The organism is Spirillospora sp. CA-108201, from assembly GCF_050936235.1.
In the GTDB taxonomy this organism is placed as follows: domain Bacteria; phylum Actinomycetota; class Actinomycetes; order Streptosporangiales; family Streptosporangiaceae; genus Spirillospora.
The window spans coordinates 4,826,216-4,879,645 of the sequence record NZ_JBNJNE010000001.1; the positions used below are offsets into that span (position 1 = coordinate 4,826,216).

Genomic DNA, 53,430 nt, shown 5'->3' on the forward strand with positions numbered 1-53,430 from the left:
CGCGCGCGTTGCGCTCAATCTGGAAGGCCGCAGGCACGCCGCTGCACGCCGACTTCCGCCCGATGCCTTACGCCGAGACCGAGTCGCTGGGCGGTACTCCGCCTCTCCACTTCCACCTGTACGCCGACCTGCCCGACGCCCTCATCTCTGCCATCGCCCACAGCGACGCGTCCGGAATCGAGGTCCGGCACTGGGGCGGCGCCATGGCGCGTCCCGCGCCGGACGCAGGCCCGGTCGGGCACCGCGACGTCCCGTTCTCCCTCAGCGTCGACGGCTCAGCCGGTGACGCCGCTCCGCTCGCCGCTTTCGCGACCGGCGGCTCGTTCCTGAACTTCCTGCACGACACGTCCAGGACGGCCACCGCCTACACCCCGGAGAACTTCCGGCGGCTGCGCGAGGCCAAGCGCGCCTACGATCCGCAGAACGTGTTCCACCGCAACCACAACATCCGGCCCGCCTGAAAGGCCTACCTCCGTATGACCCGCATCGGCAGGGCCCCGGCAGGACGGAACGTGATCTCCGCCCGCACGGGCACCGCCACGCCCGGCACCAGGTCGAGGCGGTGCGTGCGGGCGATGGTGGCGAGGACCAGGGTCGCCTCCAGCATCGCGAACCCGGCGCCCACGCAGATGCGGCGCCCGCCGCCGAACGGCAGGTACGCGTACCGGGGATGTTTCTGCTCACCCATGAACCGCTCTGGCTGGAAGCCCTCCGGATTGGGCCAGACCTCGGCGTTCCGATGGATCAGATACGGCGGCACGGCGATCGTCGACCCGGCCGGCACCCGCGCTCCGGCGACCTCGTCGTCCTCCAGAGCGTCGCGCTCGATGGTCCAGGCGGGCGGATAGAGGCGCATCGCCTCCGACAGGACGGCCTTCGTCCAGGGAAGCCGGTCGACGTCCTCGGCCTTCGGCTCCCTGCCGCCGAGAACCTCGTCCACCTCGTCCTCCAGGCGGTCCCTGGCCGCCGGATACTTCGACAGGAGCATGAACGTCCAGGCCAGCGAAGCCGCAGTGGTCTCGTGTCCGGCCAACAGAAGGGTCAGAACCTCGTCGCGGAGCTCCGTCTCGCTGAACTGACCACTCTCCTTGAGGAGATGCAGCAGTTCGCCACCGGACGAGCCCTTCACGACTCGCTGGACCATGTCGTCCAGGTACTCCAGAGCTCCCCCGAGCCCAGGCACCCGCCGATACACGCCGCGCTTTGCAGTCGCTCCGGGCAAGAAGGTTCCGATGACGGCCCCCCTTTGGAGCGCCTCAAGTGCTCGCCCCGTTTTCTCGGCTTCCCCTTCGAGCTCGCTGCCGAACAACGCCCGTCCCACGATGCCCAACGTGAGCCGCCGTAGTTCTCCTGCCGCATCCAGCGCGACCCCGTCGGGCCACCGTTCGACGACTTGTGCGGCCGTGCCGGTCATCTGCGGCGCGAACTCGGCGACGTGCCGCTGCGCGAACACCGGTTGCACCACCCGCCGATGCCGCCGCCACGTCCCGCCTTCACTCGTCAGGAGCCCGTCCCCGAGCATGGCCCGCAGCGGCCGGTACGTGAACGCCTTGACGTAGTTGTCCTGGTTGGCGACGAGGATCCGCTCGGCATGCTCGGGACGCGACAGCAGGAAGAACGCCCGGTTCCGCCCGAACGGCACCCGAACGGCGTCCCCGTAGGTTCTGGCGAGCGCCCCGTAGGTGTCGAGCGGGCTCCGGGCCATCCGCCCCCACCACCGGACCGCCTCGACCTTGCCCGGCCCCCGTACGCCCCGTTCGTCCATGCCTCAACCGTAGGAACCGCCCCGACCCACGACAACCCACTACTTCCCTAATACGGATGAGGGCGCAGATGGCTCACACACCGGATGTGCGCGCGAACCGCCGCTTCCTATCGTCCCGAAGCATGATCACAGGAACCCGGCCGCCCCTCGTCGCCCTCGGTGAGGGCCGCGTCGAGCTGGACGCCCCGTGGAGCGGTACCTGCCCGGCGCGGTGCGCGGCGCGGACAACGACGGACGGCAGATCATGGGGTGGGGCTGCTCCAGCACCAACTACCTCCTGGCCGGAATGATCATCGAGAGCGTGACGGGACACCCCTACGGCGACGAGATCCGTCGGCGCGTGATCCGTCCGCTCGGACTGCACGACACCTTCGTCCCGCAGGACGCCCCCGGCATCCCGGGCCCGCACCCCCGCGGCTACGTCCGGCCCCAGTCCGACCTGGTGGACATCACCCGCCTCAACCCGTCCGTCGCCGGAGGCGGCATGATCTCCAGCGCCGCCGACCTCGACCGCTTCCTGGCGGCCCTCCTCCAGGGACGCCTGCTGAAGCCCGCGCAACTGCGGGAGATGCTGGACGCCCGCCCCACGGGCCGCACGTCGGGCTCCAAGTACGGCCTCGGACTGCAATGGGTCCCCGTCGCGAACTCGTCGACCTGCAAGGACGGCTTCTGGGGCCATGACGGCGACATGCCGGGCTTCAGCGTTCGCGCGGGCGCCACCACGCACGGGCGGCAGGCCACCGTCATGGTCAACCTCAACCCCGGCGGAGGCCCCGCCCTGGACGAGGCCATGAAGGCCGCCCTCCCCAGCGCCCTCTGCACCCCCTGAGCCGCTACACAAAGTGAACATCAGCGTTCACTCTCGGCGTCTACCAGGACGGGTACCACCTGCGGCAAGTAACAGTCAGTAGCAATCTGACCACATAAGGCCATCGTCGCACACTGACGCACAATCACTCTCCGTGCAACTCTAGTCGCGCGGCGTCACTCATGCCGCAAACCACGTCATACGAAACGGAGAGCCCCCCGATGGCCAATTGGAAAGCGCGCCTCCTGGTGACCACGACCGCCCTGGCCACCTGCGCCGCGACGATCAGTCCCGCCGCGGCGACCGCCGCCCAGGCCGCCGGCGTCACGGCCCGGCCGGCCCTCGCCGACCTGCCGCCCGGCGTCATCAAGCTCGAAGACGCCGAAGGCTGCCCCCCGGCCACCCTCTGCCTCTACCAGCACTACAAGCGGCAGGGTCCGGCCTACGGCATCGGCGCCGGCTACAAGGTCGACCTCAACGACCTGCCCATGGGCGACGGCACCGCCGCGAACAACGTCTCGTCCTGGGTGAACAACACCCACAGCGTGGCCGTCCTGATCGACTCGGACGACAAGACCCGCCCCCTCTACCCCGGCCAGCCCCTGGAGGAGCCGCAGACCGACAACGACACCGTCGACCTGGTCGACTGGGCCTGACGACAAGACACGGCCCCGCTCCTGAACGCCGTCCGGCCGGTGCCTCCCACCCGGCCGGACGGCGCCCCAATGCGGCGAAAGGGCCTCTCGGCAACCGCCGCGCGGCCGCCACCTCAGCACGCGCGTCCCGCCGAGCCGGACGCTCCCGCCCCGCCTTCGACGCAACGTCTCGCCCGCTCCAGCAGCGCCCGCCAGGCACCCCCCTGGCCCGTTGTGCTTGCGCCCCGGCACAAGAACAAGACGGTAACTAATTGACCGTCCGCGCTAGGTGCGGGCGGCAGCACAACGGAAAGGAGCGGGAGGACGTGGCTACCCGCATACGAAGACGCAAGTACAAAAAGTGGTGGGTGCTGGAAGTCGGCACCGACAAGATCGTCTCTGGGCCGTACGACAACAAGGAAGAGGCCGAGGCGGCAAGGCCCTCCGGGGGGCGCTGACCGGCGCCCCCGAACGACCCCTGGCTCCCCGCTCCCCGCAGGGAGCCAGTTTCTTACCGTCTCCCCGGAACCGCATCACGCGGATCAGAAGCCACCCCAAAAGACATGACCGGAGAGCGAGCCGGCAACCCGGGACGCCAGGCCCGTGCCGCCTTTCGAGGTCCACGACCTGCCCGGCCTCGGCGTCCGGTCTGACCCTGCGGGCCGCCCGCACCCGCGCGTAGGCCGCCCTCCCTCGCCTGCCACTGCCTGCTGCTCCCGGATCCTCCGCCACCGCGTCGACCGGTCGAGCCTCACGCTGATCTGCACTGCGGCCATAAGCGCTCCGCTCGGCGAATGCGCATAGCAGCGCGCGATGTCGCCACCATTACGCAGGCAGATCCAACACGAACAGGGCAGTATGCCCGCTGTTCGTCATAGCGGCCATCGCCGGCACTGCCCTCGTCCACTACTGGCATGGCCACATCGGCATCAGAATGTCGGAACCCGTGACCGGGCGAGGCCGTTGGAGGGGCGTGGCGGTCATCGCGTTCATCACGATCCCCGGGCTCGTGATCGCACTGGTCGCCTTTGCCGTGCTCGATCGTGCGGGCTTGTGGGCGCACCGCAGGTTCCACCTGCCTTGGAGGCGGGACGAGGTGGGCCGCCCGGTCTCCGCGGTCGCCGTCGGCGAGCTGGACGCCTTCTTCCACGGCACGCACCGCCATCAGCAGGAGCAGCGCCGCTCCTCGCTCATGCTGCGAGACGAGGAGGACGACGGTGCTCCCCCGCGCACGCGCATCGATCTCGACACCGGCACGGCCACCGTGCGCCGTCCGGCAGGTTCCGCTTGATCGGCCACGTCGTCCAGAACCGAGCGAACGAACCCTGGGAACGCCTGAGGCCGGACGCGTCCTGAGCCGCGGACATCGGGCCCGCTCCGCCCCGCCGCCCGATCCGGGAGACCGAATGCGGCGAAGGCTTGGCGGGCTTCCCGGTCAGCGTTCGATGGCCGCGAGGACGTCGTTGGCGATGGCCTCGTCGATCCTGCCGTCGGGCGCGCCGCCGACGCCGATGCCCGCGATGGGGAACCCCTTGTACTTGACGGGGACGCCGCCGGGCAGGACCAGGGTTCCGGGGATCTGCTTGATGGTCTCGTTTCCGGCCAGAGCACTGGTCGGCTGGCCGAAGGCCACGGCGGTGTAGGCCTTGCGCTTGGCGGACTCGTAGGTCTGCGGGCCTGACTTGCGCAGGCGGACCACGAGCCGGATGGTGCCGGCCCGTTCCATGATGACCATCGTCACATGCTGGTTCCCGTGCCGCCGGGCCGACTGCACCAGGGCCTTGGTCGCCCGGACGAGCGCGCTGTCGGTCAGGACCCGTTCCGGCGCCGTGGCCTTGCCGTGCCCCCCGTGCCCCCCGTGCCCGCCGTCGATGCTGATGGCGGAGGCCGGCGTCCCGGCCGACGCCGTCCCCGCGACCCCGAACGTCCCGGCCGCGACGGCGCCCAGCACAACGGCTCCGCCAACGAAATGCCTGATCGACATGGCTCTCCCCGATTCCGCGACATGCAGTCACATAGAGTGATCGTTCAGACATGGACGGTAATTGGATGGGGACCCGGGGACAACCTGCTCCGCGCCGTGCGCTGATCAACTCTCGGAAAACGAATCCCATGGGTTCCACAAGGCGCGCATCGGCGGAGACGTTCGCGCGATCCAGCCCCTCGGCCGGCTGAACGCCGCCGCGAACGCGAGGCCGTGCTGATCGAGCAGATCCCCGACGACCCGGTGCGGACGCCGTACGACCTGAGCCTGATGGGCGACGCGGCCCGTCCCGATGGCACCTGAACGAGCGTCGGGGCGCGGTTCAGCGGGTTCGCGCCGGCGGCACGATCTCACCAACAACGCCCGAGGCCTCCAGGCGGACGACGGTGGGGCCGCGCTCGCACTCCCAGGTGGTGACGTTGGCGAACGTCGTCTCCCCCTGGCGCCACAGCCCCCCGTCCTGGTGGATATGACCGAACAGGTGAAGTCTGGGACGGATCTGCCGCACCCGGGCCAGCAGGTCCTCACAACCGTGACGTCCGGGATAGGCGTTCGCGTCACCGATTCCGAGTGGAGGCCCATGCGTCACCAGGACGTCGACGCCGTCCGGAATCAGGGCCCATTTCTTCGCAAGAAGACGGCCCCGCGGAAGATTGAAGGCCCACTCGTTGAACTTCGGCTGCCAGGGACTGCCCCAGAACGTGACGCCGTGGATCTCCGTTCCGCTGTCCTCCAGATAGCGGATGCCGCGGTCGGCCAGGACGGCGCGAGCCCGTGCAGGCTCGTCCAGGAACATCCAGTCGTGGTTGCCTGCGACGACCACCTTCGTCCGATGCGGAAGGGCTTGAATCCAGTCCGCGGCGTCCTCGAGTTCTCCGAGGTCCTTGCCGCGCCGGCACAGGTCACCGGCGTGCACGAAGACATCCCCCTCGGGGACCGCGAGCTCATGGTGATAGGTGTGCGTATCGGCAACCGCAACAATCCGCATTATCCCAGCGTACTGAGTATCCGCACCGCACCTGAAGGCTGAGACCACCGGATTTCACCCCACGCGCCGCCACAGCCGAGTCGGCGTGTGCAGCCTTTCTCACCTGCGGGCCGTCCCCTGGATGCCGGGGGTGCTGATGTATCGCGGGCGTATCGGGAATCGCATACGTCCCAGCAACACTCATCGGTCTTCGATGGCGGCGCGGACCACAGCGGTCTGCGCCGACGGCATGGCGCCTCGGTTTTCGGAAGGTGACCACGAAAGAGGGAAAGGCCATGGCCACGGACGGAAACTGGGATCGGCGTTCGCTGTTGCGAGGCGCGGCCGTGGTGGCCGGCGCCGCCGCGGCGGCGCCGCTGCTGGGCGAAGCGACCAAGGCGTTCGCCGACGGCGGCGACGCGGACGCCCTGTTCAAGGCCGGGCAGTTCGAGCAGGCCGGCCGCGCGTATGAGGAGATCCTGAAGACGGACCCCGGGAACCTGCACGCGGCTCGCCAGCGCGGCTATGTCGGGCTACTGAGCAACAAGTTCCCCGAAGCCGAGAAGTTCCTCACCATGGCCCTCAAGCTGGCCCCCGACGACAAGGAGACCAACGCGCTCCTGGGCGACTGCTACATCCGGCAGGACAAGTACTCCCTCTCCGTACCACGCTGGGAGGCGGCCGGCGAGGACGCCTACGCCAAATGGTTCGCGGCGGTCGGCGGCGACGCATACGAGATCCACGGTGACACGGCGCGGGTGCCATTCGAGCAGACGGACCCGGAGCCGCAGGTCAACGCCTCGGTCAACGGCGGGCCGACGAAGCCCTTCAGTTTCTACACCGGCGCCGGGTGGCTGGGCATGAACGCGGCAGTGGCCAAGGAGGCCGGACTGCGCTCCGTCCACTCGGTGAAAAGCGACTTCGAAGGCCGCATCATGTGGTCGCACTACGGGGTGCTGGAATCCTTCAAGCTGGGCGACATCGAGGTGCGCAACATCCCGGTGAACTGGTCGGAGGCCGAATCGGCCGATGACGCGCCCCCCAAGACCAACGACGGCCTCATCGGCACGTGGCTCTTCTACCACCTGCTGACCACCTTCGACTACGCGGGCGGGGCGCTGATCCTGCGCCGCCCGACGTCCGAGGCGACCAAAAAGGTGCGGGCCAACGCCAAGCGGGCGGGCGCCCAACCACTACCGCTGTGGCTGGCCCGTGAGCAGATGCTCCACAGCCGGGGCAGCCTCACCGGCAGCGCCGGGACCGGAACAGCTGTGATGGGCGTGAACCTCGGCGGAACCGGCGAGATCGTCGCGGGCATGTCCGGAGAAACGTCCAAGAAGCTGGGGATCCGCACCGACTCCGACCGCCCGCTCCAGACGTTCGGCCACGGCCACCCGACCGTCACCTACCCCTGCTACCCGAAGGAGGTCCGCCTCGGCGACGCCGTCGCCAACGACGTCTACTGCGAGACGGACCCGAACATGCCGATCAACGTGCCCTGGCCCTTCGGCCCGGGCTTCGACGCGATCGGCCACTCGCCTGACCACTCTCGCCCCGGGCGCCGGAATCGAACCGCAAGGTCCGCAACCCCCGGCGCCCCGGGCACCCCCGGCGGCCCGCACAGCAGAAGCCCTCGACGACGACCTGCCCAACTCCGACGTGACCGCCAAACTCGATCAAGGCCAAGGCGGCCGGCCTGCTCCGCCGTGGCGACCTGTCGGTGAGGGCTGATCGGATCAGGGCTGATCACGGCTCCTGACCTGCGAACGGGCGGCCCCGTCCTCCATGACCGGGGCTTGGCTCTGGGGCTTGACCTCAAGTTCGCTTGAGACTGCAAGGTGATCTCCATGAGTACAGGGAACGTCGCCGCGCCGGCGCGCGAGGCCGACATCGAAGCAATGAAGCACGTGGTCGCCACGGTCGAGCACTCCCAGAACAACGAACTACCCGACGAGTTCGTCGGTCTGTTCCGACCCGACGCCATCTGGACGACGGGCGGCGGCAAGCGGCTCTTCGGCCGTGAAGCGATCTCCACGTTCACGCACCAGGTGCTCCCTGGCGCGATGAGGGACTCGACGGTCACGTTCGAGGTGGAACACGTCCTGTTCATCCGCCCCGACGTCGCCGCCGTCAAGGTGCGGCAGGTGTACGAGACCCCAGACGGGCAGGACGTGGGCACGCCGATGCAGGGTTCCCGCAACAACCTCCTGCCTGACCATCCCGTCTGCCGTCATTCCACCTCGCAGGGTCAGCGGGCCAGTTCGAGGAACGAGGTTGGAGCGCCCACTGGGCGAACGACCTTCGCCCCGGCCCCGACGGGAAGGCCACCTTCAGGCTCACCCCCCTGACGACCGCCACCGTTCAGCAAGCGCCGCCGCCCCCTCGACCGAAAGCCGGAACGCAGCGGCTCGCAAGGAGACCCTCATGGGAGCTGGATTGAACCGGACGGGCCGGTGACCCGACGATCGCGATCGGGAGTTCTTCTGATCGTTACCGGCTCCGGTACCTAGGATCCGCCCATGCCTGAACTCACCGTCGTCACTTCAAGCCGGGTGCCCTCCGGCAGCCCTGTCCTCGATTTCGACCTCATCGACCGCGATGGGCGACTGCTCATTGTTTGCACCGACTTCGACAGTCGCGTCTTCTGCTGGGATCCGACGACCGACCAGTGGACCGCGCACCGGCTCGACATCCCGTCAGACGCGTTCCCCGCCGTCGAACTCACCGAAATCTGCGCGGCGGTCGTCGACGGGCGAATCGTGGTCGGCGGCGGCGGGGACCACCAGGACTTCGCGCAGTGGGACCTGGAGACCGGCACGGTGCTGGAGGGTGCCGACGGTGGGGGCGTGAGTTCGGCTCGCGCGGTGACACTCGGTGGACGGACCCTCTTTGTGATCGGCTATACCGGTCCGGCCATAGCGGTGCAGAGCCCGGCCAAGCATGACGGCGCCGATACCGGCGTTCTCGACGGGGAAGAGCCCCGGGAAGACGAACGCGACTCCTTCTGGACCGAGACCGACGAGCTCGAATGCGGTGGCAGCATCGCTACCGGAACGCTGGGGAGCCGACCGGTCATCGCCTCCCTCGGCGTGCAAGGCGGCATCATCGTGTGGGACATCGAAGAGGAATGCCCGGTCACCGAACTCGACGAGCCCGATGGCATCGACGACGCCGCCGTCGGCCATTTTGCACTGGCCACCGTGAAAGACCGGGTGCTCTTGATAGCGGCCGGGGAACGAGTCCTTTCGGCATGCGACCTCAGCGCCCCCGACGCACCCGAGTGGGCCGAGCCGATCATCGTGCCCGGCGGGGACATCGAATGCCTCGACGCCACCGTCGTGAACGGTCGCGCGGTCGCGGCGACCGGCGGTGGTGACGGCACGTTCTGCATCTGGGACATGGCGGACCGCCGCCTGCTGGCAGAGCCGAACACCGCGCACGGATCGTCGCCGTATCCAGACGCCCCCAGCGAAGTGTTCGCCGTCCGGTTCGCCGAGCTCAACACCCGCCCCGTCGCCATCACCTGCGGCCGGGACGGCACCCTGCGTGTCTGGAACCTTCCGTCAACCGGAAACGACAAGCGAAGCTAGCCCACACCGATCAACAGTTCCAGGGTGTACCGAGCCCACCCGGGTCCGCCCCCTTCCCACCCGTCACAGGCGCCAAGGTGAATGCGGTTCTCACAACGGGAATGCCACACCCGCCAAGTCCTTCAGGGCTGCAGAAGCCAGCTTGCGGGACAACCCTCCCGAGAAGGCCGCAGCCAGCTCTACCCATGCCCCTTCGCTCGGCGCGGGCCACCCGGTGCCCGCTCGCGAACGCCCTTGAGACGTAGAGGAGCCGCAAGAAGCTCAACAAGCTTTTAGGCGCCTGGGCCTTCGATATCGATCCGTCCCGAGTGGGTTCGGGGCGGGCGGGCGCTGGTGGTCTTCCAGCGCACTGCCGAACCCCGGGCCGCCGTGGGCTTGATCGCCACGACGTCCGGGGCGAGGTGCTCCATCCGGGGCCACTGGTCGGCGCGGACGGCCAGGAACTGGAGGTTGCCGAGGCCGGCGATCGTCTCGACGTTCTCGACGTCGGCGTCCGCGATGTCCAGCGCCCAGAGCCGGGGGAGCGCTTCGAGCGGGGCGAGGTCGACGAGGTTCGAGGTGTTGAGGATGAGGGCGCGGAGCTCCGGGTGTCCTCTCAGCGCCTCCAGGTCGAAGGACGGCCCGTCGAGCTCGAGCGTTTCCAGCGGCAGGTTGGTCAGAGGCGCGAGGTCGGGTTCGGTCTCGGTCTCCAGGCGGAGCGCGTGGAGGTTGGGCGCCGATCGGACGAAGGCGAGGCCGTCGACGACGGATGCCCGGAAAATCTGGACCAGCGGCTGGGGCGTGCACGGATCCGCGTCGCTCGCGTATCCGCGCGCGGCGCGTTCGGCGTCCATGTGGTCGGGGAGGCCGGTCTCGTATACGAGATGCCCGTCCTCGCAGTCGGCGTCGTCGAGTGCTTCGACGAGTCGGCGCAGGAGACCGGTGACTGAGTCGGCGAGGTAGACGGCGCCGGACGAGTGGTCCGTGCCGATGGCGATGACCTGTCCGGGGCGTCCGGTGGGTCCGGGGTCCATGTCGACGGCGAGGAAGTTGCCGCCGGTGTCATCGGCGAAGGGGATCCAGCCGGGGCGCATGATCGACCGTTTGACGGCTCCGGCCGGGTCCGAGTCGCGGATCAGCGTCTTGTGGGGTTCGTAGATCCAGTCGCGTGCGATCTCCGTCCAGTCCGCGATCCCGCCATCGCCGTCGGCCAGGTCGGCGCAGTGCTCGATGTCGGCCCAGTCGTACCCGTCGAAGAGGCCGAAGCCGCCGTCCCCGTTGCAGATGCCGTACAGGGCCCGCAGGTCGGGCGGCAACGTGTAACCGGTGTTCTCCTCCAGCCAGGAGACCGTGCCCTCGATCTCCTCCTCGGTGGCTGCTTCGGGGAGGTCTTCGGCCTCGCCGATGACTTCGGCGCGGCGCTGCAGGTATGCGTGGAAGAGGCGGACGGCCTCGTCCGGGTCGCCCGCGGGTGCCGGGTCGGCAGGGCCGTCCTGCTCGTCCCCGCGATCACGGTACTGGCCGACATCGTGACTCCGGTGGATGGTCGGTCTCTCCTCGGCGTCCCCGATCTGCGCGCGGTAGGCCCCGTCCGCTGAGCACTCCAGCGTGAGGAGCATTGTGCCCGGATACATTCCCATCAGCCGATACACCTGCGCCAAGCTCGCGGACACGTCCGGGGTGTTCGACGCTGCCGTGCCGTCATAGGCCGGCACAGTGCTCACGTTGTCGTTGCGGTCGACGCTTCCGCGCAGTCGCGCCGTCGTCCATCCTTCAGGCGCCGCCTCGGCGATGGTCGTGGCGACGACGTCCAGCACGGCGGCGATCTCTGTATTGATCTTGTCGGACATGCCACCGCAACCTAGTGCGCCCCACCGACGCGAGCGCCGCCTTCCGGCATCTCGGTGGGCCGGGAGGTCTCCACACGACGACCTTGCTCCTGGCGGGCGTTCCCGTTCACGTCGTCGCGGCTCGCCTCGGGCACGTTGATCCGGCGATCACGTTGCGGGTCTACGCGCACGTCGTCAGCGAGCAGCTCGCCGAAGCGGCCACGATCTTCGCCGACAGGATCGACGGCGCGACGTAGTCGGCTGTTAGCGAAAGCCCCCTTCCGGCACTGGGAAGGGGGCTTTGAGCTGGGAGCCGGCGAGGGGACTTGAACCCCTAACCTTCTGTTTACAAGGTCCCCAAACGATCACTGACCTCGTCCAAATCAGTCCGCATGCTGGTCCGATGACCTGCTGACTGTCTGCATCCGTTCACCGCGGTCCAAGATCGTCCGACCGTGTGGATCCCACCGTGGCTCCCAGGAGCCACCACCGGCCTGCAAAGCCGATCATGAACCCACCGCCCGACCTGGCGACCCGCTGACCTGGGCGGTCTGGGGGCGGCGGAGCCCCCAGCGGTGCGCTCGGTCAACCGTACGACCGCATCCTTTTCGGGGTAAGGGTGATCATTGCCGACGGCGACCGTCCGCGCGAGGGCCGAGTTCGCTGGGTTCAGGACAGGGTCTCGCTGATCCCGTAACGCAGATGACGTCCGTCGATTGCGACGTCGGCTCCTTCGGGAAGCAGCGGTCGCTGCAGGGGGGGAAGATGCATCTGGTGCCAGTCGACCGTCACCACGACCTCGTCTGCATGCTCCACAAGGGCTTCGGCTCGCAAGTCCTGCAACAGCTCGGGATCTTCGATCCCGTCATCGTCGCTGCCAGGCTCCGGCTCGCCTCCGATGGCCTCGTGGTCCACGTCGAAGGTCATCGTGGCGAAGCCGGGGATCTTCAGGTGCAAGAAGGGAAACAGGTCATGTTCCGCGACGGCTTCACCCTGTTGATAGACCCGCACAGTAAGGGTCTGCTGCGAGAGCAGGTCGAAGCCGCCTCCCGAACGAATGAGGCCGATCACGCCCGAGGCCGCGGTTGACAGGTTGTTGTGTATCCCCACGTGCTCGAACTCGGTGCTGCCGGACCAGCAAGTGCCTTCGATCAGGAAAAAGCTGTACATGGACCTCAGCCTTTCAAAGGCGGATCAACAATGAAGACCGAACTTGCGATCGCGTCGGCCGGCGGCCCTACGCCCGTCTCACGACGACGATCCGGTTCCCTGCGGGTTGGGGAAGATCCGCGCTGGTTTCTTCGTCCGCTGGGCCGACCGATCGGCACGGCCGGAGGGACCGGCGCCTACGCCGCACGCCCGTAGGGCGTGCCCGAGCGGGCGGCCTGCGGCGGCGCTTGCGCCGCCGCCTTGATCCCACAACCGGGGAAGTCCTTCCGACCTGGGATGACGCGCTGGACGCCCTCGGCCTGGGCCAAGACGCCGAACCGCTCCACGTGGTGAAGTTCGGACGGCAGATCGACGCACAAGGCGTCATGCCGACTCCCCACAATCCCGCAAGCTCATCGGCGACCTCACCAAGTACCTCGTCAAGGGTGTGGCCGAATGCCACCAGGCTGAGACGTCGGCGCAGCGTGAGCACGTCGACCGGATGGCCGAAGCACTCCGGTACGAGCCGTGCTCGCCCACCTGCGCCAACTGGCTGCGCTACGGCATCCAGCCCAAGAGCCCGCGGGAAGGCATGGCCCCGGGGTTCTGCAAGGGCAAGGCACACCGGCCCGAACACCTCGGCTACGGCGGGCGTCGCGTCCTGGTCTCGCGGAAGTGGTCGGGGAAGACGCTGGCCGGTCGCAAGGCCGTCCGCAAAGCGTGGGTCCTGGCCCGGCTCGCTGAGGCCGGCGTCCCGGTCTTCAACCCGACCGATCCCAACGCCGTCCACATCTGGGAACGCGCCGGTCCCGCCGATCCCGACGTCAAGCCGACCGAAGCGCGGCTCCTGCGCCTGATCAACGAACGCATACAACGGCGCCGCCGGCTCGACGCCGCGACACAGAACGACACCCCCGAACTTCCGGCAACTGCGGAGGCAGCGTGAGCACTGCGGCGAACGGAGCGGATGAACCGCTCCTCTGGAAGCCGGAACAGGCGGCCGTGAAGCTCGGCATCGGACGCACCAAGGTCTATGACCTGATGCGCTCTGGTGCGCTGCGGTCGGTCCGGCTCGGTGGCTCTCGACGGATCCCGGCAAGGGCGCTGGCGGAGTTCGTTGCCCAGCTCGAAGAGGAAGCGGACGCAGCATGACCAGGCGACGGGGCAACGGCGAGGATTCGATCTACAGGGACGGCGACCGCTGGCGCGGCGCGGTCTCAGTGGGCTACGACGACAAGGGACGGCGCACCCGTAAGAAGGTCTCGGGCCGGACGCGTGCGGAGGTCGCTCGCAAGCTCAAGGAGGTCCGCGAGGCAGTCGATACGGGCACCGTGCCGGACGACCGGATCACGGTGAAGGCGTTTCTTGAGCGCTGGGTCTCGGTGAACCTCCCGGGCACCGTGGCGGAGTCCACGGAAGACGACTACGGGGACATGGTTCGTCTGCACCTGGTGCCGGCCTTGGGCCGCAAGAAGCTCAACAAGCTCACGGTGGCCGAGGTCGATCGGCTCTGGAACGCCAAGCGAGGGGCCGGCTACGGCGCGAACTCCCGCAAGAACATGCGCAACGTCCTGCGTCGCGCACTCGCCCAGGCAGAGCGGGGCTCGTGGCGCGCAACGTCGCCGCGCTTTCGGCAGCTCCCCGTGCTGCCCAGCGAGAGGGCCGGACGCTCACGCTCGACCAGGCCAAGGACCTTCTGAGGTCGATGGAAAGCCATCGCTACGGAGGCGCAATCACCATCGCCTTGGCGTTCGGCCTTCGCCGGGGCGAGGTGCTCGGGCTCCTCTGACTGGGAGGCCGGGACGCTGCGGCTCACGCACGCCGTGAAGCGAATCAAGGATCGCGACAAGAACAGCGGTCACAAAACGCGCATCGTGCTCAGCGAGTTGAAGACGGCCAAGTCACGGCGGACTCTCGTGCTCACACCAGAGATCATGAGCAAGCTCCGCGCACTGCACGCCGACCGGGCGAAGGCACGGCTCGCGCTCGGTGAAGCCTGGCAGGATCACGGGCTGATCTTCCCCTCCGAGGTGGGCACCCCCACCGACCCCGACAACTTCTCCCACACGTTCTCCAAACTGGCACAGCGAGCGAGCCTCGGTCACTGGCATCCGCATGAGCTGCGGCACTCGGGGGCCTCGCTGATGCTCGCGCAAGGCACGCCGCTGCATGTGGTCTCGGAGATCCTCGGGCACGCGGGCATCGCCATCACGAAGGACACCTACGGTCACCTGATCGTGGACGACAAGCGCGCGGCGGCCGAAGCCATGAGCGGCGCACTGTTCGGCGGCTGATTCCCGTGGCTCCCACAGTGACTCCCACGGTGCTGCAAAAGCCCCCTTCCAGCACTGGGAAGGGGGCTTTGAGCTGGGAGCCGGCGAGGGGACTTGAACCCCTAACCTTCTGTTTACAAGACAGATGCTCTGCCAATTGAGCTACGCCGGCGGGCTCGTCCCGCATCGTAGTCGACTTGGGGGCTCGGGGGGATCCGGGGAGGTTTTCCCGTCGGTGAGGGGCGCCGGGGTGCGCACGGGCGGGCGTCATGGGGAAGGACTGGGGCAGGGTGGTCGTGGAGGAGGAGAGATGAAGTCCTACGTGCTCAACATCATCCAGCCGGTGGGGGAGGTGCCGCCGCCGGAGGTGCTGGAGCCGATCATGGCGCGGCTCGCCGAGGTGCGGCGGGATCTGGAGCTGCAGGAGTGCTGGGTGTTCGGGCGGGGGCTGGAGCAGCCGGAGGCGAGCACCGTGGTGACCATGCGGGCGGACGAGGTGATCGCGACGGACGGGCCGTGGACGGAGGGCAAGGAGCACATCGGCGGCGTCGCGATCGTCAGGGTGGCGGACCTGGACGCGGCGCTGAAAGTGGCGGCGAGGTTCACGCAGGTGACCGGGCTGCCGATCGAGGTGCGGCCGTTCCAGGGCGAGGGGTGATCGAGCGGGTCTTCCGGGAGGAGCACGGGCGCGCGGTGGCCGTGCTGGTGCGGGTGTTCGGCGATGTGGGCGTCGCCGAGGACGCGGTGCAGGAGGCGTTCGCCGAGGCGGTGCGGCGGTGGCCGGAGGAGGGGGCGCCGGCCGCTCCGGCGGGGTGGATCATCACGACGGCGCGGAACAAGGCGATCGACCGGTTGCGGCGGGAGGCCGCGCGGGCCGGGAAGCACGCGCAGGCCGTGCTGCTCAACGCGGCGGAGCCCGTGGAGGCGTCCGCCGTGGAGGACGATCGGCTGCGGCTCATCTTCACGTGCTGCCATCCGGCGCTGCGGATGGAGGCGCGGGTCGCGCTGACGCTGCGGCTGCTGGGCGGGCTGTCGACGGCGGAGATCGCGCGGGCGTTCCTGGTGCCGGAGAAGACGATGGCGCAGCGGCTGGTGCGGACGAAGGCGAAGATCCGGGACGCCGGGATCCCCTACCGGGTGCCCGAGAAGGACGATCTGCCCGGACGGCTCTCCGGTGTGCTGGCGGTGGTCTATCTGGTGTTCAACCAGGGGTACGGCAGGCGCGAGGAGGTGGGGGCCGAGGCGGTCCGGTTGGGACGGGTGCTGCGGGAGCTGATGCCGGACGAGCCCGAGGTGCTGGGGCTGCTGGCGTTGATGCTGCTCGTCGAGGCCCGCAGGGGCGCCCGGCGGCGGGACGGGGAGATGGTGCTGCTCGCCGAGCAGGACCGGGGGCTCTGGGATCGGGGGCTCGTGGAGGAGGGGCTGGCGCTCGTGCGGCGTTGCCTTCAGGTCGGGCGGCCCGGGCCGTACCAGATCCAGGCGGCGATCAACGCGGTGCACGCGGATGCGGCGAAGGCCGAGGACACGCGGTGGGACCAGGTTCTCCAGTTGTACGACCAGTTGATGGTCGTGGCGCCGAGTCCTGTGGTGGCGCTCAATCGGGCCGTGGCGGTCGGTGAGGTGCGGGGGGCCGGGGCCGCGCTGGAGTTGGTCGAGCGGCTCCAGCTGGGCCAGTACTACGTGTTTCACGCGGTGCGTGCTGATTTGCTGCGGCGGGTCGGGCGGGGCGCGGAGGCGGCGGAGGCCTATGGCGAGGCCCTGAGCCGTACGGAGGACGAGGCCGAGCGGGCGTTCCTCAGGAGGCGGCGGGCTGCGGTCTCCTGTTGAGGGTCTGGCCGGCGACGAGGGCGCCGAGGGCGATGGTGAAGCCGACGACCTGCCACGGGGTGAGGGTCTGGCCGAGGATCAGCAGGCCCGCGAGGGTGGCGACCATCGGGTTGGTGAGGCCGAGCAGCGAGACCGACGTCGGGGGCAGGCGGTCGATGCCGCGGAACCACAGGGCGTAGGCGATCGCGGTGCCGACGATGCCGAGGTAGGTGAAGCCCAGGAGGTTCTCGCCGGTCAGGGAGGACGGGGCGCCTTCGAGCACCAGCGTGAGCGGCAGGAGGACGAGGCCGCCGACGGTGAGCTGCCAGCCGGTCATGACCAGGGGCGACTCGGGGCGTCCCCACTTCTTGGCCAGGACGATCGCGGTGGCCATGAGGGACGTCGCGGTGAGCATGGCGCCGATGCCGAGGGGGTCGAGCCGGGCGTCGGAGCTCAGGGTCAGCAGCGCGACGCCGCCGGTGCCGGCGAGGGCGGAGTACAGGACGGCGCGGGCCGGGCGGATCCGCAGGACGCCGATCGACAGCAGCGCCACGACCAGGGGCTGGACGGAGCCGATCGTCGCGGCGACGCCGCCGGGGAGGCGGTAGGCGGCGAAGAAGATCAGCGGGAAGAAGGCGCCGAAGTTCAGCAGGCCGAGGACGATCGACTTCCACCACCAGTCGCCGCGCGGGAGCCGGCGGGTGGCGGCGAGCAGCACCAGCCCGGCGGGGAGGGCGCGCATCGTGGCGGCGAGCAGGGGGCGGCCGTCGGGCAGCAGGGTGGTCGTGACCACGTAGGTGGTGCCCCAGCTCGCGGGGGCGAAGGCGGCGAGGGCGAGGTCGGAGGCGTAGCGGGTGCGCAGGGCGGGCGCCGGGAGGGCTGTCGACTGATTCACCTCAACGTCAATTATCTGAACGTTGAGATTATTTCCGATCTCAGGCCCGGAGCCGGCTGATCTCGTACAGGGCGATGCCCGCGGCGACCCCGGCGTTGAGCGACTCGGCCCTGCCCGGCATCGGGATCGTGACGAGCATGTCGCAGGTGTCGGCGACGAGCCGTCCGAGGCCCTTGCCCTCCGAGCCCACGACCAGCACGAACGGCCCGGACGCGAGCTCCAGGTCGGCGACGGTCACGCCGCCGGCGGCGTCCAGCCCGGCGACGAAGCAGCCGGCCTTCTGGTACGCCTTGAGCTGGCGGGAGAGGTTCGTGGCCTGCGCGACCGGGATGTTCGCGAGCGTGCCGGCGGACGACTTCCAGGCGCCGGCCGTGACGCCCGCCGCGCGCCGCTCCGGGACGACCACGCCGGTCGCGCCGAACGCGGAGGCGGAGCGGACGATCGCGCCGAGGTTGCGGGGGTCGGTGATGCCGTCCACCGCGACGATCAGCGGGGCGGTGCCCTTGAGCAGATCGTCCGGGTGCGCGTACCGGTAGGGCTTGACCTGGAGGGCGATGCCCTGGTGGACGGCCCCGTCGGTCAGCCGGTCGAGCTCGTTCTTGCCGGTCTCCAGCAGCGGGACGCGGCGGTCGGCGGCGATCTGGATCGCCTCGCGCACCCGCTCGTCCGTGCCGGACGTGACGTACAGGGCCGTGCCGGGGACGCCCGCGCGCAGCGCCTCGACGACCGGGTTGCGGCCGGTGACCAGCTCGGGGACCTCGCCGGTCGCGCGCCGCGCGCCCGCGGGACGTCCGGCCGGACGGCTCTCCGACGAGGCCTGGGCGCGGGCGCCCGGTCCCAGCGTCGGGGTGCCGGTGCGCTTGGAGCTCTTGACGGCGCGGGCCTTCTGGCGCTTGCCGTGCCAGTGCCGGTCCTCCGCCTTGGGGGTGGGTCCCTTGCCCTTGCGCTTGGCCATTGTCGGTCACGCCCTTCGCGACGATTGCGGGCTCGCCCCTGCCGGGCGGCTCAAGATCTCAGCGGACGGCGACGAACCCCCGCGAACGTTCGATTTTATCCGCCGCGCGGGGTGCGCCACGCACGGTCAGCCGCGCTTCAACTCCCAGCGGGGGCCCTGCGGGGTGTCCTCGACGAGGACGCCCACCTCCGACAGGCTGTCGCGGATCGCGTCGGCCGCCGCGTAGTCCTTGCGGGCGCGGGCCGCCTGCCGCTGCTCCAGCGCCACCTTGACCAGGGCGTCGACGACGGGGTGCAGGTCGTCCTCCCCCGAGGCCCGCCACTGCGGGTCGAGGGGGTCCAGGCCGAGGGCGGCGGCCATCGCCCGGACGGCCGCCAGGTACTCGCGCACCGCGTCGCGGTCGCCGGACGCCAGCGCGCTGTTGCCCTCCCGGACGGTCTCGTGCAGCACCGCCAGCGCCTGCGGGACGCCCAGGTCGTCGTCCATCGCGGAGGCGAACGCGGCCGGGACGGAGGACGGCGAACCGGCCCCCACCTGCTCCGACGCCCGCGTCACGAAGCCCTCGATCCGCTGGTAGGCGGAGACGGCCTCGGCCAGGGCGGCGTCGGTGTAGTCCATCAGCGACCGGTAGTGGGCCGAGGCGAGGTAGTAGCGCACCTCGGCCGGACGGGCCTTGCCCAGCAGGTCGGGCAGCAGCACGACGTTGCCGACCGACTTGCTCATCTTCTCGCCGTCGACGGTGAGCAGGCCGTTGTGCAGCCAGTAGCGCGCGAAGCCGTCGCCCGCGGCGCGGGACTGGGCGATCTCGTTCTCGTGGTGCGGGAAGATCAGGTCGACGCCGCCGCCGTGGATGTCGAACGTCGGGCCCAGGTACCGGGTCGCCATCGCCGAGCACTCCAGGTGCCAGCCGGGGCGCCCGTCGCCCCAGGGCGTCTCCCAGGACGGCTCTCCCGGCTTCGCGCCCTTCCAGAGCGCGAAGTCGCGCGGGTCGCGCTTGAGGTCCTCGTTGGGGGTGTCGCCGGCGGAGCGCATGTTCTCCAGCCGCTGGTTCGACAGCGCGCCGTACTCGTCCGCCCAGGACTTGACGTCGAAGTACACGTCGGAGCCCGCGGCGTAGGCGTGGCCCTTGTCGATCAGTCGGCGCATCAGGACGATCATCTCCGGGACGTGCCCGGTGGCGCGCGGCTCGATCGTCGGGGGCAGGCAGCCGAGCAGGTCGTAGCCCTGGGTGAAGGTGCGCTGGTTGCCCTCGGCCACCGCGAACCACGGCACGCCCCGCTCCGCGGACACGGCGATGATCTTGTCGTCGACGTCGGTGACGTTGCGCGCGAACGTCACCTCGTAGCCGGACGCGCGCAGCCAGCGCAGCAGGACGTCGTAGATGACGCCCGAGCGGAGGTGCCCGATGTGGGGGGCCGCCTGCGGGGTCGCACCGCACACGTACATCCCCACGCGGCCCTCTTCCAGGGGCTCGAACGCGCGGACGCTACGGGTACCGGTGTCGTAAAGGCGCAGGCTCACGGATTCAGGTTATTGGATCGGCGTCCGGCTACGCGGCGCATCGCCCAGGCCGGGGTGTGCCACACGGTCGTGTCGCGGGTTCATTCCGCCCGGAACGTCTCCCGCAGCCGGGCGGCGAACGCGGCGGCGTGCGCGCCGAAGCCGCCGTGGTCGCCGGGGTAGATCTCGGCGGGCGTACCGAGCCGCTCCGCCAGTTCCAGCGCCGCCCGGTGCGGCGGCTCGCCCGCGGACTCCTTCCCCGCCGCCGGGACGATCCGGACGGGCGACCCGCGCAGCGCCTCCACATCGGGCGTGTACCGCCCGAAACCCGGCACCTCGTATCCGACGAAGAAGTCGGTGTTCTTCTCGAAGCGGGCGAACATCTCCTGCATCTCCGGGCTCGGCGGCTCCTGCTCCCCGGCGGGGCCCTCCTCGGCCGGGGCGTCCTCGTCGCCGCCCATGCCCAGCGCGGCGCCGAACGTCCCCATCGCGGGGCCGACGCCGCCGTCGCGGTAGGCGCGTTCCACGTCCGCCATGACGGCCTCCCAGTGGCCGGCGTCCGGCAGCAGGGTCAGCAGCGGCGGTTCGTGGGCGACCAGCACGCGCACCTGCTCGGGGTGCCGCGCGGCCAACTCCAGCCCGATCTGCGCGCCGGAGCTGTTGCCGAACACGTGGGCGGGGCCGTCCGCGACCTCGGCGAGCAGGCGGGACGCGTCGTCCGCGTGCGTCTCGACGCGCTGCCGCTCCGGCGGCCCGGCGATCGGGCTGCGCGAGTTGCCGCGCCGGTCGTACGTCACGACCGTGTACCGGTCGGCGAGCAGCCCGGCGAGGCCGGCGTAGCCCGCCGCGTCGTAGATCCCGCCGCAGATCAGCAGCAGGACCGGCCCGGAACCGCGCACCTCGTGGTAGAGGGTCGCGCCGGGAACGTCAAGCTCTCCCATCGGGGTCTCCTTCGTTGAGCCGGGCGGCGCGCGATTCGAGGTAGCGCCGCTCGGGCAGGCTCGTCGTGCCGCGGGCGGCGTCCCGGTACGCCTCCCGCGCGGCCGGCGCGTCGCCGGCCGTCTCCAGCAGGTGGGCCCGGACGGCCGCCAGCCGGTGGTGCCCCTCCATCCGGGTGTCGCCGTCCAGCGTGCCCAGCAGGTCGAGGCCGGCGGACGGCCCGTCCACCATGGCCAGCGCGACGGCCTCGTTGAGCGTGACCATCGGGTTCGGCTCCAGGTGCGCCAGCACCCGGTACAGCGCGAGGATCTGCGGCCAGTCGGTGTCCTGCGGCCGGGCGGCCTCGGCGTGCACGGCGGCGATCGCGGCCTGCACCTGGTACGGGCCGGGCGCCGACCAGGTGAGCGCGTCGGTGATCAGCTCGGTCCCCTCCCGGATCTCCTCGGCGTCCCAGAGCGTCCGGTCCTGGTCGGTCAGCGGGACCAGGAGCCCGCCGTCGGCGGTGCGGGCCGCGCGGCGGGCGTCGGTGAGCAGCATCAGCGCGAGCAGGCCGGCCGCCTCCCCGTCGCCGGGCAGCAGCCCGCGCACCGCCCGCGCGAGCCTGATCGCCTCGGCGGTGAGGTCCGCGCGGCGCAGGTCGGGTCCGCTGGACGCGGTGTACCCCTCATTGAAGATCAGGTACAGCACGTGCAGGACGGCCCGGAGCCGCTCGTCCCGCTCGTCCGGCGGCGGAGCCGCGAACCGCGCCCCCGCCGCCTTGATCTTCTGCTTGGCGCGGCTGACCCGCTGCGCCATCGTCGCCTCGGGGACGAGGAACGCGCGGGCGATCTGCGCCGTCGTCAGGCCGCCGACCGCCCGCAGCGTCAGCGCGACCCGCGAGGACGGCGACAGCGCCGGATGGCAGCACAGGAACAGCAGCGTCAGCGTGTCGTCGCGGTCGGCCGCACGGTATTCATCTGGGCCGGGCTCGGCGGGCTCCTCCGCGGCCGCGGCCGCCTCGCGGTCGCGGCGGGCCCGCTCGCTGCGCCACTGGTCGGTGAGCCGCCGGGTCGCGACGGTCAGCAGCCAGCCGCGCGGGTTCTCCGGGACGCCCTCCCCCGGCCACTGCACGGCGGCGGCGAGCAGGGCCTCCTGCACGGCGTCCTCGCACGCGTCGAAGGCGCCGTGCCGCCGCACGAGCGTGCCGAGCACCTGCGGCGCGAGGTCGCGCAGCAGGTCCTCGACGGCCGGGGGCGTCCTCACATCTCCGTCCCGGAGTCCTGCATGAGCGCCCGGACCTCCATGTACCCGCCGTACTGGACGTCCGGCCAGCGGGCGGCGATCTCCAGGGCCCGCTCCTCGGTCTCGCAGTCCACGCTGACGTAGCCGGCGAAGTGCTCCTTGGCCTCCAGGAACGGGCCGTCCGTCACGGCGGGCCGCCCGTCCCTGGCCGCCACCGTCTTGGTCAGGGACGGGTCGGCCAGCGCCGCCCCGCCGAGCAGCTCGCCCGACTCCGACAGCTCGGTCATGATCGCCGCGACCTCGCCGAACAGCGCGGTCCGCTCCTGCTCGGTCAGCTCCTCCAGGAAGCCGGGACGGTTGTAGATCATCAGCATGTACTTCACGGTCGTCTCCTCGTTGTCGGGCGGGCCCGTCACCGGGTCCGTCAGAGAAGGATCGGAGCGGCCGGCCGGTTCTCGACATCCCCGCCGAGAAAATCTTCAGAAATCTTCGATCAGGTCCCTGACCTGGTAACACAGGACGCAGAACGCTAGCGCGTCCGGCATCCGGGAGGCGACCTCCGCCAGATCCGCCCGGCCCGGACGGGCGCGCGCGGTCACCATCCCGTTCCCGATCACCACGTCCTCGACGGCGCTCCAGGGCAGCCGCTCGCCGTCCTTCCCGACGCCGTCCAGGTCCACGGTGAACGGGCCGATGCGGACGGGCTCCCCCGCCTTCACCGCCGCCAGGCGGCCCGGGACGATCCGGGCGGTCACCTCCCGGGCGACGGCCACGCCGAGCGTCCGGACGTCGGGGATGTCGTCGCCGAGCCGCAGCACGGTCCCGTCGTCCGCGACGACCGTGAAGCACCACCGGACGCGCCCGCCGGGCCCGCCGGGAACGCCGGCGACCGTCACCGAGACGAGCCCGTCCCACGGGTAGGCGCCGCCGCCCGGCCCGTCGACCGCCAGGCCGCCGGTGTGGAGGGCGGCGACGCGGGCCCGGACGCGGGGACGGTCCCGTCCCGCGATCCAGCCGGCGGCGGCCGCGTACCCCATCGACAGGAGCAGCGCGGGGACGCCCACCCACCACACGCGGTCGTGCAGGTACACGACGGCCGCCGGGACGAGGGCCGCCGCGGCCAGGCAGAGCAGCGCCAGCCATGCCCAGGTGCGGCGGGCCGCGGCCCGCCCGTCGAAGATCTGGACCGGCTCGCCGAGCCGGTCCCGCGAGAGCGCCACGACGGCGCTACCCGGCCGCGCGGGCCCGCGTGACACGCACGAACCTGCCGCACGCCATCAGTGCCTCCCCTGCCCTGTCGTCGCCAATACGGTACGTCTCCCCACTTATAGTGCGCAGCGTCACAGTGATCACTAAGAAGTTGCGGATCGGCGGCGTCCTGGCTGGTTAATCTCGATCGCAGGACCCCTCCCTTCCGGAACGAGAGACATGCCGACTGATCCGACCCGGCCCTCCTACACCCCCGTGCAGCGGCTGCTGCTCACCACCGTCGCCGGCCTCGTCGTCGCCGCGCTTGCGGGCGGCGCGTTCGCGCTGACCTACGACGTGCTGCGCGAACTCGCCGTCGCAGGAGGGGTGGGCCGCCGCTGGGCGCCCCTGTACCCGGCGATGGCCGACACCCTCACCGCCGTGACGATCCTGTCGCTCGTCGTCACCCGCAACGCCCGCTGGTGGACGCGGCTGCCGCGCTGGACGCTGCTGGTCCTGCTCCTCGCCGGGGGCGCCGCGGTCTCCGTCCAGCACTCGGTCCGCGGGTTCGGCCCGCTGCCGGACGACGCGGTGCGGACGGGGGTGGCCGTGGCGCCGCACGCCATGCTCGTGATCGCCGTCTGGCTGTGGCTGACGATGGTCAAGCAGATCCGGGTGGCGCGGCCCGCGACCGGGGACGAGGCGCCGGTCGAGGCGCAGCGCGGCCACGTCAAGGTGCTGGGACCCGCGGCGCCGCCGCTCGCGCTGGAGGCGTCCACCCCGCCGGAGCCCGAGCCCGAGCCCGAGCCCGAGCCCGAGCCGGATCCTGAGCCGGAGCGCGAGCCGATCCTGCCGTTCAGGGACGAGCCGCAGTGGCCCGCGGCCGACGAGCCCGAGCCCGTGGCCGAGAAGCCCGAGCCCGTGGCCGGGGAGTACGAGCCCTTCGCCTACGAGGAGAGCCTGTCGTCGGAGCCGGCGCCGCCGCTGGACCCGCTCCCGCGGCCGCGCGCGCCGCTGGACGCGGTCCCGGACCTGCTGCCGACGGACGTCGAGCTCGTCCGGGGCCGCGACGGCGTCGCCGAGAAGCCCCCGGCGGCCGCCACCACCCGTCCCGACATCGTGGTGCCCCCGCCCTACGGCGCCGACGAGGACGAGCACGACGGCCCGCCCGCCGACCGCGCCGAGGATCCCGACGCCGGAGACCCCGACGCGGACGACCCCGACGAGGGCGACCCCGACGAGGGTGACCGTGCGGCCAGGGACGACTGGAACCCGCCGCCGTCCAGCAACTTCCGCAGCGGCCCCGTCCCACCGGCCGAATAGGGGCGGGCCCGCGCGACGTTCCGGGGCGCCGCGCTGATCTGGAAAACCCCCTTTTCCCCCGCCCGGACTGATCTGCCCGCACCGGGTGAAAGGGAGGCGGCGGGGGAAGGTATGGCTCCATGACGACCGTTTCGTGGGCCGAAGGCGGCGAGGGCGGCGGCTTCGGCATCGAGAACCTGCCGTACGGGGTCTTCTCACGACCGGGAGAACTGCCGCGCGTCGGCGTGGCCATCGGCGACCGCGTCCTCGACCTGGCCGAGATGTCGGCCGCGAGGCTGGTGGAGGACCGGCGGTACTTCGCCTCCGGGTCGCTGAACGCCTTCATGGTGGCGGGACGCGCCGCCTGGCAGGCGAACCGGCAGCGCGTGACGGAGCTGCTCACCGACGAGGCGTACCGCGAGCGGGTCGAGCCGCACCTGATCCCGGTCGCGGACGTGGAGATGCAGAAGCCCTTCGAGGTCGCCGACTACGTCGACTTCTACTCCTCGGAGCACCACGCGACGAACGCGGGGCGGATCCTGCGGCCCCAGGGCGAGCCGCTGCCGCCGAACTGGAAGCACATGCCGGTCGCCTACCACGGCCGCTCAGGGACCGTGTACCCGACGGGGACGCCGGTCATCCGGCCGTCCGGGCAGCGGCGGGCGAAGGACGACCCCGCGCCGTCCTACGGCCCGTCGGGGCGCCTGGACTTCGAGGCGGAGGTCGGCTTCGTGGTGGGCGTCCCCTCCCCCGCCGGGCGCGGCGTCCCGGCCTCCGCGTTCCGCGACCACGTGTTCGGGTTCGTGCTGGTGAACGACTGGAGCGCGCGCGACCTGCAGATGTGGGAGTCGCAGCCGCTCGGCCCGTTCCTCGGCAAGTCGTTCGCGACGTCGGTCTCGTCGTGGGTGGTGCCGCTCGCGGCGCTGGAGCCCGCGCGCGTCACGCCGCCCGTCCAGGACCCCGCGCCGCTGCCCTACCTGCGCTGCGACGAGCCGTGGGGCCTGGACCTGCACCTGGAGGTCCTGATCAACGGCCGGGTGGCGGCGCGGCCGAGGTTCGCGTCGATGTACTGGACGCCGCAGCAGCAGCTCGCGCACGCCACGGTCAACGGCGCCCCGCTCCGCACCGGCGACCTGTTCGCGTCCGGGACGGTCTCGGGGCCCGAGCGCGAGGAGCGCGGCTGCCTGCTGGAGCTCAGCTGGAACGGCCGGGAGCCCCTGCTGCTGGACGACGGCACGGAGCGCACGTTCCTGGAGGACGGCGACACCGTGACGATTCGCGCGCATGCGCCGGGAGCATCCGGTTCGCGCATCACCCTGGGAGAGGTGACGGGCACCGTCCACCCGGCGCTCGTGTAGGCGCCCCGCTACGCGGGCGGGAGGACGAGAGCGTTGGCGATGGCCGCGAGGCCCTCGCCGCGTCCCGTCAGGCCCAGGCCGTCGGTGGTGGTGGCGGAGACGGTCACCGGGGCGCCGGACAGGGCCTCGGTGAGGGTCTTCTCCGCCTCGGCGCGCCGCTTGCCGATCTTGGGCCGGTTGCCGATGACCTGGACGGCGACGTTGCCGATCGTCCAGCCGGCCTCGTCGACCCGGCGGGCGACCTCGCGCAGCAGGTCGACGCCGGAGGCGCCGGACCAGCGCGGGTCGGAGGTGCCGAAGACGGCGCCGAGGTCACCGAGACCGCAGGCGGAGAGGAGCGCGTCGCAGGCCGCGTGCGCGGCCACGTCGCCGTCGGAGTGCCCGGCGAGGCCGTGGCCCTCACCCGGCCATTCGAGCCCGGCGACCCAGAGCGGGCGGGGCTCGGACGCGAACGGGTGGACGTCGGTGCCGACGCCCACCCGAGGGAGCCGTGGGTTCAACGGGGCCGGCCGCTCAGCTGGCCAGGACCTCGTCGAGCAGCGCCTCTGCCTTGTCCTCGTTGGTCTTCTCGGCGAGCGCGAGCTCGCTCACGAGGATCTGGCGCGCCTTGGCGAGCATCCGCTTCTCACCCGCGGACAGACCGCGCTCCTTGTCGCGCCGCCAGAGGTCGCGGACGACCTCCGCGACCTTGTTGACATCGCCGGAGGCGAGCTTCTCAAGATTCGCCTTGTACCGGCGCGACCAGTTGGTGGGCTCCTCGGTGTAGGGTGCGCGAAGCACCTCGAACACCTTCTCCAGCCCGTCTTGGCCGACGACGTCCCGGACGCCCACGTCCTCGACGTTCTCGACCGGGACCCGTACCGTCAGGTCACCCTTGTCAACCTTCAGGACCAGGTAGGTCCTGTCCTCACCCTTGATGGTGCGAGTCTCGATGGCCTCGATCCGAGCAGCCCCATGGTGGGGGTAGACGACGGTGTCGCCGACCTGGAAAGTCATGTGACAAGTACCCCTTCCGCTAGGACCAGGGTAGCACGGAAACGAGCGTGCCCGAACCCGCCTTCCTGACAAATGCGCAGGTCAAGCCACATATTGAGGTATTGACAAACCCCTTTATTGGTGCATCGCCGACCAGTTCCCCCCACGCAGTGTAGCCGAGAGAACACCGCGATCCCGGCCGCGCGCCCTTACCGGTAACCGGCCCCCGGTTACAAGCATCGTCCCGCCGCCGGTGCGGACGGGTTCCATACTGGGATGTGAGCGCCCTGGGCCGCGTGGGTACGAAGCGCCCGGAAGGGTCTTAATAGGACAAGGCGTGGGAACGCGCGTCCCGCGGGAACACCGATCGGCGAGGGAGGTGCCGCGTGAGGCCTGACGGCGGCGACCCGGAACCCGACGACTACGGGCTCCCCCGCGTCGACGTCGTCGTGCCCGACGACGCCCGCGAGCTGGAGCGGGACGTCGCCGCCTACCGCCGGGAGCGGCGCCGCAGACGGCGCAGGGCCCGCGCGCGGCGGCTGTACCGCCCCGTGACCCGCTTCGGGGTCGCCGTCCCGATCATCGCGGGGGCGCTGCTGGTCGCGCTGCTGAGCGGCGTCCTGATGACGGCGTTCGGTCCCCGTCCCGCGCCCCGGCCGACGAGCGCCCAGCTGGCCCCGCGCCCCACCGCGAGCCCCGGCAGGGTCGGCGGGCTGCTGCCCGACCGCCGGGTCGACCTCGTGACGGCGGGCCGCGCCTCCAAGCCGCTGCGGGACGTGCGCCCCGGCGTGATCGCCGTCGTCCCGCCCGGGTACCGGTGCGAGGGCCTGGTGGCCGAGCTGGCCGGACGGACGCAGGAGTACACCCTCACCTTCTGGCTCGTCGCCGACCCGCGCCCCGCAGGCGCCAGGAGGCCGATGCCGCTGAAGGACCTCAAGGCGTGCGCGGGCACCGCCCACAGCGGGACGCCGCAGGTGCTGGAGGACCGGGCCGGCGTCCTCGCCGGCGCCTACTCGCCCGCGCCCGGCACGCCCGGCCCGACGGGCACCGGCCTCACCGCCGTCTTCGTCCAGCCGGACGGCGTGGTCACCGAGGTCGTCCGCGCGCCCCGCCCCGGCCCCGAGCTCACCGGGAAGATCAAGAGCCTCGCCACCGGGTAGCGGCCCCCGCCGGGACCGCCCCGGCCGAGGCGCCGACCGGGCCCGCGACGGCGGCCTGTTCAGGCGTGTCGGCCACCCCGGGGAGGGGGTACCGGCAGGACCTCGCTACGCTTCCCCTGGCGTATCTCACGCCACCCTCACAATTTTCTGAAGCCACCTCTTCATCTGATATTTCGCGAGGAGACCGCCGCCGTGATCCGAAACAGCCGTCGAATGGTCGTGCTCGCCGTCGCGGGCGCCGTCGCCATCGCGCCGGTGGTCTCCGGCTGCGGCGCCGGCGAGGAGCCCCAGACCGCCGCCCCCACGCAGCTCACCGAGGGCGTCAACGTGTCGGTGCCGAAGGACAGGCCGGGGGCCGCGCAGATCGATCTTCGGCACATGTTCCTGCTGGGTCCGGAGGCGGGACGGCCGATCCCCGCGGGCACGTCCCTGGCCCTCTACGGCGTGATCATCAACCAGGTGAAGGGCCGGCAGGACCGCCTGGTCTCGGTCGGCTCCCCGGCGTTCGGCGGCGAGGCGAAGATCGCGGGCGGCGCGCTCACGCTGCCGCCCGCCGCCCAGGACGGGACGGGCAGCTTCACCAAGCTGCTCGGCAAGCCCGCGGCGACGCCCACCCCGCAGCAGCAGCAGGGCGGCAAGAAGAAGCAGCAGCAGCCGGGCACCGCGCCTTCCGGCCAGGCCGCGCCTTCCGGCCAGGCCACGCCTTCCGGCGCCGCCACCCCCGAGCCGACCGGCCACGGCGCGACGCCGAACGTGTCCGAGACCCCGACCTCGGAGAACACGACGGGCCCGCAGGGCGGCGTTCCGTCGGCCGCGCCGAGCACCGGCGGGGAGCAGCCGCTGGTCGTGCTGCCCCAGCTCGGCAAGGAGCTGCACGCGGGGAGCACGGTCCCGCTGACGATGCGGTTCGAGCGCGCCGGGTCCGTCGAGTTCCAGGTGCCCGTGGTGGCGCGGCAGGACGAGTTCGGCGGCTACCCGCTGCCCGTGTTCCCCGCCGCGCCGCAGACCCCGGGCGGCCAGACCCCGGGCGGCCAGACCCCGGGCGGGCAGACTCCGGGCGGGCAGACGCCCGGCCAGACCCCGGGCGGCGAGGCGAGCACGTCGCCGTCCCCCGGCGCCGAGCAGGGCGGCCCGGAGTCCTCGCAGTCCCCGGCCACCACGGAGACCCCGACCGCCGGCTGATCCCGCCGCCACCGTCCTCACGGCAAGAGTCGGCCCCCCGGTGAACACCGGGGGGCTGATCGTCAGAAGCCGGCACCGAAACGCGCCGGCCGTTCGGCCAGGGCGTGTTTCACAGTGGTCTCAGCCATGCGCGCGAACGCGTGACCTGCCCTGTCACGCAGCGAGCCGCCAGGCGAGCGAAGTGAGCCGGGACTGCGAAGACACAGCTCAGGGCTCGAACTTGTAGCCGAGGCCTCGGACGGTGACGATGTAGCGCGGGGTGGAGGGGACTTCCTCGACCTTGGCGCGGAGGCGCTTGATGTGGACGTCCAGGGTCTTGGTGTCGCCCACGTAGTCGGCGCCCCACACGCGGTCGATCAGCTGCATGCGGGTGAGGACGCGGCCGGCGTTGCGCAGCAGCACCTCCAGGAGCTCGAACTCCTTGAGCGGGAGCTGGACGGGCTCGCCGCCGACGCTGACCACGTGGCGTTCCACGTCCATCCGGACCGGGCCGGCCTCCAGCGTCGCGGGCGCGGGCTCCTCGACCTCGCCCTGGCGGCGCAGGACGGCCCGCATGCGGGCGATCAGCTCCCGGGTGGAGAACGGCTTGGTGACGTAGTCGTCGGCGCCGAGCTCCAGGCCGACGACCTTGTCGACCTCGCTGTCCTTGGCGGTCAGCATGATCACCGGGACGCTGGAGCGGGCGCGCAGCTCGCGGCACACCTCGGTGCCGGGCAGACCGGGCAGCATCAGGTCGAGGAGCACGAGGTCGGCACCGTTGCGCTCGAAGATGTCCAGCGCGTCGGGGCCGGTGGCGGCGACGGCCACCTCGAAGCCCTCCTTGCGCAGGTTGTACGAGAGGGCGTCGCTGAAGGACTCCTCGTCTTCCACGACGAGCACGCGGGTCACGGTGTTGCCTCCCGGGCGGTGTTCTCTGGGGCTGGGTCTGCGGCCGTCCGGCGGCGCGGCGTGTCGATCAGGGGGAGCCGGATCGTGAACGTCGACCCGTGCCCCTCCTTGCTCCACACCGTGACTTCGCCGCCGTGCTTGCTGGTGACGTGCTTGACGATGGCGAGGCCGAGGCCGGTGCCGCCGGTCTGGCGGGAGCGGGCGGGGTCGACCCGGTAGAACCGCTCGAAGATCCGCTCGATCTCCGCCTCCGGGATGCCGATGCCCTGGTCGGTCACGTTGATCTCGACGTGCGTCTCGTCGCACCGGCGGGTCGACACCACCACGCGGGTGTGCTCGGGGCTGTAGGCGACGGCGTTGTCGACGAGGTTGCGCAGCGCGGTGACCAGCAGCTCCTGGTCGGCGCGGACCCGCAGCCCGTCCTCGCCGCCGGCCGCGAGCTGGATGTCCTTGGCGACCGCCTTGATCTGGCAGCGGTCGAGCGCCTCGGCCATCACCTCGTCGAGGGTGATCGGGATGAGCTCGGGCAGCGGCTCGTCGCCCTGGACGCGCGACAGCGTCATCAGGTCCTGGACGAGGTTGTTCAGCCGCACCGACTCGTACTGCATCCGGCCGGCGAACCGGCGGACGGCCTCGGGGTCGTCGGCGGCGCCCTCGACGGTCTCGGCGAGCAGGGACAGCGCGCCCACGGGGGTCTTCAGCTCGTGGCTGACGTTCGCCACGAAGTCGCGGCGGATCGCCTCGGTGCGGCGCATGTCGGTGAGGTCCTCGGCGAGCACGAGGACGAGCCCGTGCGACCCGAGCGGCGCGACCCGCACCGCGAACCAGCGCCCGTCGGCCCGGCGGCGGCCGCCGACCGGGCCGATCTGGATCTCGATCTCGCGGATCTCCCCGTCGCGGCGGACGAGCCGGGTCATCGCGATCACCGCGTCCACCACCAGGTGGTCGCCGCTGACCAGGCCGTACGCCCGCGCCGCGGAACTGGCCCGCAGCACCCGGTCCTCGCCGTCCACCACCACGGCCGAGGACCGCAGGACGCTCAGGACCGAGGCGACGCCCGGTGGCAGGCTGCCCACCGGGTTCGTCGCAACCGCCGTCCGCTGGGCTCGCTCGCTCACCCGCACCGCCAATCCAGTCGCGAGCCCGATCGCGAGCCCGGCGAGCCCTGTCAGGCTCGCGACAATCTCGACCTCCACACCTCGGATCGTAAGCGGCGATCGGAGCGATGCTTCACCTCCGGGCTGGTCAGCGCCTTCTCGTTACCCGAAAGTTCACCTTTCCCTTCGGATGCGTTCACGCCCGTGGGGCAAAGTGTGGCGTGGGCGAGTCCGCCCTGCCCGCCCCCGTTCACATCGAAGGATGCTCAAGTGCGCGACGCCTACCACGAGGAACTCGACTCCCTCACCGACAGCCTGGTGGAGATGACCCGCCTCGTCCGGTCCGCGATGGCCCGCGCGGTGACCGCCCTCCTGGACGCCGACCTGCGGCTTTCGGAGGAGGTCATCAGCGGGGACGAGCACGTCAACAAGATCGACGCCGCCATCGAGGCGACGGTGTTCGACCTGATGGCCCGCCAGCAGCCGGTCGCCGGCGACCTGCGGACCCTGATCACCGCGCTGCGGATGAGCGGCGACCTGGAGCGCATGGGCGACCTCGCCGTGCACATCGCCAAGACGGCCCGGCGCCGCCACCCCGAGTCGGCCGTCCCGCCCGAGCTGCAGGCGATCGTCCTGGAGATGGGCCAGATCGCCGAGCGCATGATCGCCAAGACGGGCAGCGTGATCGCGTCCCAGGACGTCGAGATGGGCCTGGAGCTGGACGCCGACGACGACCAGATGGACCGGCTGCACCGCCGCCTGTTCGACATGCTGCTGTCGCCGAAGTGGCGGCACGGCGTCGAGCCGGCCGTCGACATCACGCTCGCCGGGCGCTACTTCGAGCGCTTCGCCGACCACGCCGTGCACGTCGCGGAGAACGTCGTCTACCTGGTGACCGGCCAGCGTCCCGAGGAGATCATCGACTCGGCCTGAACCGGCCGGCGCCGCGCGGGCCCCGGGGTCTGGACGGCTTGATCAACGTTCGTTAGCTTGCGCGTCATGAGACCGATGCGGGCGCTGGTCCGGGCGATCACGCTGGCCGGGGTGTGCGGAGCGGTGGCGGCGGCGTCCCTCGGGGCGCCGGGCGCCGCGCCGGCGCAGGCGGGGCCGGGGGCGCGCGGGCCCGCCTGGCGGCTCACCCCGACCGGCGGCGAGGCGCGCCTGCGCGGCCTGGCGGCGGTCGGCCGCGAGGTCGCCTGGCTGGCGGGCAGCGGCGGGACCGTGCTGCGGACGACCGACGGCGGCCGCACGTGGCGCGACGTCGCCCCGGCGGGAGCGCGGGGCCTGGAGTTCCGCGACGTCGAGGCGTTCGACGCGCGGCGGGCGGTCGTGCTGGCCATCGGCGAGGGCGACGCGTCCCGCGTCTACCGGACCTCGGACGGCGGCGCCACCTGGACGCTCGGCTTCGAGAACGACGATCCCAAGGCGTTCTACGACTGCGTCACGTTCTTCGACGCCCGGCACGGGCTCGCCGTCAGCGACCCCGTGGACGGCCGGTTCCGGATCATCTCCACCAGCGACGCGGGCCGCAGCTGGCGGGTGCTGCCGTCCGCGGGCATGCCCCCGGCGCTGGAGGGCGAGGCCGGGTTCGCCGCCAGCGGGCAGTGCCTGGTGAGCCACGGGCCGCGGGACGTGTGGCTGGCGACGGGCGGGGCGTCCCGCGCGCGTGTGTTCCACTCCGGGGACCGCGGGCTCACCTGGACCGTCGCCGACACGCCCCTGCCGTCCAGCCCGTCCCAGGGCGTGTTCGCGGTGGCGTTCCGCGACTCCCGGCACGGCGTCGCCGTCGGCGGCGACTACCGGCCGGGGCGGCCGTCCCCGGCGGCCGCGGCGACGACCTCCGACGGGGGCCGCACCTGGCGTCCGGCGCGCCGCCCGCCGGCCGAGTACCGGTCGGGGGCCGTGTGGCCGGCGCAGGCGGGCCCGGCCGCGCTGGCGGTGGGCCCCACGGGCAGCGACGGCACCCTCGACGGGGGCCGCACGTGGACCCGGTTCGACACCGGGAGCTTCGACACCGTCGACTGCGCGCCCGACGGCGGCTGCTGGGCGGCGGGCGAGAAGGGCCGCGCCGCCCGCCTCGCCTTCACCCGCTGAGGCGGGGCTCTCCACCGGCCCGCCCGCCGCTGGACGGACCTCCCCAGGGCGGGTTCTCGTCAGACGGGCTCGCCCAGAAGCGTCCTGAGGAGGTCGCGCAGCGACTCCTGTTCGGCCGGGGCGAGCGAGGTCAGCGGCGAGTCGGCGTCGAGGCGTTCGAGGACGTCGGCGCGGCAGCGTTCGCCGTCCGGGGTGAGGACGATCTGCTTCGCGCGGCGGTCGCCCGGATGGGGGCGGCGCTCGACGAGGCCCTGCCCTTCGAGCCGGTCGATGACGAAGGTCGCGTTCGACGCCTCGCAGGCCATGCGGTGGGAGAGCTCGCGGGCCGTGATCGGTTCCGACAGCTCGCGGAGCGCGACGACCTGGGCGGCGGTCATGCCGACCTGGTCGGCGACGCGGCGGGCGTGGACGTCGAGCCGCTGCGCGAACCGGTGGACCAGCTTGCACACGTCCCGCTCCATCTGCTCGCCCATGCCCCGAGTGTAGCGCGTGTGCTTCGAATCATGATATTGCTAACTCGGATCATCCGAGTTCGAAATAAATGGAGCGCCGCGTGCCCCCAGCCCTTCTCTCCCTCATGCTGGTCGTCTTCGGCCTGACCACCGGCGAGTTCGTCATCGCGGGCATCCTGCCGGACGTGGCGGCCGACCTCGGCGTCTCGGTGCCCGCCGCCGGGCGGCTGGTGAGCGCCTACGCGCTCGGCATGATCGTCGGTGGCCCGGTCGTCACCGTCCTGACGGCGCGGGTGCCGCGCAAGCCGCTCGTGACCGGCCTCATCGCCGTCTCGGTCCTCGGCAACCTCGGCTCCGCGCTGGCGCCGAACTACCCGGTGCTGCTCGCGGCCCGGTTCGCCGCGGGCCTGGTCGTGGCCACGTTCTTCGCGGTCGCCGTCGCCACCGCCGCGTCCACGGCCCCCGCGGGCAGGGAGTCCTCCACCATCGCGAAGGTGGCGCTCGGGCTGAACCTCGGCATCGTCCTCGGCGCCCCGCTGGGCACCCTGATCGGCCAGGGCCTCGGCTGGCGGGCGACCTTCGCCTCGATCGCCGTGCTCACCGCCGCGGCCCTGCTTATGGTGCTGCGGTTCGTCCCGGCCCTGCCCGCCGCCGCGACCGGTCCGCTCCGGGGCGAGCTCCGCGTGTTCGCGGGACGGGACGTGCGCCTGGCGATCGCCCTCACCGCCCTGGGCAACGTGGGCGTGGTGACCGTCTTCACCTACATCGCGCCGCTGCTCACCGAGGTCGGCGGGTTCACCGAGGACGCCGTCCCGGCGCTGCTCCTGGTGTACGGGGCGGGGGCGGTCGCCGGGAACTTCCTCGGCGGGCGGCTCTCGGACCGGGCGCTGATGCCGTCCCTGGCCTGGCTCCTCGGCGTGCTCGCTGGCGCCCTGGCGCTGTTCTGGGCGGTGAGCGGCGTCCGGCCGCTCGCCGCCGCGATGACCTTCGCGCTCGGCGTGCTGGCCTTCGCGATCATCCCGGGCATGCAGACCCGCGTCCTGACCGCGGCGGGCGCCGCCCCGACGCTGGCGGTGGCCGTCAACGCCTCCGGGTTCCAGGTCGCCGCCGCGTTCGCCGGCTGGCTCGGCGGGACGCTGATCGGCGGGCCGGGGCCGCGCTCGCTCTTCCCCGTCGCGGCCGTGCTCACCCTCGCCGGGCTGGCCGTCGCGGTGCGCATCCACCGCCGCGACCGCGATCGCGTTCCCGCGAGCGCCGGGTGACCGCACCCGTCGGGGTCCGGCATGCGAGGGGCCGCCGGGGCGGCCCCTCGGGGCTCACTTGCGCTTGCCGCGCCTGGTCTTGCGCTCCTCCTTCGGGGCGGGGCTCTTCGCGGCGGGCTTGGCCGCGCCTCCGCCCGGGCCGGCGCCCTGGTTCTTGACGGCCTCGATGGCGGCCTTGGCGGCGGCCGGGTCGAGGTACTCGCCGCCGCGCTTGAGCGGGGTGAAGTCGTCGTCGAGCTCGTAGACGAGCGGGATGCCGGTGGGGATGTTCAGGCCGACGATCTTCTCGTCGGAGATGTCGTCCAGGTGCTTGACCAGGGCGCGCAGGGAGTTGCCGTGCGCGGCGACCATGACGGTCCTGTTCGCGGCCAGGTCGGGGATGATCGAGTCGTACCAGTAGGGCAGCATGCGGTCGACGACGTCGGCGAGGCACTCCGAGCGCGGGATCAGCTCGGACGGCAGCTCGGCGTAGCGCAGGTCGTTGACCTGCGACAGGGGGTCGTCGTCCTTGATCGGCGGCGGCGGGGTGTCGTAGGAGCGGCGCCAGGTCGTGAACTGCTCCTCGCCGAACTCCTCGCGCGTCTGCGCCTTGTTCTTGCCCTGGAGCGCGCCGTAGTGGCGCTCGTTGAGGCGCCAGGAGCGCTTCACCGGGATCCAGAGCAGGTCGGCCACGTCCAGGGCGATGTTGGCGGTGCGGATGGCCCGCTTCAGCAGGGAGGTGTGCAGCACGTCGGGGGTGATGTCGGCGTCGAGCAGCAGGTCGCCGCCCTTGGTCGCCTCGCTCTCGCCCTTCGCGGAGAGGTCGACGTCCACCCAGCCGGTGAACAGCCCTTCCGCGTTCCAGACGCTTTCGCCATGCCGGAGCAATACCAGGGTCGCCATGGCACCAGAGCCTAGCGGCCCCGCACGGGTCACTCGCGGTTGGCCGGGTCCGCGAAGGAGGCGAAGGCCTGGAGGTTGGCGAGGCTCTCGCCGCGCTTGACGCGCCAGTCCCACTCGCGCTGGATGGACGACTTGAACCCGCGCTCCAGCGCCTTGTCGAAGTTCTCGTCGGAGTAGGTGAGGACGCAGCCGAGGAGCCGGTCGATCTCCTCCGGGGACACCGATTCGAGCGGGACCTTCCCGACGAGGTGGACGTCGCCGACGTCGTCGAGCGCGAAGGCGACCCCGTACATGCGGCCGTTCTTCTCCAGGAGGAACCGGTAGAACTCGGCGTGGTTCTCGTCGGGGCGGCGGCAGAAGAACGCCTCGACGTGCAGCGAGTGGTCGCCGGCGATGAGCCACGTCATGGTGGCGAGCTTGTGCTGCCCGGGGAGCTTGACGAAGAACGCGTCCTCGCGCGGCTCCTCGAACTCCAGCTCGTTGGACCTCAGCGTCTCGCGGATGGTCTCGGCGACGGTCATGTGCGCTCCCCCTCGGAGGGCGGCTCCCCCGGCCCCCGGTCGGCTTGGCTCAAACGGTGGCCCGCACGGCCGCGGCCGGCGCCGGCATGGCACCGGTATACACGTCGAGCAGCCGGTCGACGGTGGCATCCCAGCCGAAGTCGCGCGCGTGGCGGACGGCGCCGCGGGCGAGGCGGGCGTGCAGGCCGGGCTCGGCGTGCAGGCGCCGCAGGACGGCGGCGTAGTCGGCGGGGTCGTGGCCGGAGATCAGCACGCCGGACTCGTCGTCGGCCACGGCCGTGCACAGCCCGCCGACGCGGGACGCCACGACCGGCGTCCCGCAGGCCTGGGACTCGACGGCGACGAGCCCGAACGACTCGCTGTGGGACGGGACGACGGTGACGTCCGCGGCGCGGTACCAGTCGGCCAGCTCGTGCTGCGGCGACGGCGGCTCGAAGCGCATGACGTCGGAGATGCCGAGTTCGGCGGCGAGCAGTTGCAGGCCCGCCGGGCGGCACAGCCCCGAGCCGCTCGGGCCGCCGACGACGGCGACGACGAGCCGCGAGCGCAGCGCCGGGTCGTCGGCGAGCATGCGGGCCACGGCGCGCAGCAGCACGTCGGGGGCCTTCAGCGGCTGGATGCGGCCGACGAACAGCAGCACGTAGGCGTCGCGGGGCAGGCCGAGGCGGCGGCGGGCGGGCCCGGTCCGGTGCGGCAGGAGCCCGGCGCCGCGGGCGATGAGGGGCGACTCGGGGCGGAACAGCGACAGGTCGACGCCGGGGCTGACGGTCGCGACGCGGGAGGGGTCGGCGCGGTAGAGGTCGACGAGCTCCCCGGCCTCCTTGGCGGTGTTGGCGACGAGCTGGTCGGCCGAGGCCACGACCTGCTCCTCGCCGAGGACGCGCTCGTCCGGCTCGGGCTTGTCGTCGTCCGCGAGCGCCGCGTTCTTGACCTTGGCCATCGTGTGCATGGAGTGGACGAGCGGGACGCCCCACCGCTCCTTGGCCGCCCATCCCGCCTGGCCGGACAGCCAGTAGTGCGTGTGGAGGAGGTCGTAGTGGCCGGGGTCGTGGGCGGCCTCGGCGCGCAGCACGCCGGAGGTGAACCCGCACAGGTGGCGGGGCAGTTCGGTCTTGTCGAGCTCCTCGAACGGCCCGGCGACGACGTTGCGGACGAGGACGCCCGGCGCGAGCTCCACGGAGGGCGGAAGGGCCCGCGAGGTCGCGCGGGTGAAGATGTCCACCTCGACGCCCCTGGCGGCGAGCCGCTTGGCGACCTCGACGACGTAGACGTTCAGGCCGCCGGCGTCGCCGGTGCCCGGTTGGTCCAGAGGGGACGTATGTACACTCACTGTCGCAACCCGGCTGATATGACGTGACACCCGACACCACCTCCGACAGTGCAACCTATCGACCGGGTTCCGTGTTCCCTCGGCGAGGGCGGCAAGCACGACCGGCCCCCGCAGTGACGCACCTCACCCGCGGGCGACGCGCGGACAGGCCGGCGTTCTGGCTTACTCTGCCGATCCACGCTCACCCACCCGGAAGACTGGACGCATGCGCAAGACGGCGATTGTGACCGGAGCAAGCAGCGGCATCGGGGCGGCCACGGCGAGGCGCCTGGCGGCCGAGGGGTTCAACGTCGTGCTCGCCGCGCGGCGCCGGGACCGGCTCGACGCCCTCGCCCGCGAGATCGCGGAGAGCGTGCCGGGCGCGGGGAGGATCGCGCCGTTCACCCTGGACGTGACCTCGCAGGAGTCGGTGGACGCGCTCGCGGAGGCCGTCGGCGGCTGCCACGTCCTGGTCAACAACGCCGGCGGGGCGCTCGGCCTGGACAGCGTCGCGACCGCCGACCTGGACGACTGGCGGTCGATGTACGACAGCAACGTCATCGGCCTCGCCCGCGTCACCAAGGCGATCCTGCCGAAGCTCGTCGAGAGCGGCGCGGGCCACGTCGTCAACATCACCTCGCTGGCCGGGCACGTCCCCTACGAGGGCGGCGGCGGGTACAACGCGGCCAAGTACGCCGCCTACGCGGTCAACGAGGTGCTGCGCCTGGAACTGGTCGCCGAGCCCGTCCGGGTCACCGAGATCGCGCCGGGCCTGGTGAAGACCGAGGAGTTCTCGCTGGTGCGCTTCCGCGGGGACGAGGAGAAGGCGGCCAAGCCGTACGAGGGCGTCCCCGAGCCGCTGGTCGCCGACGACGTCGCCGACTGCGTCGCCTGGGCCGTCACCCGCCCGCCGCACGTCAACATCGACCGCATCGACGTCCAGCCGCGGGTCCAGGCGGCCCCGCACAAGCTCCACCGCGAGTAGGGCCCCACCGCGAGCAGGGCCTCACGGCGCGAGGGGCGCGACGGCGCTCCAGGGAAGCGTGACCTCGCCGAGGCGCCACCGGTTCCGGCCGCCGTACGGTGGCCGTGAGAGGACGGGGTGGCTCAGCGCCAGAAGGGACACGGCCTCGACCCAGCGCGCGCGGGGGCCGAACGCCGAGTGGGGCGCCGCCGTCGCCCAGCACCGGTCGAACGCGGTCAGGAACTCGTGGACGGGCTCGCCGGGCACGTTCCGGTGGATCAGCGTCTTGGGCAGCCGTTCGGCCAGCACGGACGGCCGTTCGAGCGAGCCCACGTGGGCAGCGAACGTGATGGTCCGAGGGCCGTCCTCGGTGAGCGTCACCCAGACGGCACGGCGCCCGATCTCGTCGCACGTCCCCTCGACCAGGACGCCCGAGGGGGCGAGGCGCGCGCGCAGGTCGTCCCACGCGCGCCACGCGGCCGTCTCGTCGTACTGCCGCAGGACGTTGAACGCCCGGACCAGGACCGGCGGCCGGGGCACCGGCAGTTCGAAGCCGCCGCGCCGGAACGACAGCCCTTCGTGGGGGCCGGTCGCTGCGGCGAAGGCGACCCCGGCGGCGACCCGGGCGGGCTCGATCTCGATGCCGACGACCTCCAGGCGGGGCGACACCGGGCGGAGCCGCGAGTACAGCTCGAAGGTGGTGACCGGGGACGCGCCGTAGCCGAGGTCGACGGCCAGCGGCCGCGCGCCGGAGCGCAGCGCGGCGGTCTGGGTGGCGGCGATCCAGCGGTCGATCCGGCGCAGCCGGTTGGGGGCGGTCGTGCCGCGGGTCACCTCCCCCCGCGGCCTGGGGACAGGGGGCACGGGGTAATTGTCGGGGGTCCCGCGCTATGCCTCGTACGTCAGCCGACTTCGTGAGATCTCACCCACTGAACCGCATTCGGTAAGTCATCGGTTACGGTGCTGCCGACGCCCCGTCCCCCGGAGGAGTGCCGATGCTCGACCTGGCGACCCTGCACGAGGCCATCGCCGCCGCGATCCCCGACCGCGAGTGCCTGGTGTGGCGCGAGCGCCGGACGACCTGGCGCGAGGTCGCCGACCGGACGCGGCGGCTGGCGAACGTCCTGCACGCCCACGGCCTCGGCCCGCGCGCACAGGCGGGCGGCGCCGCGGCGGCCGAGCCGTGGGAGTCGCCCCACGACCATCTCGCGCTCTACCTGCACAACGGGCCCGAGTACCTGGAGGGTCTGGTCGGCGCGCACAAAGCGCGGGTCGCGCCGTTCAACGTCAACTACCGGTACGTGGACGACGAGCTGGCCCAGCTGTTCGCCGACGCCCGGCCGGCCGCCGTCCTCTACCACGCGCGGTTCGCCGACGTGATCGGCCGGGTGGCCGGCGGATTCCGCGCCGCCCCGCTCCTGCTCCAGGTGGCGGACGACTCGGGCGCCGCCCTTCTTCCCGGCGCGCTCGACTACGAGGACGCGCTCGCCAAGGCGTCCCCCGAGCCCCTCCCCGTCCGGCCGGGCCCCGGCGACCTGCACATCCTCTACACCGGCGGCACCACGGGGCTGCCGAAGGGCGTGCTGTGGCGGATCGGCGACCTGATGACCGGGCCGCTCGGCCTGCGGCGCCGCGACGGGACGCCCGTCACCGACCTCGGCGAGGCGGTCGAGCGGGCCGTCCGCAGCGACGTCCGCGTGCTGGTCGGGCCGCCGCTCATGCACGGCGGTGGCACGTGGTCGGCGCTCGGCGGCTGGTGCGGCGGCGGCTGCGTGATCCCGAAGGCGTTCGTGCGCACCGACCGGGGGCTGCGGCTGCCGAACGGCAAGGCCGACTACGCCGCCGCCCGCGCCCTCCTCGGCTGAACGGGATCCCGCCCGGCCCTGTACCGGGCCCCCGCGGCACGAGATCATTGCGGGATGCCGGACCTGACGCTCCTGCTCGCCGACCTCGCCGCCGAGGGCGACTCCGTCGACGCCCTGGTCGCGCCGCTGGCCGCCGGGCGCTGGGCGGGCCCGACGCCGGCCGAGGGCTGGACGATCGCGCACCAGATCGCGCACCTGGCCTGGACGGACGCGCAGGCGGCCGTCGCGGCCGCCGACGCCGCCGCGTTCGCGGGGATCGTCGAGGAGGCCATGGCGGACCCGGGCGGCTACGTCGAGGCCGGCGCGCGGGAGGGGGCCCGGGAGGAGCCCGCCCGCCTGCTCGCCCGCTGGCGGGAGGGCCGCCGCCGGATGGTGGACGCCCTCGCCGCCGTCCCGCCCGGCACACGCCTGCCCTGGTTCGGCCCGCCGATGAGCGCCGCGTCCATGGCGACCGCCCGGCTCATGGAGACCTGGGCGCACGGAGAGGACGTCGCCGACGCGCTCGGCCGGCGCCGCGACCCCACGCACCGCCTCCGGCACGTCGCGCACATCGGCGTCCGCACCCGCGACTTCGCGTTCCGCACCCGGGGGCTGGAGCCTCCCGCCGAGGAGTTCCGCGTCGTGCTGCGCGGCCCGGACGGCGACGAATGGGCCTGGGGCCCGCCGGACGCCGGCCAGTCGGTCACCGGTCCCGCCCTCGACTTCTGCCACGCGGTGACCCAGCGCCGCCACCGCGCCGACCTGGACCTCACCGCGACCGGCCCCGACGCCGGCCGCTGGCTGGACGTCGCGCAGGCCTTCGCCGGCCCGCCCGGCGCCGGCCGCCCCCCATCGCGCGGGTGAGGGCGCGGGGGAGGCAGCCCCCGGGCTGAGAGATTCGCCACTGACCTCCCCGTTCGCGTTCGCGGCGCGCCGGGGTGGAGAAGTTGGTCGCATGACAGTTCTCATCGCATACGACGGTTCTGACGACGCGCGGGCGGCGGTCGAGTACGTCGCGCGCCACCTGCGCGACGAGCCGACCGTGATCATGACGGTGTGGGAGCCGCTGCTCACCCAGATCTCCTGGGCCCCGCTCGCCGCCGCGGTGCCCGTGGCGGGCACGATCGAGGAGGGCGAGCAGTACGAGGAGGAGAAGCAGGCCGAGCGGCTCGCCCAGCAGGGCGCCGACATCGCCGCCAAGGCGGGCCTGACCGAGGTGGCGGTGCGCGCCGAGCGCGGCGGGGGGCCGGTGTGGGCCGCGATCGTGGACGTCGCGGAGGAGCTGAACGCCTCCCTCGTCGTCACCGGCTCGCGCGGCCTGGCGGGGGCCCGGTCGGTGATCCTGGGCAGCGTGTCCACCCGCGTGCTGCACCACGCCCACCGACCGGTCCTGGTGGTGCCCCCACCGAAGGACGACGACGAGGGCTGAGCCCGTCCCCCGACGGCGCCCAGATCATGACCGAGTACAGCTAGAGCGCTCCCACGGCGCGCTCGAAGGCGTCGTAGGCGGCCTCGGAGAACAGGACGAAGCGGGCGTCCATCACCTGCGTCGGGGTGCCCCTGACGGTGCCGACCGCGATGCGGGCGGCGTCGTCCATGGGCCAGCCGTAGATGCCGGCCGACACGGCGGGGAAGGCGATCGAGCCGACGCCGAGCTCGTCGGCGACGCGCAGGGACTCGCGGTAGCAGGAGGCGAGCTGGTGGGAGCGGTCCTCGGAGGAGGAGTACACCGGGCCGACGGTGTGGATCACCCATGCGGCGGGCAGCAGCCCCGCCGTCGTCGCCACCGCCTGGCCCGTCGGCAGCCCGCCGCCGTAGTGGGACGAGCGGAGCCTGCGGCACTCCTCCAGGATCTCCGGACCGCCCCTGCGGTGGATCGCGCCGTCCACCCCGCCCCCGCCCAGCAGCGACGAGTTCGCCGCGTTCACGACCGCGCCGACCTTCTGCTCGGTGATGTCGCCGTGGACAAGAGTGATCTTCATGTGCCGCCGATCCTTCGCAGTGCCGAATCCCGTCAGAGAACAAGAATTCTCACCCGCGGTGCACGCGAAACGCGTTCGGGCGCTTCCCGGCGGTACGCTCATGGCGGACGAGCCGCCGGGGGGCGGTGTGGCCCGTCCGACTTCGTCCGGCCGGACGCAGGGGGGTGTCCATGCGGAACGCCGGACGTGACCAGTGCTGGCAGACCCCACAGCAGACGATGCACGATCGCGTGAAAGTCGCGGAGGTACCCCCTTGAAGATTCTCCTCGCCGGAGCGACCGGAGTAGTCGGCCGCCGGCTGATCCCGCTGCTCGTCCAGGCGGGCCACGAGGTCGTAGGGACGACGCGCCGAACCGGACGCACCGGCATGATCAGCGATCTCGGCGCGGCGCCGGTCGTCCTGGACGTGCTCGACGCCGCCGCGGTGCGCGACGTCATGGCCGCCGTGCGTCCCGACGCGGTGGTCCACCAGCTCACCGATCTCAGCGACGAGGACTTCGAGGCCAACTCGCGCCTGCGGATCGTCGGCACCCGCAACCTGGTCGACGCGGCGAAGGCCGCCGGCGTGCGGACCATGGTCGCCCAGAGCATCGCCTGGCTGTACGTGCCGGGCGACGCGCCCGCCGTCGAGACCGACCCGCTCGACACGCACCTGCCGCCCTACGCCGGCATCGCGGCGCTGGAGGAGGCGGTCGCCGAGATGCCGCACGGCGTCGTCCTGCGGTACGGGGCGCTCTACGGCCCCGGGACCTGGTACGCGCCCGACGGCGCGATCGCCAAGCGGGTGCGGGCGGGCGTCCTGCGCGAGGCGCCGTCCTGGACGTCGTTCGTGCACGCCGACGACGCGGCCTCGGCGGCGCTCGCCGCCCTGGACTGGCCCGCCGGGATCGTCAACGTGGTCGACGACGAGCCGGCGACCACGGCGGACTGGCTGCCGGTCTACAGCGCGGCGCTCGGCGCGCCCACCCCGGGCAGCGCCGGCAAGCACGCGGCCGCGACGGGCCGTCCGGCCTCCAACGCCAGGGCGCTGAGCCTCGGGTGGAAGCCGCAGGTCGCGTCCTGGCGCACCGGCTTCGCGCGGATGGACGTGCCCGTCCGCACCGACTGACCCCCGGTCAGCCGAACTGGAACGAGCGCTTGGCCAGTCCGAGCCAGTAGCCGTCGATGACCGACCGCCGCCGCGAGGCGGCGTCGGCGTCGGCGCCGAGCGCGACGAACAGGGGCGCGAAGTGCTCCGTCCGCGGGTGCGCGATGCGCGCGGCCGGAGCCTTGGCGCGGAAGTCGAGCAGGGCGTCCACGTCGCCGCCCCGCACCGCCTCGTCCGTCCACTCGTCGAACTCCGCCGACCACGCGGGCGGCGGGGCGTCCGGGTCCGGGCGCATCTCCCGCAGGTTGTGCGTGGTGAAGCCGCTCCCGACGATGAGGACGCCCTTGTCGCGCAGCGGCGCGAGGCTCCGCCCGACCTCGAAGAGGCGGTCGGGCTCCAGGGTGGGCATCGACATCTGGAGCACGGGGACGTCGGCGTCCGGATACATCTCCACGAGCGGGACGTACGCGCCGTGGTCCAGCCCGCGCTCTTCGTCCTGATGGACGCCGGGAATGAGTCTGCGAACGTCGTCGGCGAGGGCCGGCGCGCCGGGCGCGTCGTACCGGACGGTGTAGTAGTGCTCGGGGAAGCCCCAGAAGTCGTAGACGAGCGGCACCGGCCGGGTGGCGCCGATGCTCAGCGGCGCCTCCTCCCAGTGCGCCGACACCATGAGGATCGCCTCCGGCTTCGGCAGGTCCGCCGACCAGCGGGCCAGCTCGGCGGTCCACCGCGCGTCGTCGGCCAGCGGCGGTGCGCCGTGGCTGAGATAGAGCACCGGCATCCTGGTCATGATCGTCCTCCCTTTACTTGAGTGTTCAACGGTACTCGATTTTGTTGAACATTCAAGTCTTGAGGGTTCAAATGCCGGGTAGCATGGAGGCATGGCGGAGACGGTGACCAGCGAGACGACGACCGAGCCGCGCTGGCTCGACGATGACGAGCAGGAGACCTGGCGCGCCTTCCTGTGGACGTCCCGGCTGCTCGGCGAGGCCCTCGACCGCCAGCTCCAGCGCGACTCGGGCCTGCCGCACACCTACTACATGATCCTGGCGATGCTGTCGGAGGCGCCCGGCCGCGCGCTGACGATGACCGAGCTCGCCGAGATCGTCCACTCGTCCCCGAGCCGCCTGTCGCACGCGGTGAACCGGCTGGAGGAGGCCGGCTGGGTGAGCCGGTGCAAGCCCGCCGCCGACCGGCGCACCACGATCGCCCGGCTGACCGACGAGGGCTTCGCGGTCCTGGCGGAGGCGGCGCCGGGCCACGTCGCCGAGGTCAGGCGGCACCTGTTCGACCCGCTCACCCGCGAGCAGATGCTGGAGTTCCGCGAGATCCTGCACGCCCTGCTGGGCTCCCTCGACCCGGACCGCGAGGCCCCCTGCGCCCGCGAAGGCTAGACGAACTCCACGCCGTGCGACTTCGCCTTGGGGTGGGCGACGGCCAGCAGGCGCATGCCCTCCTCCTCCAGCGCGGCGCGCTCCGGCCCGGGGACGGGGGCGAACGGCTCGATCCGCAGCGTCGCCTCGCCCCGGCCCTTCTCGATCTTCCACATGCCGTGGACGAAGCCGTCCACGAGGAACGTCGCGCGGATGATGCCGTTGACGGTGAACACGCGCTTGCGGTGCTCCTCGGAGATGATCCGCGCCCGGTCGGCGTGGGACAGCAGCAGGTTGTCGAAGTCGGGGACGAACCGCACCGGCGCCTCCGCCCCGGGACCGGGCCGCGGCGCGTCCGGCAGGTCGTACAGCGTCCGGCCGTTCTCGTCGCGGAAGGCCACCAGCTCGGGCCTGAGCCGCTCGACGACCTCGCCCAGGCGCGTCAGCCCGGCCCACTGCTGGACGTCCTGGACGCTCGCGGGCCCGAACGCGCGCAGGTAGCGCCGCACGAGGTCCTCCAGGGACGGGTCGGGCACCGCGGGCCCCAGCCAGTGCTCCAGCGTCGTGTGCCGGGCCGTCCCGGAGGAGCCCCAGATCCCGCGCGGCGGAACCTGCACGAGCGGCAGCCGGCAGCGGACGGCCCAGACCAGCAGCGCCGGGTCCTCGTCCGGCCACCGTTCGGCCAGCATCGCGCGCAGGTCCTTGTCGGACCGCGGCTCCTCCTCCAGCAGGGCCCGCGCCCACGCGGTGAGGGCCGGGAGGTCGAGGTGCCCCAGCTCGGCCGCGCGCGCCTTCAGGTGGTTGTCGAGGATCACCTGGGTCATCGGCCGCAGCGCGCGGGCGTCGCGGGCGCTGACCAGGTGAAGCGTCCCGCGCATCAGCACCATCCGCAGCGCCCGGCGGTCGGCGATCAGCTCGCCGGCCTCGTCGAGCGCGTAGTCCGCGAGCCGGCTCCACAGCCCGATGTGGGGCGGGCTCGGCGCCTGCGCCTGGAGGCCGACCAGATGCTCGATCGCCTCCAGCGCGGGCATGGCGTGCCGCTCCAGCAGGAGCTGGCGGGCCAGCAGCGCCCGGTTCAGCGCCCGTCGTCCCAGCTCAGTCGTCATAACGCGTGACCAGCTCCTGCCAGCTCGGGGGAGGACCGGGCAGTTCGTACCGGTCCGTGAGGTTCATAGCGTCCAGGATCAGCGCCAGGTAGCGGTGCTGGAGCCGGTTCATCCGCTCGTCGTCGCCGATCCGGATGCCGTGCAGGTACTCCAGGATCACCGAGACGTCGCCGACCTCGATCTCGGGACGGAGCCCGCCCGCCTCCCGGGTGCGCTCCAGCAGCCGCTGCGTCGCGACGTGGATCTCGCGGCCCTTGCGGCTCATGTCCTCGGTGACCTCGAAGCTCCCCGCGAGCCGCATGGTGAGGGAGCCCGCGCCGATGTCCAGGCAGCGGCGCATGAACGCGGCGAAGGCCTCCCACGCGTCGCCCTCGTCGTCCAGGGCCGCCTCCACCTCGGCGAGGTAGCGGTCCATCCCCTCGTCGGCGAGCTTCTGGAGCAGGTCCTCCTTGCTCTTGTAGCGGCGGTACAGCGCGCTGATCCCGACCCCGGCGTGCTCGGCCACCGCCGAGATCGGCGCGCCGGGGTCGGCGGTGAACACCGCCCGCGCCGCCTCCCGGATGAGTTCGTCGTTGCGTGCGGCCTGCGCCTTCCGCCCGCTCAGGGGCGCTCGTGCCGTCTCCATGGCTCCCATCATAGGGGAACGAAGAATTCCGTTCTACACCTGCGGGCCCACCCGCCTTGACACGGAGACCCCTCGCCCACATTATGAACGCACGTTCATGAACATACGTTCACAACGAGGAGAGCCATGACGGAGATCGTCAACACCCACCAGGCGGAGGCGTGGAACGGGTACGAGGGCGAGCACTGGGCCGAGCACCACGACCGGTACGACGCCATGAACGGCGGGTTCAACGAGGCCCTGCTGGAGGCGGCCGCGATCGGGCCGCGCGACCGGGTCCTCGACATCGGCTGCGGCAACGGGCAGATCACCCGGCTCGCGGCGCGGCGGGCGCCCCTCGGCGCCGCGGCGGGGGTCGACCTCTCCCGGCCGATGCTCGCCCGCGCCCGCGCCCTCGCCGAGGAGGAGGGGGTCGCGAACGTGGCCTTCGAGCGCGGCGACGCGCAGGTGCACCCGTTCCCCGCCGCCGCGTTCGACGTCGCCGTCAGCCGGTTCGGGATCATGTTCTTCACCGACCCGGTCGCCGCGTTCGGCAACGTCCGGCGGGCGCTGCGCGAAGGCGGCCGGCTGGCCTTCCTGTGCATGGCGCCGCTCGCCGAGAGCGAGATGGGGGCCCTCATGGCCGCGCTCCCGCCCCTCGACCGCGCCCCGATCGGCCACGACGGCGGGCCGCTGTCGCTCGCCGACCCCGGCCGCGTCCAGGAGATCCTCGGCCGCGCCGGCTTCCGCGGCGTGTCCAGCCGCAGGGTCGAGGCCGACCAGGTCTGGGGGCGCGACGCCCGCGAGGCCGGGGAGTTCTTCGCCGGATGGGGCCCGATCCACCACAACTACGGCGGGAGCGACGAGATCCGCGACGCCCTCGTCGAGGCCATGCGGCCGTTCGAGCGCGACGGCGCCGTCCGCCTGCGCAGCACCGCGTGGCTGGTCACGGCACGGCGATGAGGAGGGTCGTGGTCCTCGGCGGGTACGGCGCGGTCGGCCGGGAGGTCGTCGCGGGGCTGCTCGGGCACGTCCCCGAGGTGGTGGCCGCCGGGCGCGACCTCGCCAAGGCCCGCACCGTGGCGGACGCGCTCCCGCTGCGGTTCGACCTGAAGAGCGACGACCCGGGGCGGCTCGCCGCCGACGCCGTCGTCATGTGCGCGGAGACGGGCAACGTGCGGGTCGCCGAGGCGTGCCTCGCCCGGGGCGTCCACTACGTCGACGTGTCCGCGTCGCACGCGGTGCTCGCCGGGATCGAGAAGCTGGACGGCCTCGCCGCCGAGCGGAACGCCGCGGCGGTGCTGAGCGTGGGGCTCGCCCCCGGCGTCACGAACCTGCTGGCCCGCGAGGCCGGCGGCGGGGACGTCGACATCGGCGTCCTGATCGGCGCCGGCGACCGGCACGGGCCGTCCGCCGTGGACTGGACGCTCGACTCCCTCGCCGGCCTCGGGGAGTCGTGGCGGATGCGGTTCCCCCCGCCCTACGGGGTCCGGACCGTGCACCGCTTCCCGTTCTCCGACCAGTACACCCTCCCCGGACGCGTCCGCACCGGCCTCTGCCTCGACTCGCGCGCCATGACCGCGCTCCTCCCCCGCCTCGTCCCGGTCCGGGACCTGCCGCCGCTGCGGGCCGCGTTCCGGCGCGTCCACGTCGGCGGCGACGGGTTCGCGGTGGCGGTCGCGTCCGGCGGGACGGTGCGCTCGTTCTCCGGACGGCGGCAGAGCCGGGCGACGGGGCTGGCCGCGGCGATGGTCGTCCGGGGGCTGGACGGCACGCCGCCGGGCGTCCACCACATCGAGGACGCGGCCGGGCCGGAGTTCCTGCCCCGACTCGCCGCGCACGGTTTCGAGCTCGCTCATTACGATGCGGGGTGATGTCACCTAGAAGAGCGGCCGCGCTGGGCGCCGGCGACCGGACCCTGCGCGACCACCTGATCGCCACGGCCGAGCGGATGATCGCCGAGCGCGGGACGGCGGGCCTGACCGTCCGGGCGATCGCGCGGGAGGCGGGCGTCGCCGACGGCGTCCTCTACAACCACTTCGCCGACAAGGAGGAGCTGCTCGCGCACGCGCTGCGGGCGCACGCCGAGTCGGTCGCGCGACCGCTCGGCGAGCTGCCCGAGCCCGGCGCCGGCACGGTCGAGCAGAACCTGCGCGCGTACGTGGCGCACGGCCTCGCCCTGCACGACGGGCTGCTGCCCGCGCTGACCGGGCTGGTCGCGCAGCCCGCCGTCCTCGCCCGGTTCGCGGCGCTGAGCGGCGGGGGCGGCACCTGGAACGAACGGCTCGCCTCCTACCTGCGCGGCGAGCGCGACCTCGGCCGCCTCGCCCCGGACGCCCGGGTCGAGGCGGCCGCCTCGCTGATCGTCGGCGCCTGCCACGAGCCGGTCCTGTCGCTGCTGTTCCAGGGCCGGGGCTTCGCGCACCGGGTGTCGCCGGACCTCGTGGACGACCTCGTCGCGACCGTCCTCAACGGCCTCGCCCCCCGCTAGAGGCTGTGTTTCACAGTCCCGGCCCACTGCGCTCGCCTGGCGGCTGTGTTTCCACGTCTCGGCCCACTTCACTCGCCTGGCGGCTCGCTACGCGACCGGGCCTGGGCGAACGCGGCATCGCTTCGCGATCCGCCCGGCTCCGCTCGCCTCCGGCTTCGCTCCACCGGGCAGCTCACGCGTTCGCGCGCGTGGCCGAGGCCACTTCGAGACAGGCTGTGAGTCTTGTGCTGGCTGGTCTGGGATCGGCTGGCAAGGATGGTGTCGGCTGCTCCGACCTTGGACGTGACTCGAGACAGGCTCGGCCCCTTCCGGGGTGCTCTTCTAGAGATCTGTCCGTCCCGGGGCGGGGGCGGCCGACGCCGTCCTGGCCCACCTCGGTGACCTGATCAGAAGGCTGTCCGCCCGATGGGCGCGACTCATCACAGTGCTGCCCCGAAGTGACTCCTATCCAGACCGGCGCCGGCCGCCGGCGGCCGGACCGCTGTACCTGGGATAGGAAGGACCCGAGCCGCTGTGGCCATCGTCGCGCAAACTCACCCGTTCGTCATCGGCGTCGACACCCACGCCCGCAACCACGTCCTGGCGATCCTTGCCGCCACCGGTGAGGTCATCGACACCGGGCAGTTCCCGACCACGGCGGCGGGCATGGCCCGCGCCATCGCGTGGGCGGCCCGCCGCACCGGCGCGGACCTGGCCGCACTCTGGGTGATCGAGGGCGTGGCGTCCTACGGTGCCGGTCTGGCAGCCCTGGTCGAGCGGACCGGTTATCAGGTGGTCGAAGCGGCCCGGATGAACGCGCGCGCCAACCACGGGATCGGTAAGTCCGACCCGCTGGATGCTCAACGCATCGCCGCCGCCGTCCTCGCCCTGGACACCCGCGAGTTGCGCCGCCCGCGCCTGGCCGAGGGGGTGCGGGCCGCGCTGCGGGTCCTGGTCACCGCCCGCGACCACATGACGGCCGAACGCACCGCGACCCTCAACGCGCTGATCGCGCTCCTGCGCGTCGTCGACCTGGGTATCGATGCCCGCAAGCCAGTGACCGGCACACAGATCGCCACGGTGGCCCGCTGGCGTGCTCGGGATGAGGAACTGGGCGCTGCCACCGCCCGCACCGAGGCCATACGGCTGGCCAAACGCGTGCTCGAACTCGACGAACAGATCGCCGCCAACGGCGCCCGCATGACCCAGCTCGTCCAGGCCAGCCAGGCCGCACCATTGCTGAACAAGACCGGCATCGGGCCCGTGACCGCCGCCATCTGCCTGACCGCCTGGTCGCATCACGGCCGGGTGCGCTCCGAGGCCGCGTTCGCCGCCCTGGCCGGAGTGAACCCCATCCCCGCGTCCTCGGGAAACACCGTCCGCCACCGCCTCAACCGCGGCGGCGACAGGCGCCTGAACCGAGCCCTGCACATCGCCGTCCTCACCCGCATGACCCACGACCCGCAAACCCGCGCCTACGTCGAGCGACGCCGGGCCCAAGGCCGCACCACCAAAGAGATCCGCCGCTGCCTCAAACGCTACCTAGCCCGCCAGATCTACCGACTCCTCAACACCACCGACACAGCCATCAGCCGAGCTTGACGAACATAGAAGGATCTCTAACCCGGCGGCGGCGCTGCTCTCACGACGCCATCGCCTCCCTTACCTCCGCCAGCGTCCGGTCGGCGACCGCGTTGGCGCGCTCGTCGCCCTCGGCCAGGACGCCGCGCAGGTACGCCCGGTCGGCGGCCAGCTCCGCGCGGCGGGCGCGGATCGGGCGCAGGAACTCGTTCACCGAGTCGGTCGCGGCCTTCTTCAGCGCCGCCGCGCCGCCGTCACCGATCTCGGCGGCGACGGCGTGCGGGTCGCGGTCCTGGCAGAGCGCGGCGAGCTGCACCAGGCCGGAGACCTGGGGGCGGGTCTCGGGGTCGTAGGTGATGGTCCGGTCGGCGTCGGTGACGGCACGCCTGATCAGCCGCGCGGTCTCGTCCTCGGTGGCGGACAGGGCGACGGCGTTGCCGCGGCTCTTGCTCATCTTCTGGCCGTCGAGCCCGAGCAGGAGCGGCGCGGACGACAGCAGGGCGTCCGGCACCGGGAAGACGGGCCCGTAGCGCTCGTTGAAGCGGCGGGCGATCGTCCGGGTGATCTCCTGGTGCGGGAGCTGGTCCCTGCCGACGGGAACCAGGTCGGCCTTGCAGAACAGGATGTCGGCGGCCTGGTGGACGGGGTAGGTGAACATCAGCCCGCTGACCGCCGCCTGCCGGGACGTCGCGATCTCGTCCTTCACCGTGGGGTTGCGGCTCAGCTCCGCGATCGACACGAGCGACAGGAACGGCAGCATGAGCTGGTTCAGCGCCGGGACGGAGCTGTGCCGGAAGATCGTCGCCGTGGACGGGTCGATCCCGGCCGCCAGGTAGTCGGCGACCAGGCCCTCGACGTGCTCCGACAGGCGGTCGGCGACGTCCCGGTCGGTGAGCACCTGGTAGTCGGCCACCAGGACGAACAGCTCCACGCCCGCGCGCTGGAGGCGGGCCCGGTTGGCCAGGGTGCCGAAGTAGTGCCCGAGATGCAGCGGGCCGGTCGGGCGGTCGCCCGTCAGGATCCGGAAGGCTCCGGGGTCGACCGCGATGCGTTCTTCCAGCCGGCGGCTGCGGGCTTCGGGGGTGATGTCCACTGGGTCCTCCTCGTCGGGTCTGCGGCCGTCCCGCCGGGTCCGGCCCGTCACCGAGGAAGAGAAAGGGCCGTCCAGCGGACGGCCCGATCGCATGCGTCACTGTGGCCGTCCTAGGACGGCCACCAGCCGAGGCATGCGGTGCGCTTCACCCGGCCATGCTATCCCACCGGATGCGACGGCTGCCAGATAATCTAGAACGGAACCATCTTGGGTACGCTGGACGCATGACCTCCATGGCCCCCGCGCGCACGCAGACGGACCTGTCGTTCCTCCTCGACCACACCGGCCATGTGCTGCGCGGCCGCATGACGGCGGCGCTCGCCGAGATCGGGCTGACCCCGCGCATGCACTGCGTCCTGGTGCACGCCCTGGAGGAGGAGCGCACGCAGATCCAGCTCGCCGAGATCGGCGACATGGACAAGACCACCATGGTCGTGACCGTGGACGCCCTGGAGAAGGCCGGGCTCGCCGAGCGGCGCCCCTCGTCCCGGGACCGGCGCGCCCGCATCATCGCGGTCACCGAGGAGGGCGCCCGGGTCGCCGCCCGCAGCCAGGAGCTCGTGGACGGCGTCCACGCGGCGGCCCTCGGTTCGCTGCCGGACGACCAGCGCGAGACCCTCGTCCAGGCACTGAACACCCTGGTCGACGGGCATCTGGCCACCCCTGCGAAGACCCCGGCTCCGGCCCGGCGGGCGCGCGAGCGGAACAAGTAAATCCGTCATAGATAGTCCGCAACAAAACTATCTGCTACGGTTTCTCCTGTCCTTCCCGACAGGAGATGACCCAATGCCCTCCCTCTCGCTCTCCCCGCTCCGCTCCCGATGGGCGGCGCTCGGCGTGCTGTCGGCCACGATGCTGATGACGGTCCTCGACGGCAGCATCGTCACGGTCGCGGCCCCTGCCATCCAGGACGACCTCGGCTTCTCGCCCGCCGGGCTCAGCTGGATCATGAACGCCTACCTGATCCCCCTCGGCGGCCTGCTGCTCCTCGCCGGGCGCCTCGGCGACCTCGTCGGCCGCCGGACGCTGTTCCTCGCCGGGAACGCGGTCTTCACGGCGGCGTCGGTGCTGGCGGGCGCCGCCACCACGTCCGGCCTGCTGATCGCCGCCCGGTTCCTCCAGGGCGTCGGCAGCGCCCTGTCCTCCGCCGTCGTGCTCGGCATTATCGTGACGCTGTTCACCGACCCCCGGGAGCGGACCAGGGCGATCGGGGTGTTCAGCTTCACCGGCGCGGCCGGCGCGTCCATCGGGCAGGTGCTCGGCGGCGTGCTCACCGACGCGCTGAGCTGGCACTGGATCTTCCTGATCAACCTGCCGATCGGCCTCGCCGTGATGCTGCTCGCCCTCCCCGCACTCCCCCG

The 53,430-nt window shown here is 72.2% G+C and carries 61 protein-coding genes and 1 tRNA gene (2 of these 62 only partly in view); 34 read left to right on the forward strand and 28 right to left on the reverse strand.

The genetic code is table 11. The features are described 5' to 3' along the window. Window positions 1–461: the 3' end of an FAD-binding oxidoreductase gene (locus ACQEU6_RS23215; protein WP_499334897.1), read on the forward strand. It extends 724 nt beyond the left edge of the window; 461 of the gene's 1,185 nt are visible here — the last part of the coding sequence; the start codon falls outside the window, past its left edge; it ends in the stop codon at window positions 459–461. 5 nt (window positions 462–466) lie between these two features. Here ACQEU6_RS23215 and ACQEU6_RS23220 read toward each other — a convergent pair whose 3' ends face one another. Next, complete coding sequence (locus ACQEU6_RS23220) at window positions 467–1,765, reverse strand: cytochrome P450 (protein ID WP_499334899.1); 1,299 nt, start codon at window positions 1,763–1,765, stop codon at window positions 467–469. Between the two features lie 187 nt (window positions 1,766–1,952). Here ACQEU6_RS23220 and ACQEU6_RS23225 point away from each other — a divergent pair, with 187 nt between their 5' ends. From ACQEU6_RS23225 to ACQEU6_RS23235, 3 genes are all read left to right on the forward strand, one after another. Next, the gene (locus ACQEU6_RS23225; RefSeq protein WP_499334900.1) at window positions 1,953–2,594 is read left to right on the forward strand and encodes a serine hydrolase domain-containing protein; all 642 of its coding nucleotides are present in this window, start codon (window positions 1,953–1,955) and stop codon (window positions 2,592–2,594) included. Window positions 2,595–2,794: 200 nt separating this feature from the next. Next, window positions 2,795–3,229, forward strand: coding sequence for a peptidase inhibitor family I36 protein (locus ACQEU6_RS23230; protein WP_499334901.1), 435 nt, complete (start codon window positions 2,795–2,797; stop codon window positions 3,227–3,229). A 305-nt stretch (window positions 3,230–3,534) separates the two neighbouring features. After that, on the forward strand, window positions 3,535–3,666 hold the full coding sequence (locus tag ACQEU6_RS23235) for a hypothetical protein (protein WP_499334903.1): 132 nt from the start codon (window positions 3,535–3,537) through the stop codon (window positions 3,664–3,666). Window positions 3,667–3,750: 84 nt separating this feature from the next. Here ACQEU6_RS23235 and ACQEU6_RS23240 read toward each other — a convergent pair whose 3' ends face one another. Then, a complete protein-coding gene (locus ACQEU6_RS23240) occupies window positions 3,751–4,068 on the reverse strand; it encodes a DUF8175 domain-containg protein (protein ID WP_499340322.1) in 318 nt (105 codons plus the stop codon). Between the two features lie 113 nt (window positions 4,069–4,181). Here ACQEU6_RS23240 and ACQEU6_RS23245 point away from each other — a divergent pair, with 113 nt between their 5' ends. After that, on the forward strand, window positions 4,182–4,499 hold the full coding sequence (locus tag ACQEU6_RS23245) for a DUF6191 domain-containing protein (RefSeq protein ID WP_499334904.1): 318 nt from the start codon (window positions 4,182–4,184) through the stop codon (window positions 4,497–4,499). 144 nt (window positions 4,500–4,643) lie between these two features. Here ACQEU6_RS23245 and ACQEU6_RS23250 read toward each other — a convergent pair whose 3' ends face one another. Together ACQEU6_RS23250 and ACQEU6_RS23255 are read right to left on the reverse strand one after the other, a co-directional pair. Beyond that, on the reverse strand, window positions 4,644–5,159 hold the full coding sequence (locus ACQEU6_RS23250; protein WP_499334906.1) for a GlcG/HbpS family heme-binding protein: 516 nt from the start codon (window positions 5,157–5,159) through the stop codon (window positions 4,644–4,646). 355 nt (window positions 5,160–5,514) lie between these two features. After that, window positions 5,515–6,180, reverse strand: coding sequence for a metallophosphatase domain-containing protein (locus ACQEU6_RS23255; RefSeq protein ID WP_499334908.1), 666 nt, complete (start codon window positions 6,178–6,180; stop codon window positions 5,515–5,517). 275 nt (window positions 6,181–6,455) lie between these two features. Here ACQEU6_RS23255 and ACQEU6_RS23260 point away from each other — a divergent pair, with 275 nt between their 5' ends. The 3 genes from ACQEU6_RS23260 (at window position 6,456) to ACQEU6_RS23270 (ending at window position 9,749) form a co-directional block, all read left to right on the forward strand. Next, the gene (locus ACQEU6_RS23260) at window positions 6,456–7,883 is read left to right on the forward strand and encodes a hypothetical protein (RefSeq protein WP_499334910.1); all 1,428 of its coding nucleotides are present in this window, start codon (window positions 6,456–6,458) and stop codon (window positions 7,881–7,883) included. 123 nt (window positions 7,884–8,006) lie between these two features. Continuing rightward, window positions 8,007–8,507, forward strand: coding sequence for an SgcJ/EcaC family oxidoreductase (locus ACQEU6_RS23265; protein ID WP_499334911.1), 501 nt, complete (start codon window positions 8,007–8,009; stop codon window positions 8,505–8,507). 171 nt (window positions 8,508–8,678) lie between these two features. Next, window positions 8,679–9,749, forward strand: a complete 1,071-nt coding sequence (locus ACQEU6_RS23270) for a Kelch repeat-containing protein (protein WP_499334913.1) — start codon at window positions 8,679–8,681, stop codon at window positions 9,747–9,749. A gap of 272 nt (window positions 9,750–10,021) precedes the next feature. Here ACQEU6_RS23270 and ACQEU6_RS23275 read toward each other — a convergent pair whose 3' ends face one another. Continuing rightward, entirely contained in the window at window positions 10,022–11,578 is a 1,557-nt protein-coding gene (locus ACQEU6_RS23275; RefSeq protein ID WP_499334915.1) for an SMI1/KNR4 family protein, read from the reverse strand. 14 nt (window positions 11,579–11,592) lie between these two features. Between ACQEU6_RS23275 and ACQEU6_RS23280 the strand changes: the two genes are divergently transcribed. Continuing rightward, window positions 11,593–11,814, forward strand: coding sequence for a hypothetical protein (locus ACQEU6_RS23280; RefSeq protein WP_499334916.1), 222 nt, complete (start codon window positions 11,593–11,595; stop codon window positions 11,812–11,814). A gap of 412 nt (window positions 11,815–12,226) precedes the next feature. Here ACQEU6_RS23280 and ACQEU6_RS23285 read toward each other — a convergent pair whose 3' ends face one another. Continuing rightward, a complete protein-coding gene (locus ACQEU6_RS23285; protein WP_499334918.1) occupies window positions 12,227–12,727 on the reverse strand; it encodes a hypothetical protein in 501 nt (166 codons plus the stop codon). Window positions 12,728–13,121: 394 nt separating this feature from the next. Here ACQEU6_RS23285 and ACQEU6_RS23290 point away from each other — a divergent pair, with 394 nt between their 5' ends. From ACQEU6_RS23290 to ACQEU6_RS23305, 4 genes are all read left to right on the forward strand, one after another. After that, a complete protein-coding gene (locus tag ACQEU6_RS23290; protein WP_499340324.1) occupies window positions 13,122–13,652 on the forward strand; it encodes a replication initiator in 531 nt (176 codons plus the stop codon). After that, entirely contained in the window at window positions 13,649–13,858 is a 210-nt protein-coding gene (locus ACQEU6_RS23295; RefSeq protein WP_499334919.1) for a helix-turn-helix domain-containing protein, read from the forward strand. The genes ACQEU6_RS23290 and ACQEU6_RS23295 overlap by 4 nt, the downstream gene beginning before the upstream one ends. Beyond that, entirely contained in the window at window positions 13,855–14,406 is a 552-nt protein-coding gene (locus ACQEU6_RS23300; protein WP_499334921.1) for a tyrosine-type recombinase/integrase, read from the forward strand. Before ACQEU6_RS23295 ends, ACQEU6_RS23300 begins: the two co-directional genes overlap by 4 nt. Before the next feature lie 123 nt (window positions 14,407–14,529). Continuing rightward, a complete protein-coding gene (locus tag ACQEU6_RS23305; protein WP_499334922.1) occupies window positions 14,530–15,000 on the forward strand; it encodes a site-specific integrase in 471 nt (156 codons plus the stop codon). Window positions 15,001–15,078: 78 nt separating this feature from the next. Here the strand turns inward: ACQEU6_RS23305 and ACQEU6_RS23310 are convergent. Next, window positions 15,079–15,151: transfer RNA gene (locus ACQEU6_RS23310), tRNA-Thr, on the reverse strand. A gap of 138 nt (window positions 15,152–15,289) precedes the next feature. On the opposite strand from ACQEU6_RS23310, the gene ACQEU6_RS23315 reads away from it, so the two are divergent. Together ACQEU6_RS23315 and ACQEU6_RS23320 are read left to right on the forward strand one after the other, a co-directional pair. Then, window positions 15,290–15,637, forward strand: coding sequence for a YciI family protein (locus tag ACQEU6_RS23315; RefSeq protein WP_499334924.1), 348 nt, complete (start codon window positions 15,290–15,292; stop codon window positions 15,635–15,637). Beyond that, window positions 15,634–16,806, forward strand: a complete 1,173-nt coding sequence (locus tag ACQEU6_RS23320) for an RNA polymerase sigma factor (RefSeq protein WP_499334926.1) — start codon at window positions 15,634–15,636, stop codon at window positions 16,804–16,806. Before ACQEU6_RS23315 ends, ACQEU6_RS23320 begins: the two co-directional genes overlap by 4 nt. On the opposite strand, the gene ACQEU6_RS23325 is transcribed toward ACQEU6_RS23320, so the two are convergent. From ACQEU6_RS23325 to ACQEU6_RS23355, 7 genes are all read right to left on the reverse strand, one after another. Next, entirely contained in the window at window positions 16,775–17,680 is a 906-nt protein-coding gene (locus tag ACQEU6_RS23325) for an EamA family transporter (protein ID WP_499334928.1), read from the reverse strand. The genes ACQEU6_RS23320 and ACQEU6_RS23325 overlap by 32 nt on opposite strands. Window positions 17,681–17,720: 40 nt before the next feature. Next, on the reverse strand, window positions 17,721–18,635 hold the full coding sequence (rlmB, locus tag ACQEU6_RS23330) for a 23S rRNA (guanosine(2251)-2'-O)-methyltransferase RlmB (RefSeq protein WP_499334929.1): 915 nt from the start codon (window positions 18,633–18,635) through the stop codon (window positions 17,721–17,723). A gap of 126 nt (window positions 18,636–18,761) precedes the next feature. Beyond that, the gene (cysS, locus tag ACQEU6_RS23335) at window positions 18,762–20,156 is read right to left on the reverse strand and encodes a cysteine--tRNA ligase (protein WP_499334930.1); all 1,395 of its coding nucleotides are present in this window, start codon (window positions 20,154–20,156) and stop codon (window positions 18,762–18,764) included. A gap of 80 nt (window positions 20,157–20,236) precedes the next feature. Then, complete coding sequence (locus ACQEU6_RS23340; RefSeq protein ID WP_499334932.1) at window positions 20,237–21,076, reverse strand: alpha/beta fold hydrolase; 840 nt, start codon at window positions 21,074–21,076, stop codon at window positions 20,237–20,239. Continuing rightward, window positions 21,063–22,316 carry an RNA polymerase sigma factor gene (locus tag ACQEU6_RS23345; protein ID WP_499334934.1) on the reverse strand — a complete coding sequence of 418 codons (1,254 nt, stop codon included), beginning with the start codon at window positions 22,314–22,316 and terminating at the stop codon, window positions 21,063–21,065. The genes ACQEU6_RS23340 and ACQEU6_RS23345 overlap by 14 nt, the downstream gene beginning before the upstream one ends. After that, window positions 22,313–22,669 (reverse strand): YciI family protein, encoded by a 357-nt coding sequence (locus tag ACQEU6_RS23350; RefSeq protein WP_499340326.1) that lies wholly within the window; start codon window positions 22,667–22,669, stop codon window positions 22,313–22,315. The genes ACQEU6_RS23345 and ACQEU6_RS23350 overlap by 4 nt, the downstream gene beginning before the upstream one ends. A 105-nt stretch (window positions 22,670–22,774) precedes the next feature. Next, window positions 22,775–23,551, reverse strand: coding sequence for a DUF6585 family protein (locus ACQEU6_RS23355; RefSeq protein ID WP_499334936.1), 777 nt, complete (start codon window positions 23,549–23,551; stop codon window positions 22,775–22,777). Window positions 23,552–23,723: 172 nt separating this feature from the next. Between ACQEU6_RS23355 and ACQEU6_RS23360 the strand changes: the two genes are divergently transcribed. Further along, complete coding sequence (locus tag ACQEU6_RS23360; RefSeq protein WP_499334938.1) at window positions 23,724–24,806, forward strand: DUF2637 domain-containing protein; 1,083 nt, start codon at window positions 23,724–23,726, stop codon at window positions 24,804–24,806. 119 nt (window positions 24,807–24,925) lie between these two features. Then, window positions 24,926–26,143 carry a fumarylacetoacetase gene (gene fahA, locus ACQEU6_RS23365; protein ID WP_499334940.1) on the forward strand — a complete coding sequence of 406 codons (1,218 nt, stop codon included), beginning with the start codon at window positions 24,926–24,928 and terminating at the stop codon, window positions 26,141–26,143. 8 nt (window positions 26,144–26,151) lie between these two features. On the opposite strand, the gene ispF is transcribed toward fahA, so the two are convergent. After that, window positions 26,152–26,622, reverse strand: a complete 471-nt coding sequence (gene ispF, locus ACQEU6_RS23370; protein WP_499334942.1) for a 2-C-methyl-D-erythritol 2,4-cyclodiphosphate synthase — start codon at window positions 26,620–26,622, stop codon at window positions 26,152–26,154. Window positions 26,623–26,656: 34 nt separating this feature from the next. Continuing rightward, the gene (locus ACQEU6_RS23375) at window positions 26,657–27,139 is read right to left on the reverse strand and encodes a CarD family transcriptional regulator (RefSeq protein ID WP_021599843.1); all 483 of its coding nucleotides are present in this window, start codon (window positions 27,137–27,139) and stop codon (window positions 26,657–26,659) included. Between the two features lie 365 nt (window positions 27,140–27,504). Here ACQEU6_RS23375 and ACQEU6_RS23380 point away from each other — a divergent pair, with 365 nt between their 5' ends. Next, complete coding sequence (locus ACQEU6_RS23380) at window positions 27,505–28,278, forward strand: hypothetical protein (protein ID WP_499334945.1); 774 nt, start codon at window positions 27,505–27,507, stop codon at window positions 28,276–28,278. 192 nt (window positions 28,279–28,470) lie between these two features. Beyond that, window positions 28,471–29,460, forward strand: coding sequence for a hypothetical protein (locus ACQEU6_RS23385; RefSeq protein ID WP_499334947.1), 990 nt, complete (start codon window positions 28,471–28,473; stop codon window positions 29,458–29,460). Between the two features lie 207 nt (window positions 29,461–29,667). Here the strand turns inward: ACQEU6_RS23385 and ACQEU6_RS23390 are convergent, their stop codons facing one another. Then, the gene (locus ACQEU6_RS23390; RefSeq protein ID WP_476692268.1) at window positions 29,668–30,339 is read right to left on the reverse strand and encodes a winged helix-turn-helix domain-containing protein; all 672 of its coding nucleotides are present in this window, start codon (window positions 30,337–30,339) and stop codon (window positions 29,668–29,670) included. Window positions 30,340–30,344: 5 nt separating this feature from the next. Further along, window positions 30,345–31,544, reverse strand: a complete 1,200-nt coding sequence (locus ACQEU6_RS23395) for a sensor histidine kinase (RefSeq protein WP_499334949.1) — start codon at window positions 31,542–31,544, stop codon at window positions 30,345–30,347. Window positions 31,545–31,715: 171 nt separating this feature from the next. Here ACQEU6_RS23395 and phoU point away from each other — a divergent pair, with 171 nt between their 5' ends. Then, window positions 31,716–32,378 carry a phosphate signaling complex protein PhoU gene (phoU, locus tag ACQEU6_RS23400; RefSeq protein WP_179844304.1) on the forward strand — a complete coding sequence of 221 codons (663 nt, stop codon included), beginning with the start codon at window positions 31,716–31,718 and terminating at the stop codon, window positions 32,376–32,378. A 66-nt stretch (window positions 32,379–32,444) separates the two neighbouring features. Continuing rightward, a complete protein-coding gene (locus ACQEU6_RS23405; protein ID WP_499334952.1) occupies window positions 32,445–33,539 on the forward strand; it encodes a WD40/YVTN/BNR-like repeat-containing protein in 1,095 nt (364 codons plus the stop codon). 59 nt (window positions 33,540–33,598) lie between these two features. On the opposite strand, the gene ACQEU6_RS23410 is transcribed toward ACQEU6_RS23405, so the two are convergent. Continuing rightward, the gene (locus tag ACQEU6_RS23410) at window positions 33,599–34,012 is read right to left on the reverse strand and encodes a MarR family winged helix-turn-helix transcriptional regulator (protein ID WP_499334954.1); all 414 of its coding nucleotides are present in this window, start codon (window positions 34,010–34,012) and stop codon (window positions 33,599–33,601) included. Window positions 34,013–34,092: 80 nt separating this feature from the next. On the opposite strand from ACQEU6_RS23410, the gene ACQEU6_RS23415 reads away from it, so the two are divergent. After that, a complete protein-coding gene (locus ACQEU6_RS23415) occupies window positions 34,093–35,253 on the forward strand; it encodes an MFS transporter (RefSeq protein ID WP_499334956.1) in 1,161 nt (386 codons plus the stop codon). A gap of 54 nt (window positions 35,254–35,307) precedes the next feature. On the opposite strand, the gene ACQEU6_RS23420 is transcribed toward ACQEU6_RS23415, so the two are convergent. Genes ACQEU6_RS23420 through mshA form a run of 3 tightly spaced genes read right to left on the reverse strand, consistent with a single transcriptional unit; the run spans window position 35,308 to window position 38,016 of the window. Then, window positions 35,308–36,135, reverse strand: a complete 828-nt coding sequence (locus tag ACQEU6_RS23420; protein ID WP_499334958.1) for a phosphoglyceromutase — start codon at window positions 36,133–36,135, stop codon at window positions 35,308–35,310. A 29-nt stretch (window positions 36,136–36,164) separates the two neighbouring features. Beyond that, window positions 36,165–36,656, reverse strand: coding sequence for a type III secretion system chaperone family protein (locus tag ACQEU6_RS23425; RefSeq protein WP_499334959.1), 492 nt, complete (start codon window positions 36,654–36,656; stop codon window positions 36,165–36,167). Window positions 36,657–36,705: 49 nt separating this feature from the next. Next, window positions 36,706–38,016 (reverse strand): D-inositol-3-phosphate glycosyltransferase, encoded by a 1,311-nt coding sequence (gene mshA / locus ACQEU6_RS23430; protein WP_499334961.1) that lies wholly within the window; start codon window positions 38,014–38,016, stop codon window positions 36,706–36,708. 175 nt (window positions 38,017–38,191) lie between these two features. Here mshA and ACQEU6_RS23435 point away from each other — a divergent pair, with 175 nt between their 5' ends. Then, window positions 38,192–38,950, forward strand: a complete 759-nt coding sequence (locus ACQEU6_RS23435; protein ID WP_499334963.1) for an SDR family NAD(P)-dependent oxidoreductase — start codon at window positions 38,192–38,194, stop codon at window positions 38,948–38,950. A gap of 21 nt (window positions 38,951–38,971) precedes the next feature. On the opposite strand, the gene ACQEU6_RS23440 is transcribed toward ACQEU6_RS23435, so the two are convergent. Continuing rightward, window positions 38,972–39,793, reverse strand: coding sequence for a class I SAM-dependent methyltransferase (locus ACQEU6_RS23440; RefSeq protein WP_499334965.1), 822 nt, complete (start codon window positions 39,791–39,793; stop codon window positions 38,972–38,974). Window positions 39,794–39,924: 131 nt separating this feature from the next. On the opposite strand from ACQEU6_RS23440, the gene ACQEU6_RS23445 reads away from it, so the two are divergent. From ACQEU6_RS23445 to ACQEU6_RS23455, 3 genes are all read left to right on the forward strand, one after another. After that, entirely contained in the window at window positions 39,925–40,794 is an 870-nt protein-coding gene (locus ACQEU6_RS23445; protein ID WP_499334967.1) for an AMP-binding protein, read from the forward strand. A 54-nt stretch (window positions 40,795–40,848) separates the two neighbouring features. Continuing rightward, the gene (locus ACQEU6_RS23450) at window positions 40,849–41,637 is read left to right on the forward strand and encodes a TIGR03084 family metal-binding protein (protein ID WP_499334969.1); all 789 of its coding nucleotides are present in this window, start codon (window positions 40,849–40,851) and stop codon (window positions 41,635–41,637) included. Between the two features lie 91 nt (window positions 41,638–41,728). Beyond that, a complete protein-coding gene (locus tag ACQEU6_RS23455) occupies window positions 41,729–42,202 on the forward strand; it encodes a universal stress protein (RefSeq protein ID WP_499334971.1) in 474 nt (157 codons plus the stop codon). A gap of 40 nt (window positions 42,203–42,242) precedes the next feature. On the opposite strand, the gene ACQEU6_RS23460 is transcribed toward ACQEU6_RS23455, so the two are convergent. Further along, window positions 42,243–42,755, reverse strand: coding sequence for an O-acetyl-ADP-ribose deacetylase (locus tag ACQEU6_RS23460; protein ID WP_499334973.1), 513 nt, complete (start codon window positions 42,753–42,755; stop codon window positions 42,243–42,245). Between the two features lie 253 nt (window positions 42,756–43,008). Here ACQEU6_RS23460 and ACQEU6_RS23465 point away from each other — a divergent pair, with 253 nt between their 5' ends. Further along, on the forward strand, window positions 43,009–43,863 hold the full coding sequence (locus ACQEU6_RS23465; RefSeq protein WP_499334975.1) for an NAD-dependent epimerase/dehydratase family protein: 855 nt from the start codon (window positions 43,009–43,011) through the stop codon (window positions 43,861–43,863). A gap of 7 nt (window positions 43,864–43,870) precedes the next feature. On the opposite strand, the gene ACQEU6_RS23470 is transcribed toward ACQEU6_RS23465, so the two are convergent. Then, the gene (locus tag ACQEU6_RS23470; protein ID WP_499334977.1) at window positions 43,871–44,632 is read right to left on the reverse strand and encodes a dioxygenase family protein; all 762 of its coding nucleotides are present in this window, start codon (window positions 44,630–44,632) and stop codon (window positions 43,871–43,873) included. 91 nt (window positions 44,633–44,723) lie between these two features. Here ACQEU6_RS23470 and ACQEU6_RS23475 point away from each other — a divergent pair, with 91 nt between their 5' ends. Next, window positions 44,724–45,236 (forward strand): MarR family winged helix-turn-helix transcriptional regulator, encoded by a 513-nt coding sequence (locus ACQEU6_RS23475; protein ID WP_499334979.1) that lies wholly within the window; start codon window positions 44,724–44,726, stop codon window positions 45,234–45,236. Here the strand turns inward: ACQEU6_RS23475 and ACQEU6_RS23480 are convergent. Beyond that, window positions 45,233–46,321 carry a winged helix DNA-binding domain-containing protein gene (locus ACQEU6_RS23480; protein WP_499334981.1) on the reverse strand — a complete coding sequence of 363 codons (1,089 nt, stop codon included), beginning with the start codon at window positions 46,319–46,321 and terminating at the stop codon, window positions 45,233–45,235. The genes ACQEU6_RS23475 and ACQEU6_RS23480 overlap by 4 nt on opposite strands. Further along, window positions 46,311–46,946 carry a TetR/AcrR family transcriptional regulator gene (locus ACQEU6_RS23485; RefSeq protein WP_499334982.1) on the reverse strand — a complete coding sequence of 212 codons (636 nt, stop codon included), beginning with the start codon at window positions 46,944–46,946 and terminating at the stop codon, window positions 46,311–46,313. The genes ACQEU6_RS23480 and ACQEU6_RS23485 overlap by 11 nt, the downstream gene beginning before the upstream one ends. A 126-nt stretch (window positions 46,947–47,072) precedes the next feature. Here ACQEU6_RS23485 and ACQEU6_RS23490 point away from each other — a divergent pair, with 126 nt between their 5' ends. The 4 genes from ACQEU6_RS23490 to ACQEU6_RS23505 all read left to right on the forward strand — a co-directional run bounded on the left by ACQEU6_RS23490 (window position 47,073) and on the right by ACQEU6_RS23505 (window position 50,997). Then, window positions 47,073–47,888, forward strand: a complete 816-nt coding sequence (locus ACQEU6_RS23490) for a class I SAM-dependent methyltransferase (RefSeq protein WP_499334984.1) — start codon at window positions 47,073–47,075, stop codon at window positions 47,886–47,888. Next, window positions 47,885–48,799: a saccharopine dehydrogenase NADP-binding domain-containing protein gene (locus ACQEU6_RS23495; protein ID WP_499334986.1), complete on the forward strand. Its 915-nt coding sequence runs from the start codon at window positions 47,885–47,887 to the stop codon at window positions 48,797–48,799. Before ACQEU6_RS23490 ends, ACQEU6_RS23495 begins: the two co-directional genes overlap by 4 nt. Next, entirely contained in the window at window positions 48,799–49,416 is a 618-nt protein-coding gene (locus ACQEU6_RS23500; RefSeq protein WP_499334988.1) for a TetR/AcrR family transcriptional regulator, read from the forward strand. Before ACQEU6_RS23495 ends, ACQEU6_RS23500 begins: the two co-directional genes overlap by 1 nt. Before the next feature lie 513 nt (window positions 49,417–49,929). Next, window positions 49,930–50,997 (forward strand): IS110 family RNA-guided transposase, encoded by a 1,068-nt coding sequence (locus ACQEU6_RS23505; protein WP_499334990.1) that lies wholly within the window; start codon window positions 49,930–49,932, stop codon window positions 50,995–50,997. Window positions 50,998–51,037: 40 nt separating this feature from the next. Here ACQEU6_RS23505 and trpS read toward each other — a convergent pair whose 3' ends face one another. Then, window positions 51,038–52,069, reverse strand: a complete 1,032-nt coding sequence (gene trpS / locus ACQEU6_RS23510) for a tryptophan--tRNA ligase (RefSeq protein ID WP_499334992.1) — start codon at window positions 52,067–52,069, stop codon at window positions 51,038–51,040. A 224-nt stretch (window positions 52,070–52,293) separates the two neighbouring features. Between trpS and ACQEU6_RS23515 the strand changes: the two genes are divergently transcribed. Beyond that, the gene (locus ACQEU6_RS23515; RefSeq protein WP_499334993.1) at window positions 52,294–52,782 is read left to right on the forward strand and encodes a MarR family winged helix-turn-helix transcriptional regulator; all 489 of its coding nucleotides are present in this window, start codon (window positions 52,294–52,296) and stop codon (window positions 52,780–52,782) included. Between the two features lie 73 nt (window positions 52,783–52,855). Then, a protein-coding gene (locus ACQEU6_RS23520) for an MFS transporter (protein ID WP_499334994.1) crosses the window boundary here: on the forward strand, window positions 52,856–53,430 show its beginning. The gene runs 880 nt beyond the window's last position; only the first 575 of its 1,455 coding nucleotides appear in the window; its start codon is at window positions 52,856–52,858; the stop codon falls past the right edge of the window.

What these genes read in the sequence shown, in the direction of transcription:
- ACQEU6_RS23220 (WP_499334899.1), bottom strand. Translation starts at nt 1,765, where the DNA reads ATGGACGAACGGGGCGTACGGGGGCCGGGCAAGGTCGAGGCGGTCCGG.
- ACQEU6_RS23230 (WP_499334901.1), top strand. Translation starts at nt 2,795, where the DNA reads ATGGCCAATTGGAAAGCGCGCCTCCTGGTGACCACGACCGCCCTGGCC.
- ACQEU6_RS23255 (WP_499334908.1), bottom strand. Translation starts at nt 6,180, where the DNA reads ATGCGGATTGTTGCGGTTGCCGATACGCACACCTATCACCATGAGCTC.
- ACQEU6_RS23260 (WP_499334910.1), top strand. Translation starts at nt 6,456, where the DNA reads ATGGCCACGGACGGAAACTGGGATCGGCGTTCGCTGTTGCGAGGCGCG.
- ACQEU6_RS23265 (WP_499334911.1), top strand. Translation starts at nt 8,007, where the DNA reads ATGAGTACAGGGAACGTCGCCGCGCCGGCGCGCGAGGCCGACATCGAA.
- ACQEU6_RS23270 (WP_499334913.1), top strand. Translation starts at nt 8,679, where the DNA reads ATGCCTGAACTCACCGTCGTCACTTCAAGCCGGGTGCCCTCCGGCAGC.
- ACQEU6_RS23275 (WP_499334915.1), bottom strand. Translation starts at nt 11,578, where the DNA reads ATGTCCGACAAGATCAATACAGAGATCGCCGCCGTGCTGGACGTCGTC.
- ACQEU6_RS23285 (WP_499334918.1), bottom strand. Translation starts at nt 12,727, where the DNA reads ATGTACAGCTTTTTCCTGATCGAAGGCACTTGCTGGTCCGGCAGCACC.
- ACQEU6_RS23300 (WP_499334921.1), top strand. Translation starts at nt 13,855, where the DNA reads ATGACCAGGCGACGGGGCAACGGCGAGGATTCGATCTACAGGGACGGC.
- ACQEU6_RS23315 (WP_499334924.1), top strand. Translation starts at nt 15,290, where the DNA reads ATGAAGTCCTACGTGCTCAACATCATCCAGCCGGTGGGGGAGGTGCCG.
- rlmB (WP_499334929.1), bottom strand. Translation starts at nt 18,635, where the DNA reads ATGGCCAAGCGCAAGGGCAAGGGACCCACCCCCAAGGCGGAGGACCGG.
- ACQEU6_RS23340 (WP_499334932.1), bottom strand. Translation starts at nt 21,076, where the DNA reads ATGGGAGAGCTTGACGTTCCCGGCGCGACCCTCTACCACGAGGTGCGC.
- ACQEU6_RS23350 (WP_499340326.1), bottom strand. Translation starts at nt 22,669, where the DNA reads ATGCTGATGATCTACAACCGTCCCGGCTTCCTGGAGGAGCTGACCGAG.
- ACQEU6_RS23360 (WP_499334938.1), top strand. Translation starts at nt 23,724, where the DNA reads ATGCCGACTGATCCGACCCGGCCCTCCTACACCCCCGTGCAGCGGCTG.
- fahA (WP_499334940.1), top strand. Translation starts at nt 24,926, where the DNA reads ATGACGACCGTTTCGTGGGCCGAAGGCGGCGAGGGCGGCGGCTTCGGC.
- ACQEU6_RS23375 (WP_021599843.1), bottom strand. Translation starts at nt 27,139, where the DNA reads ATGACTTTCCAGGTCGGCGACACCGTCGTCTACCCCCACCATGGGGCT.
- ACQEU6_RS23405 (WP_499334952.1), top strand. Translation starts at nt 32,445, where the DNA reads ATGAGACCGATGCGGGCGCTGGTCCGGGCGATCACGCTGGCCGGGGTG.
- ACQEU6_RS23410 (WP_499334954.1), bottom strand. Translation starts at nt 34,012, where the DNA reads ATGGGCGAGCAGATGGAGCGGGACGTGTGCAAGCTGGTCCACCGGTTC.
- ACQEU6_RS23420 (WP_499334958.1), bottom strand. Translation starts at nt 36,135, where the DNA reads ATGGCGACCCTGGTATTGCTCCGGCATGGCGAAAGCGTCTGGAACGCG.
- ACQEU6_RS23425 (WP_499334959.1), bottom strand. Translation starts at nt 36,656, where the DNA reads ATGACCGTCGCCGAGACCATCCGCGAGACGCTGAGGTCCAACGAGCTG.
- ACQEU6_RS23435 (WP_499334963.1), top strand. Translation starts at nt 38,192, where the DNA reads ATGCGCAAGACGGCGATTGTGACCGGAGCAAGCAGCGGCATCGGGGCG.
- ACQEU6_RS23445 (WP_499334967.1), top strand. Translation starts at nt 39,925, where the DNA reads ATGCTCGACCTGGCGACCCTGCACGAGGCCATCGCCGCCGCGATCCCC.
- ACQEU6_RS23450 (WP_499334969.1), top strand. Translation starts at nt 40,849, where the DNA reads ATGCCGGACCTGACGCTCCTGCTCGCCGACCTCGCCGCCGAGGGCGAC.
- ACQEU6_RS23455 (WP_499334971.1), top strand. Translation starts at nt 41,729, where the DNA reads ATGACAGTTCTCATCGCATACGACGGTTCTGACGACGCGCGGGCGGCG.
- ACQEU6_RS23460 (WP_499334973.1), bottom strand. Translation starts at nt 42,755, where the DNA reads ATGAAGATCACTCTTGTCCACGGCGACATCACCGAGCAGAAGGTCGGC.
- ACQEU6_RS23470 (WP_499334977.1), bottom strand. Translation starts at nt 44,632, where the DNA reads ATGACCAGGATGCCGGTGCTCTATCTCAGCCACGGCGCACCGCCGCTG.
- ACQEU6_RS23475 (WP_499334979.1), top strand. Translation starts at nt 44,724, where the DNA reads ATGGCGGAGACGGTGACCAGCGAGACGACGACCGAGCCGCGCTGGCTC.
- ACQEU6_RS23480 (WP_499334981.1), bottom strand. Translation starts at nt 46,321, where the DNA reads ATGACGACTGAGCTGGGACGACGGGCGCTGAACCGGGCGCTGCTGGCC.
- ACQEU6_RS23485 (WP_499334982.1), bottom strand. Translation starts at nt 46,946, where the DNA reads ATGGAGACGGCACGAGCGCCCCTGAGCGGGCGGAAGGCGCAGGCCGCA.
- ACQEU6_RS23490 (WP_499334984.1), top strand. Translation starts at nt 47,073, where the DNA reads ATGACGGAGATCGTCAACACCCACCAGGCGGAGGCGTGGAACGGGTAC.
- ACQEU6_RS23495 (WP_499334986.1), top strand. Translation starts at nt 47,885, where the DNA reads ATGAGGAGGGTCGTGGTCCTCGGCGGGTACGGCGCGGTCGGCCGGGAG.
- ACQEU6_RS23500 (WP_499334988.1), top strand. Translation starts at nt 48,799, where the DNA reads ATGTCACCTAGAAGAGCGGCCGCGCTGGGCGCCGGCGACCGGACCCTG.
- ACQEU6_RS23515 (WP_499334993.1), top strand. Translation starts at nt 52,294, where the DNA reads ATGACCTCCATGGCCCCCGCGCGCACGCAGACGGACCTGTCGTTCCTC.